Annotated in this window: 51 protein-coding genes (2 of these 51 only partly in view); 22 read left to right on the top strand and 29 right to left on the bottom strand. The window is 70.7% G+C overall.

Features of this window, described 5'->3' with window-relative positions; genetic code table 11:
* The 3 genes from SNA_RS02785 to SNA_RS02775 all read right to left on the bottom strand — a co-directional run.
* Positions 1-296: the 5' portion of an AI-2E family transporter gene (locus SNA_RS02785; protein ID WP_030066368.1), read on the bottom strand. 844 nt of this gene lie to the left of the window's left edge; 296 of the gene's 1,140 nt are visible here — the first part of the coding sequence; it begins with the start codon at positions 294-296; the stop codon falls past the left edge of the window.
* A 125-nt stretch (positions 297-421) separates the two neighbouring features.
* On the bottom strand, positions 422-1,375 hold the full coding sequence (locus SNA_RS02780) for a pirin family protein (protein WP_044362913.1): 954 nt from the start codon (positions 1,373-1,375) through the stop codon (positions 422-424).
* A gap of 194 nt (positions 1,376-1,569) precedes the next feature.
* Entirely contained in the window at positions 1,570-2,046 is a 477-nt protein-coding gene (locus SNA_RS02775; RefSeq protein WP_030066370.1) for an SseB family protein, read from the bottom strand.
* Between the two features lie 165 nt (positions 2,047-2,211).
* Between SNA_RS02775 and SNA_RS02770 the strand changes: the two genes are divergently transcribed.
* The 7 genes from SNA_RS02770 (at position 2,212) to SNA_RS02740 (ending at position 11,458) form a co-directional block, all read left to right on the top strand.
* Positions 2,212-4,038 carry an acyl-CoA dehydrogenase gene (locus tag SNA_RS02770; protein WP_030066371.1) on the top strand — a complete coding sequence of 609 codons (1,827 nt, stop codon included), beginning with the start codon at positions 2,212-2,214 and terminating at the stop codon, positions 4,036-4,038.
* Between the two features lie 225 nt (positions 4,039-4,263).
* Positions 4,264-5,559 (top strand): M18 family aminopeptidase, encoded by a 1,296-nt coding sequence (locus SNA_RS02765; protein ID WP_044362911.1) that lies wholly within the window; start codon positions 4,264-4,266, stop codon positions 5,557-5,559.
* 1 nt (position 5,560) lies between these two features.
* Entirely contained in the window at positions 5,561-7,492 is a 1,932-nt protein-coding gene (locus SNA_RS02760) for an AfsR/SARP family transcriptional regulator (RefSeq protein WP_044362909.1), read from the top strand.
* Between the two features lie 156 nt (positions 7,493-7,648).
* Entirely contained in the window at positions 7,649-8,305 is a 657-nt protein-coding gene (locus SNA_RS02755; protein ID WP_030066377.1) for a DUF4232 domain-containing protein, read from the top strand.
* Positions 8,306-8,656: 351 nt separating this feature from the next.
* Positions 8,657-9,583: an NlpC/P60 family protein gene (locus tag SNA_RS02750; RefSeq protein ID WP_241779517.1), complete on the top strand. Its 927-nt coding sequence runs from the start codon at positions 8,657-8,659 to the stop codon at positions 9,581-9,583.
* Between the two features lie 134 nt (positions 9,584-9,717).
* Positions 9,718-10,647 (top strand): helix-turn-helix domain-containing protein, encoded by a 930-nt coding sequence (locus SNA_RS02745; protein ID WP_030066379.1) that lies wholly within the window; start codon positions 9,718-9,720, stop codon positions 10,645-10,647.
* Between the two features lie 118 nt (positions 10,648-10,765).
* Positions 10,766-11,458, top strand: coding sequence for a hypothetical protein (locus SNA_RS02740; RefSeq protein ID WP_044362908.1), 693 nt, complete (start codon positions 10,766-10,768; stop codon positions 11,456-11,458).
* A 68-nt stretch (positions 11,459-11,526) separates the two neighbouring features.
* On the opposite strand, the gene SNA_RS02735 is transcribed toward SNA_RS02740, so the two are convergent.
* The gene (locus SNA_RS02735; RefSeq protein WP_030066381.1) at positions 11,527-13,338 is read right to left on the bottom strand and encodes an NHL domain-containing thioredoxin family protein; all 1,812 of its coding nucleotides are present in this window, start codon (positions 13,336-13,338) and stop codon (positions 11,527-11,529) included.
* Between the two features lie 63 nt (positions 13,339-13,401).
* Between SNA_RS02735 and SNA_RS02730 the strand changes: the two genes are divergently transcribed.
* Positions 13,402-13,932: an LURP-one-related/scramblase family protein gene (locus SNA_RS02730; protein ID WP_044362906.1), complete on the top strand. Its 531-nt coding sequence runs from the start codon at positions 13,402-13,404 to the stop codon at positions 13,930-13,932.
* A gap of 19 nt (positions 13,933-13,951) precedes the next feature.
* Here the strand turns inward: SNA_RS02730 and SNA_RS02725 are convergent, their stop codons facing one another.
* A complete protein-coding gene (locus SNA_RS02725; RefSeq protein ID WP_030066383.1) occupies positions 13,952-14,740 on the bottom strand; it encodes a carbon-nitrogen family hydrolase in 789 nt (262 codons plus the stop codon).
* A 144-nt stretch (positions 14,741-14,884) separates the two neighbouring features.
* Between SNA_RS02725 and SNA_RS02720 the strand changes: the two genes are divergently transcribed.
* Positions 14,885-15,709 carry a maleylpyruvate isomerase family mycothiol-dependent enzyme gene (locus tag SNA_RS02720; RefSeq protein WP_030066384.1) on the top strand — a complete coding sequence of 275 codons (825 nt, stop codon included), beginning with the start codon at positions 14,885-14,887 and terminating at the stop codon, positions 15,707-15,709.
* Between the two features lie 311 nt (positions 15,710-16,020).
* On the opposite strand, the gene SNA_RS02715 is transcribed toward SNA_RS02720, so the two are convergent.
* From SNA_RS02715 to SNA_RS38135, 3 genes are all read right to left on the bottom strand, one after another.
* Positions 16,021-17,361, bottom strand: a complete 1,341-nt coding sequence (locus tag SNA_RS02715) for an MFS transporter (protein ID WP_198534966.1) — start codon at positions 17,359-17,361, stop codon at positions 16,021-16,023.
* Positions 17,358-18,050 (bottom strand): GntR family transcriptional regulator, encoded by a 693-nt coding sequence (locus tag SNA_RS02710; RefSeq protein WP_030066386.1) that lies wholly within the window; start codon positions 18,048-18,050, stop codon positions 17,358-17,360. The genes SNA_RS02715 and SNA_RS02710 overlap by 4 nt, the downstream gene beginning before the upstream one ends.
* Before the next feature lie 151 nt (positions 18,051-18,201).
* Positions 18,202-19,068, bottom strand: coding sequence for a GNAT family N-acetyltransferase (locus SNA_RS38135; protein WP_052808873.1), 867 nt, complete (start codon positions 19,066-19,068; stop codon positions 18,202-18,204).
* Between the two features lie 215 nt (positions 19,069-19,283).
* Here SNA_RS38135 and SNA_RS02695 point away from each other — a divergent pair, with 215 nt between their 5' ends.
* Positions 19,284-19,463: a hypothetical protein gene (locus SNA_RS02695; RefSeq protein ID WP_030066389.1), complete on the top strand. Its 180-nt coding sequence runs from the start codon at positions 19,284-19,286 to the stop codon at positions 19,461-19,463.
* Between the two features lie 113 nt (positions 19,464-19,576).
* Here SNA_RS02695 and SNA_RS02690 read toward each other — a convergent pair whose 3' ends face one another.
* From SNA_RS02690 to pdhA (SNA_RS02680), 3 genes are read right to left on the bottom strand one after another with little or no spacing between them, the layout of a single operon-like run.
* Complete coding sequence (locus tag SNA_RS02690) at positions 19,577-21,040, bottom strand: dihydrolipoamide acetyltransferase family protein (RefSeq protein WP_044363128.1); 1,464 nt, start codon at positions 21,038-21,040, stop codon at positions 19,577-19,579.
* A gap of 24 nt (positions 21,041-21,064) precedes the next feature.
* Complete coding sequence (locus tag SNA_RS02685) at positions 21,065-22,048, bottom strand: alpha-ketoacid dehydrogenase subunit beta (protein ID WP_030066392.1); 984 nt, start codon at positions 22,046-22,048, stop codon at positions 21,065-21,067.
* 2 nt (positions 22,049-22,050) lie between these two features.
* Positions 22,051-23,259 carry a pyruvate dehydrogenase (acetyl-transferring) E1 component subunit alpha gene (pdhA, locus tag SNA_RS02680; RefSeq protein WP_044362903.1) on the bottom strand — a complete coding sequence of 403 codons (1,209 nt, stop codon included), beginning with the start codon at positions 23,257-23,259 and terminating at the stop codon, positions 22,051-22,053.
* 330 nt (positions 23,260-23,589) lie between these two features.
* Here pdhA (SNA_RS02680) and SNA_RS02675 point away from each other — a divergent pair, with 330 nt between their 5' ends.
* The 3 genes from SNA_RS02675 to SNA_RS02665 all read left to right on the top strand — a co-directional run bounded on the left by SNA_RS02675 (position 23,590) and on the right by SNA_RS02665 (position 25,973).
* The gene (locus SNA_RS02675) at positions 23,590-24,249 is read left to right on the top strand and encodes a response regulator (protein WP_030066395.1); all 660 of its coding nucleotides are present in this window, start codon (positions 23,590-23,592) and stop codon (positions 24,247-24,249) included.
* A 130-nt stretch (positions 24,250-24,379) separates the two neighbouring features.
* On the top strand, positions 24,380-24,796 hold the full coding sequence (locus SNA_RS02670; protein ID WP_030066396.1) for a pyridoxamine 5'-phosphate oxidase family protein: 417 nt from the start codon (positions 24,380-24,382) through the stop codon (positions 24,794-24,796).
* Positions 24,797-24,920: 124 nt separating this feature from the next.
* Positions 24,921-25,973, top strand: coding sequence for a phosphotransferase (locus SNA_RS02665; protein WP_030066397.1), 1,053 nt, complete (start codon positions 24,921-24,923; stop codon positions 25,971-25,973).
* Positions 25,974-26,032: 59 nt separating this feature from the next.
* Here SNA_RS02665 and SNA_RS02660 read toward each other — a convergent pair whose 3' ends face one another.
* On the bottom strand, positions 26,033-27,652 hold the full coding sequence (locus SNA_RS02660; protein WP_030066398.1) for a protein kinase domain-containing protein: 1,620 nt from the start codon (positions 27,650-27,652) through the stop codon (positions 26,033-26,035).
* A 314-nt stretch (positions 27,653-27,966) separates the two neighbouring features.
* On the opposite strand from SNA_RS02660, the gene SNA_RS02655 reads away from it, so the two are divergent.
* Positions 27,967-29,634 carry a protein kinase domain-containing protein gene (locus SNA_RS02655; RefSeq protein WP_044362901.1) on the top strand — a complete coding sequence of 556 codons (1,668 nt, stop codon included), beginning with the start codon at positions 27,967-27,969 and terminating at the stop codon, positions 29,632-29,634.
* An 80-nt stretch (positions 29,635-29,714) separates the two neighbouring features.
* Here the strand turns inward: SNA_RS02655 and SNA_RS02650 are convergent, their stop codons facing one another.
* The 8 genes from SNA_RS02650 to pdhA (SNA_RS02615) all read right to left on the bottom strand — a co-directional run bounded on the left by SNA_RS02650 (position 29,715) and on the right by pdhA (SNA_RS02615) (position 39,469).
* Positions 29,715-30,278, bottom strand: coding sequence for a bacterial proteasome activator family protein (locus tag SNA_RS02650; RefSeq protein ID WP_030066401.1), 564 nt, complete (start codon positions 30,276-30,278; stop codon positions 29,715-29,717).
* Positions 30,279-30,483: 205 nt separating this feature from the next.
* Positions 30,484-31,275, bottom strand: coding sequence for a hypothetical protein (locus tag SNA_RS02645; protein ID WP_044362899.1), 792 nt, complete (start codon positions 31,273-31,275; stop codon positions 30,484-30,486).
* Positions 31,276-31,498: 223 nt separating this feature from the next.
* A complete protein-coding gene (locus SNA_RS02640) occupies positions 31,499-32,476 on the bottom strand; it encodes an NAD(P)H-quinone oxidoreductase (RefSeq protein WP_044362897.1) in 978 nt (325 codons plus the stop codon).
* Positions 32,477-33,249: 773 nt separating this feature from the next.
* Entirely contained in the window at positions 33,250-34,890 is a 1,641-nt protein-coding gene (locus SNA_RS02635; RefSeq protein WP_078969619.1) for a molybdopterin molybdotransferase MoeA, read from the bottom strand.
* Positions 34,887-35,789, bottom strand: a complete 903-nt coding sequence (locus SNA_RS02630) for an NTP transferase domain-containing protein (RefSeq protein WP_030066405.1) — start codon at positions 35,787-35,789, stop codon at positions 34,887-34,889. Before SNA_RS02630 ends, SNA_RS02635 begins: the two co-directional genes overlap by 4 nt.
* Before the next feature lie 106 nt (positions 35,790-35,895).
* On the bottom strand, positions 35,896-37,278 hold the full coding sequence (locus tag SNA_RS02625; protein WP_044362895.1) for a dihydrolipoamide acetyltransferase family protein: 1,383 nt from the start codon (positions 37,276-37,278) through the stop codon (positions 35,896-35,898).
* Entirely contained in the window at positions 37,278-38,312 is a 1,035-nt protein-coding gene (locus tag SNA_RS02620; protein ID WP_030066409.1) for an alpha-ketoacid dehydrogenase subunit beta, read from the bottom strand. The genes SNA_RS02625 and SNA_RS02620 overlap by 1 nt, the downstream gene beginning before the upstream one ends.
* A complete protein-coding gene (pdhA, locus tag SNA_RS02615; protein ID WP_044362893.1) occupies positions 38,309-39,469 on the bottom strand; it encodes a pyruvate dehydrogenase (acetyl-transferring) E1 component subunit alpha in 1,161 nt (386 codons plus the stop codon). The genes SNA_RS02620 and pdhA (SNA_RS02615) overlap by 4 nt, the downstream gene beginning before the upstream one ends.
* Positions 39,470-39,693: 224 nt before the next feature.
* On the opposite strand from pdhA (SNA_RS02615), the gene SNA_RS02610 reads away from it, so the two are divergent.
* The gene (locus SNA_RS02610) at positions 39,694-40,236 is read left to right on the top strand and encodes an Lrp/AsnC family transcriptional regulator (RefSeq protein WP_030066411.1); all 543 of its coding nucleotides are present in this window, start codon (positions 39,694-39,696) and stop codon (positions 40,234-40,236) included.
* Positions 40,237-40,257: 21 nt separating this feature from the next.
* Here the strand turns inward: SNA_RS02610 and SNA_RS02605 are convergent, their stop codons facing one another.
* Positions 40,258-40,848 (bottom strand): TetR/AcrR family transcriptional regulator, encoded by a 591-nt coding sequence (locus SNA_RS02605; protein ID WP_030066412.1) that lies wholly within the window; start codon positions 40,846-40,848, stop codon positions 40,258-40,260.
* A 2-nt stretch (positions 40,849-40,850) separates the two neighbouring features.
* A complete protein-coding gene (locus tag SNA_RS02600) occupies positions 40,851-42,371 on the bottom strand; it encodes a 3-hydroxyacyl-CoA dehydrogenase (protein WP_030066413.1) in 1,521 nt (506 codons plus the stop codon).
* 188 nt (positions 42,372-42,559) lie between these two features.
* Between SNA_RS02600 and paaN the strand changes: the two genes are divergently transcribed.
* Positions 42,560-44,272, top strand: a complete 1,713-nt coding sequence (paaN, locus tag SNA_RS02595) for a phenylacetic acid degradation protein PaaN (protein ID WP_044362890.1) — start codon at positions 42,560-42,562, stop codon at positions 44,270-44,272.
* A gap of 53 nt (positions 44,273-44,325) precedes the next feature.
* Here paaN and SNA_RS02590 read toward each other — a convergent pair whose 3' ends face one another.
* From SNA_RS02590 to SNA_RS02580, 3 genes are read right to left on the bottom strand one after another with little or no spacing between them, the layout of a single operon-like run.
* Entirely contained in the window at positions 44,326-45,000 is a 675-nt protein-coding gene (locus tag SNA_RS02590; RefSeq protein WP_044362888.1) for a TrmH family RNA methyltransferase, read from the bottom strand.
* A 29-nt stretch (positions 45,001-45,029) separates the two neighbouring features.
* Positions 45,030-46,397 carry an HTTM domain-containing protein gene (locus SNA_RS02585; RefSeq protein ID WP_044362886.1) on the bottom strand — a complete coding sequence of 456 codons (1,368 nt, stop codon included), beginning with the start codon at positions 46,395-46,397 and terminating at the stop codon, positions 45,030-45,032.
* A 32-nt stretch (positions 46,398-46,429) separates the two neighbouring features.
* Entirely contained in the window at positions 46,430-47,098 is a 669-nt protein-coding gene (locus tag SNA_RS02580; protein WP_030066417.1) for a DUF5819 family protein, read from the bottom strand.
* 200 nt (positions 47,099-47,298) lie between these two features.
* On the opposite strand from SNA_RS02580, the gene paaA reads away from it, so the two are divergent.
* The 6 genes from paaA to SNA_RS02550 all read left to right on the top strand — a co-directional run bounded on the left by paaA (position 47,299) and on the right by SNA_RS02550 (position 52,218).
* On the top strand, positions 47,299-48,249 hold the full coding sequence (paaA, locus tag SNA_RS02575; protein WP_030066418.1) for a 1,2-phenylacetyl-CoA epoxidase subunit PaaA: 951 nt from the start codon (positions 47,299-47,301) through the stop codon (positions 48,247-48,249).
* The gene (paaB, locus tag SNA_RS02570; protein WP_044362884.1) at positions 48,246-48,575 is read left to right on the top strand and encodes a 1,2-phenylacetyl-CoA epoxidase subunit PaaB; all 330 of its coding nucleotides are present in this window, start codon (positions 48,246-48,248) and stop codon (positions 48,573-48,575) included. Before paaA ends, paaB begins: the two co-directional genes overlap by 4 nt.
* Complete coding sequence (gene paaC / locus SNA_RS02565) at positions 48,572-49,288, top strand: 1,2-phenylacetyl-CoA epoxidase subunit PaaC (protein WP_030066420.1); 717 nt, start codon at positions 48,572-48,574, stop codon at positions 49,286-49,288. The genes paaB and paaC overlap by 4 nt, the downstream gene beginning before the upstream one ends.
* Entirely contained in the window at positions 49,282-49,785 is a 504-nt protein-coding gene (paaD, locus tag SNA_RS02560; protein WP_030066421.1) for a 1,2-phenylacetyl-CoA epoxidase subunit PaaD, read from the top strand. The genes paaC and paaD overlap by 7 nt, the downstream gene beginning before the upstream one ends.
* The gene (paaE, locus tag SNA_RS02555; RefSeq protein ID WP_030066422.1) at positions 49,785-50,834 is read left to right on the top strand and encodes a 1,2-phenylacetyl-CoA epoxidase subunit PaaE; all 1,050 of its coding nucleotides are present in this window, start codon (positions 49,785-49,787) and stop codon (positions 50,832-50,834) included. The genes paaD and paaE overlap by 1 nt, the downstream gene beginning before the upstream one ends.
* 250 nt (positions 50,835-51,084) lie before the next feature.
* Entirely contained in the window at positions 51,085-52,218 is a 1,134-nt protein-coding gene (locus SNA_RS02550) for an acyl-CoA dehydrogenase family protein (protein ID WP_044362880.1), read from the top strand.
* A 20-nt stretch (positions 52,219-52,238) separates the two neighbouring features.
* On the opposite strand, the gene SNA_RS02545 is transcribed toward SNA_RS02550, so the two are convergent.
* The 4 genes from SNA_RS02545 to SNA_RS02530 form a co-directional block, all read right to left on the bottom strand.
* A complete protein-coding gene (locus tag SNA_RS02545; protein WP_063752629.1) occupies positions 52,239-52,583 on the bottom strand; it encodes a rhodanese-like domain-containing protein in 345 nt (114 codons plus the stop codon).
* Between the two features lie 10 nt (positions 52,584-52,593).
* A complete protein-coding gene (locus SNA_RS02540; protein WP_198534965.1) occupies positions 52,594-53,586 on the bottom strand; it encodes a J domain-containing protein in 993 nt (330 codons plus the stop codon).
* 326 nt (positions 53,587-53,912) lie between these two features.
* Positions 53,913-55,328, bottom strand: coding sequence for a DUF2252 domain-containing protein (locus SNA_RS02535; protein WP_030073769.1), 1,416 nt, complete (start codon positions 55,326-55,328; stop codon positions 53,913-53,915).
* A gap of 524 nt (positions 55,329-55,852) precedes the next feature.
* Positions 55,853-56,363: the 3' end of an ABC transporter permease gene (locus SNA_RS02530; RefSeq protein ID WP_241779516.1), read on the bottom strand. 791 nt of this gene lie beyond the right edge of the window; only the last 511 of its 1,302 coding nucleotides appear in the window; the start codon falls outside the window, past its right edge; it ends in the stop codon at positions 55,853-55,855.

Raw genomic sequence — 56,363 nt, 5'->3', positions numbered from 1 at the left:
GCGCTGACCACGATGTAGCCCGCGCCACCGACCACGATCATCAGAACGGCACAGGTCAGCCCGGCCGCCAGGGAACGGTTGAGCCGCATCCGCACCAGCCGCCGGTAGAGCGGCCCGAGCAAGCCGCTGCCCAGCAGCGCCAGCAGTACCGGAGTGACCGCCGCGCTCAGCTCGACGCACAGCCACACCCCGACCGCCAGCACGGACGAGACCAGCAGCCCCACCACACACCAGGCCCCGGCCCGACGGGCTTCGATGGGCAGCAGCGGCTGTTCCGCCTCAGAGTCGTTTCGCACCGGACCAGTCCACCACGCACAGCAGCCCGGACGCGGAGCCCGCGACGGGCTGGGCGATGTTTCACGTGAAACAGGGGCGGTGTTTCACGTGAAACATCGCCCCTGCCGGCTGATCTGCCGCCGTATCAGCGCGCGTCGGCGGGGATCGTCCCGAGCCTTCCGGCCTGGAAGTCCTCGAAGGCCTGGGCCAGTTCGGCGTGGGTGTTCATCACGAACGGGCCGTAGTGCATCATCGGCTCACGGATCGGAAGCCCGCCGAGCAGTACCACCTCGAAGTTCGGGCTGCGCGACTCCTGGGAGTCGTCCGCCCGGATCGTGAGCGAGTCTCCGTCACCGAACACCACCGCCTGCCCCATCCGGAACGGGCGGCCCTGTGCACCGGCCGTGCCGCGTCCGGCCAGGGCGTAGGCGAGCGCATTGAAGTCCGTGCGCCACGGCAGGGTCACCTCGGCGCCCGGGTTCACCGTCACATGCATCATCGTGATCGGCGTATGGGTGATGCCCGGCCCCTGGTGGCCGTCGATCTCACCGGCGATCAGCCGCAGCAGGGCGCCGCCGTCGGCCGAGGTCAGCAGCTTGACCTGGCCGCCGCCGATGTCCTGGTAGCGGGGGGCCATCATCTTGTCGCTCTTGGGCAGGTTCACCCACAGCTGGAGGCCGTGGAAGAGCCCGCCGGACATGACCAGGGACTCCGGCGGCGCCTCGATGTGCAGCAGGCCGGAGCCGGCCGTCATCCACTGGGTGTCGCCGCCGTTGATGACCCCGCCGCCACCGTGCGAGTCACGGTGCACAAAGGTGCCGTCGATCAGGTAGGTGACGGTCTCGAAGCCACGGTGCGGATGCCAGGGCGTGCCCTTGGGCTCTCCGGGCGCGTACTCCACCTCACCCATCTGGTCCATCATGATGAACGGGTCCAGATAGGTGTAGTCGATGCCGGCGAACGCACGACGCACCGGGAAGCCCTCGCCCTCGAATCCGCTCGGAGCGGTGGCGACGGCCAGCACGGGACGGCCCTGCGAGACGGCGGGAGCCGCCACGCGCGGCAGGGTCAGCGGATTCTCTACGGTCACTGCGGGCATGACGGCCTCCTCGGTCGTTCGCCATTCAACTTCAAATGAAGTTAGTTGAAATCTGAACAACTAGCAAGGCATGCGGCATTCCCGATCCCCGAACACGGGAGTCTGCGCAGGTCAGAAGGGTGCGAACGTCATCCGGCGGCGCGCTGGGCCGACCGCAGGGCGATGTCTCGGAGCCGTCGGCGACACGACGACATTCAGCCGTACATCCGCCGCATGGCGAAGTCGACCATCTCCTCCACTGCCTTGGCGTCGAAGACCATCCGGTGGTCGCCCTCCATGTCGAGGACGAAGCCATAGCCGGTGGGCAGCAGGTCGAGCACCTCGGCGCCGGTGATCACGAAGTACTTGGACTCCTTGCCTGCGTACCGCCGCAGCTCCTTGAGCGAGGTGAACATCGGGATCACCGGCTGCTGGGTGTTGTGCAGCGCCAGGAAGCCGGGATTGTCACCGCGCGGGCAGTAGACCTTGGATGTGGAGAAGATGCCCTGGAAGTCCTCGGCCGACATCGAGCCGGTGGTGAAGGCGCGCACCGCATCGGCGAGGGAGGGCGGGGACGGCTCGGGATACAGCGGCTGCTCGCCGTAGCCACCGGGGGCCGGATGCTGCGGCGGGGGCGGCGGGGCTCCGTACTGCTGCTGCCCGGCACCCGCATTCTGGTCGTAGCCGTACATGCGCCACAGCGTACTGAGTCCGCGCATCGCCGGGGGACGCTCGTCACAATGGGCGGAAGGGGTTGATTCTTATTACCCACCGGTAGCATCATTTGACTACTAGCCGGTATTGCGTTGGAGGTCCCGCCTCGGGTCCTCTCCCGAACCCTTTACGGAGCCGTACCCATGGGGCACTACAAGTCGAACCTCCGCGACATCGAGTTCAACCTCTTCGAGGTGCTGGGCCGTGACAGCGTGTACGGCACCGGACCGTTCGCGGAGATGGATGTCGACACCGCCAAGAGCGTGCTGTCCGAGATCGCCCGGCTGTCGGAGAACGAGCTGGCCGATTCCTTCGCCGACGCCGACCGGAACCCGCCGGTCTTCGACGCCGAAACCAACACCGCACCGGTGCCGGACACGTTCAAGAAGAGCTACCAGGCCTACATGGACGCCGAGTGGTGGCGTCTGGGCATCCCGGAGGAGCTCGGCGGCACCACCGCGCCCCGCTCCCTCCTCTGGGGCTTCGCCGAGACCATCCTGGGCGCCAACCCGGCGGTGTGGATGTACGCCTCCGGCCCCGCCTTCGCCGGTGTGCTCTTCGAGGAGGGCACCGACGAGCAGAAGAAGTGGGCCAAGATCGCCGTCGACAAGGGCTGGGGCTCCACGATGGTGCTGACCGAGCCCGACGCGGGCTCGGACGTCGGCGCCGGCCGCACCAAGGCCGTCCAGCAGGAGGACGGCTCCTGGCACATCGAGGGCGTCAAGCGCTTCATCACCTCCGGCGAGCACGACATGTCGGAGAACATCCTTCACTACGTCCTCGCCCGCCCCGAGGGTCACGGCCCGGGCACCAAGGGCCTGTCGCTCTTCCTCGTCCCGAAGTACGAGTTCGACTTCGAGACCGGCGAGCTGGGCGAGCGCAACGGCGTCTACGCCACCAACGTCGAGCACAAGATGGGCCTGAAGGCCTCCAACACCTGCGAGATGACCTTCGGCGACCGCCACCCCGCCAAGGGCTGGCTGATCGGCGAGAAGCACGACGGCATCCGCCAGATGTTCATGATCATCGAGTTCGCCCGGATGATGGTCGGCACGAAGGCCATCGCGACCCTGTCGACCGGCTACCTCAACGCCCTGGAGTACGCCAAGGAGCGCGTGCAGGGCCCCGACCTGGCCGCCTTCACCGACAAGGCCGCGCCGCGCGTCACCATCACCCACCACCCCGACGTGCGCCGCTCGCTGATGACGCAGAAGGCGTACGCCGAGGGCATGCGCGCCCTGGTGCTCTACACCGCCACCGTCCAGGACGAGATCCTCGTCAAGGAGTCCGCGGGCGAGGACGCCTCCGCCGCGCACGCCCTCAACGACCTGCTCCTGCCGATCGTCAAGGGCTACGGCTCGGAGAAGTCCTACGAGCAGCTGGCCCAGTCGCTGCAGACCTTCGGTGGCTCCGGCTACCTCCAGGAGTACCCGATCGAGCAGTACATCCGGGACTCCAAGATCGACACCCTCTACGAGGGCACCACCGCCATCCAGGGCCAGGACTTCTTCTTCCGGAAGATCGTCCGCAACCAGGGTGCGGCGCTGACCGAGCTGTCGGACACGATCAAGAAGTTCCTGGCCGACGGCGTCGGCGGTGCGGAGCTGGAGCAGGCCCGCGGCGAGCTGGCCAAGGCCGCCGCCGACCTGGAGGCGATCGTCGGCGCGATGCTGACCGACCTCGCCGCCACCGAGAAGGACGTCAAGTCGATCTACAAGGTCGGCCTCAACACCACCCGCCTGCTGCTGGCTTCGGGCGATGTCGTCATCGGCTACCTGCTGCTCAAGGGTGCCGCGGTGGCACAGGAGAAGCTGGCCGGCGCCTCCTCGAAGGACAAGCCGTTCTACGAGGGCAAGATCGCCGCCGCCAAGTTCTTCGCCCACAACGTCCTGCCGGGCCTGGCCGTCCAGCGCTCCCTCGCCGAGTCCATCGACCAGTCGCTGATGGAGCTGGACGAGGCCGCGTTCTAGGCCGTTCCCCGGATGCGGTTCGGGGCACGCTCTCAGACGTCTCTCAGAATCGGCATCCACACTGACGGTGCCCGTCTCTCTTCCCCCGGAGAGGCGGGCACCGCCGTACCTGGCCATCGCCGTGCCCGGACATCGCCGCCTGGTCCGCGCTCCCTGGCCGGAAGGGAGCGGCCTCACGCCGCACGGGCACCCGGAAAGCGGGGTCTGTCTCCTTATGCTGAAGTCATGAGCATCCCCACCCGCTTCGATCGCGGCCACACCGACGACCTGATGTCCTTCCTCGCGGCCAGTCCGTCGCCGTACCACGCGGTGGCGAATGCGGCGGAGCGGCTGGAGAAGGCCGGTTTCCGGCAGGTCGCGGAGACGGACGCGTGGGACGGCACGAGCGGCGGCAAGTACGTCCTGCGGGGCGGGGCGATCATCGCGTGGTACGTGCCCGAGGGCGCGAGCGCGGCCACTCCGTACCGGATTGTGGGGGCTCACACCGACTCTCCCAATCTGCGCGTGAAGCCGATTCCCGACACCGGCGCACGCGGCTGGCGGCAGGTCGCCGTCGAGATCTACGGCGGCACGCTGCTCAACACCTGGCTCGACCGCGATCTGGGGCTCAGCGGGCGGGTGACGCTCAAGGACGGCAGCCACCGGCTGGTGCACGTCGACCGGGCGCTGCTGCGCGTACCGCAACTGGCCGTGCATCTGGACCGGTCGGTGAACGCCGACGGCCTCAAGCTGGACAAGCAGCGGCACATGACGCCCATCTGGGGCCTGGGCGAGGTCGCCGAGGGCGATCTGATCGCGTTCGTCGAAGAGGAGACCGGCGTCGCGGCGGGCGACGTACGGGGCTGGGACCTGATGGTGCACAGCATCGAGCCGCCCGCTTATCTGGGGCGCGATCGGGAACTGGTCGCCGGGCCGCGGATGGACAACCTGCTGTCGGTGCACGCCGGTACGGCCGCGCTGACCGCCGCGGCCGCCGCGGGGAGCGCGCTGACCACGATCCCGGTGCTGGCCGCGTTCGACCACGAGGAGAACGGCAGCCAGTCCGACACCGGCGCGGACGGCCCGCTGCTCGGCACGGTGCTGGAGCGCTCCGTCTTCGCCCGCGGCGGCTCGTACGAGGACCGGGCACGGGCCTTCGCGGGCACCGTCTGCCTGTCGTCCGACACCGGCCACGCCGTGCACCCCAACTACAGCGAGCGGCACGATCCGGGGCACCACCCGATGCCCAACGGCGGGCCGATCCTGAAGGTCAATGTGAACCAGCGCTACGCGACCGACGGCAGCGGCCGGGCGGTGTTCGCCGCGGCCTGCGAACGGGCAGAGGTGCCGTGGCAGTCCTTCGTGTCGAACAACTCGATGCCGTGCGGGACGACGATCGGGCCGATCACCGCCGCCCGGCACGGCATCACCACGGTCGACATCGGCGTCGCGATCCTCTCCATGCACTCGGCACGTGAGCTGTGCGGCGCCAAGGACCCGTACCTGCTGGCGAACGCGCTCACGGCCTTCTTGGAGGGCTGAGTTGGAATTCTCACTGCTGGGCCCGGTCGCCGTCACGACCGGCACCGGGGAGCTGCCCCTCGGGCCCGTCAAACGGCGCAGCGTGCTGGCGCTGCTGCTGTTGCAGCCCAACACCACGGTCCCGCTCGATCAGCTCATCGACTCCCTGTGGGAGGACGAGCCGCCCGAGCACGCCCGTACGGTCGTCCAGGGGCATGTCTCGCGGCTGCGCGCCACCCTCGCCGAGGGCGGCGCGGCGGCGTACGGGATCGAGCTGACCACGCACGGCTCGGCGTATCTGCTGCGGCTGCCGGAGGAGTTGATCGACGCCCACCGCTTCGGGGAGCTGGTGACGCTGGCGCGCCCGGAGCGGGCGCCGGCCGATGCCGTACCGCTGCTGCGGGAGGCCCTGGGGCTGTGGCGCGGCCCGGCGCTGACCGGCACGGTCACCAGCCCGCCGTTCGCGGCCGCCGCGCATGCGCTGGAGGAGCGCAGGCTGACGGCCGTCGAGGCGCTGGCGCGGGCGCACGGCGCGCTCGGGGAACATGAGCAGGCCGCGGCCATCCTCTACTCCGCCGCCGTCAACCACCCGCTGCGCGAAGGGCTGATCGCCGCGCTGATGGGGGCGCTGTTCCGGGCCGGGCGGCAGTCCGACGCGCTGGAGTGGTTCCACCGCACCCGGCGGCTGCTCAACGAGGAGCTGGGCGTCGATCCCGGTGAGCGCCTGAGCGGCGCGTACGAGGACATTCTGCGGGCCGAGCGGGAGGGGACCGGGCAGGTCTCCGCGGCGAAGCGGACTCCCGGGGCCGGCGGGGGACGTCCGGCGGCCGACGGATCGGCCGCCGCGGCCGGTCCGGGACGCGTTCCGGCACAGGGCGCCGCCTCGGGGACGGCCTCCGGCGCCCGGGACGGCGGGGCCGGGCGGCCGTCGCCGCGGCTGCTGCCCCGGCCGCCCGCACGCTTCCTCGGCCGGGACCGGCAACTTGCCGCGCTGACCGATGCCCTGACGGACCACACGACCGGCGAGAGCCCGCTGGCGGTGGTCGCGGGGCCGGCCGGCGTCGGCAAGACGGCATGCGCCGTGCAGTGGGCTCATCTGCACGCCGCGGCCTTCCCCGACGGCCAGCTCTTCGCCGACCTGCGCGGCTTCGGCGAGGGCGACGAGGCACCGGCCGGCGAGATCCTGCGCGACTTCCTCCTGGCGCTCGGCACCCCGCCGGAACGGGTGCCCACCTCGGCGCAGGCCGCCTCGGCGCTGTTCCGGTCGCTGGTCGCCGAACGCCGGCTGCTGGTCGTCCTCGACAACGCCCGCAGCTCCGCGCAGGTGCGGCCGCTGCTGCCCGGCGGTCCGCACTGCGCCACCGTCGTCACCAGCCGCAGCCGCCTCGACGGTCTGGTCGCCACCGACTGCGCCCGTCCGGTGGGCATCCAGGCCCTCGGTCATGAGGAGGGCGCGGCGCTGCTGGGCGCCATGCTCGGTCCGCAGCGGGTCGCCGAGGACCCCGCCGCCGCCCGCGAACTGGTCGATCTGTGCGACGGGCTGCCGCTGGCGCTGCGGGCCGCGGCCGCCCAGCTGACCGCACGGCCGCGCTGGCGGCTGGCCCGGCTGGCCGCGGCGCTGCGCGACGAACAACGGCGGCTGGCACTGCTGTCGGCGGAGGACACCGGGATCGCGGCGGCGCTGCGGATGTCGGTGGCCAGGCTGTCGGCGGACGACGCCCGGCTGCTCAGCGCGCTGGCCAAGAGCGCGGACGGACATCTGAACGCCTCCGTGGCGGCGGCGCTCGCCGGTTACGACCCGGAGCGCACCCAGGACGGGCTGGAGCGGCTGGCCGAGATGCACCTGGTGGACGAGGAGGCCACCGATGTCTACACGATCAGCACGCTCACCCAGCTGTTCGCCAGGGACGAGAAGGACCGACGCGGCGAACGGGGCGACGGCGCCGGCACCTGAGGCAGCGGCCGCGGGCGGCCCGTCGCGCGTTAGGCGCGCGTTAGTGGAACGGCAGCGGCCGAGTGCACTGTGGTGATCAGACCGCAGGACCGACGGCGGAGCGGAATGGTGCAGTGCAGCCTCCCGTCGGTCACACGCCGACAGGGGAGACCGGATATGCCGCGCAGCCAGGCCGCACTCCGCGCCCGTACCGCCCGCCGCCGCACGCTACGGATCGCCGTGGCCGCCCTGACCGCCGGCGTCGCGCTCACCCTCACCGCCTGCGGCAGCCGGGACGGTGCCGACGCGCTCCAGACCCGGCGCGCCAAGCCGGTCACCCCGATGTCCCGGAATGCCACCCCCATGACCGACGACGGCATCGACGGAGCCGCCCGGACGCCCCGCGGACAGGCCGCCTGTGACACCGCGCGGGTCCGTATCGCAGCAAAGCCGCTGACCCGGCCGGTCAACCACCTTCTGCTGGAGGCCACCAACACCTCCGGCGCCCCCTGCACCCTCTACGCCGCGCCGTTTTTGAAGTTCGGCCCCGTGCGGGCCCCGCTCGCCACGCTCCGCGACAGCAAACCGCGGGCCGTGGTCACCCTCGCCCCCGGCGCCTCCGGCTATGCCGCCGTACGGACTTCATCCGCGGACGGCAGCGGGCGCCACGGCCGCCGGGCGACCACACTGCGCGTCGGCCTCGCCGGCCGGGACGGGTCGGGCACGGTGGGCGGCGCCGCGAAGGTCCCGCTGCCGGGAGGCGCGGTGTACCTCGACGACGGTGCGTGGGTCACGTACTGGCAGCCGAACCCGGACAACGCCACCAGGTGGTAGGCCGCGGCCCGGCCGACGGCCTGACCGCTCCATGAACCAGGGCGCCCGCTATCCCCCAGCGGGCGCCCTTCTCATGCCGCCGGGGCGCCGGGACGGCCCGTGCGGCGGTCGTGGTGTCCCGTCATGTCCCGGCGACGCCCGTGCGTTGTCCCGTTTCTCGCCCTTGAACCCCACGTCTCCACAGGTCACAGGCTTGCGCTCGGACGGGACGTCCCACGGGACAGGCATCGCCCGAACAACCCTCCCGCCCCGCCACACGATGGGTGCCGCCGCCGCGACCGGACCATCCGGCGGCGCACCGAGGGCCGACAGGCCGACCGGCCCATCGGCCGTAGACGGAGGGGAATCGGCATGCACGAGTATCGGCGGCACGGGACCACGCCTGCGGCGGACGGCGCAAGCTCCGCGGATGCCATCGGGAACGGCGGCGGGGGGCCGGGGCCGCGCTCCCCGTTCCGCCGGACCGTGCTGCGCAGAGTGGTTCCCGCTGTCGCGGCGGCCGGCATAGGCATCGGCACGTTCGCCGGGTTCGCCCACGGCAGCGAGCGGCAGGCCGCGGCCGCCGACTTCCCCACCTGGGGGACGCGATGGGTGGTGCACGCCACCGCCGACGTCAGCTCCCCCTCGGTCGGCATGATCAACAAGTCCGCGGCTGGGCAGGACCGGATCACCGCGGACTACCAGGTCGACACCGGCCACAAGGTGTGTGAGGGCAACGCCTGCTCGACGTTCATGGCCCATATCACCGGCCCGGTCAGCGGGTTCCTCACCGTGGTCGCGGTGGACATCCCGCAGGACCGGCTCCCGGGGGTACCGGCCCAAGGCGGCCCGCAGCCTCCGCAGCCCGGCGGCACCCGCCAGGAGGTGCTGAACCGGGCCGCGACCTGGCTCACCGCGAACGGCGGCTCCCAGGTCCCGTACAACCAGAACAAGGTCTGGAAGGACGGCTACCGCCAGGACTGCTCCGGCTATGCGTCCATGGCACTCGCCCTGCCGACGCCCGGCACCAACACCGTCGGGCTGGCCACCGACCGCGCCCTCACCCGGCCCATCTCGCTGGGCGAGCTCAAGCCCGGTGACCTGCTGATAGACGCGGACGGCGACAACAACAACCGGCATGTCGTGATCTTCGAGAAGTGGACCGACGACGCACACTCCGCGTACACCGCATACGAGCAGCGCGGCGGGCACGGCACCGATCACCGATCGCTGACGTACGGACTCCCCGGCGGTGACGCCGAGTTCAAGCCCTACCGGCCGGTGGCGTACGGCGACTGAGCCCGGCGGGATGACGATGTTTCACGTGAAACATCACCAGCCGATCCGGGTTCGTTCCGGATCGTGTAACGAGGGGCACTTCCGCCACAGGGGAGCGGAAGTGCCCCTCGCGCCTGTATGTCCGCTGTGCTGGAATGCCAGACGTGCCTGGCAATCCGAACCAGCCCGCAAATATCCGCCGTAAGCCCCTTGCTCCCCTTCCCGACGAACTCACAGGCCCCGTACGGGACTTCGTTTGCGCCCTGCGCCGTATGCACGGTGAACTGGGCTACAGCCTCAAGGACTTGCAGGGGCAGCTGCCCGCAAGTCGTTCCTCGCTCTCACGCTATCTGCGTGGCCAGAGCCTGCCGGACGAGCGACTGCTGGTGCAGTGGTGCAAGCTCTCCTTCACCGGCGAGGACCGGCTGCCCGCACTGATCGAGCTGCTGCATCGGGCGTACGAGGCGGCGGAGGGCACACCGTCGCCGGCTGCGGGCCAGGGCAGCGAGCAGGCCGCCGAGACGGTCGTGGAGCCGGTCGCGCAATCGCAGACCGTTGCCGGGCCGGAGGGCCAGGGCGCAGCGGCGCCCCGTCGGCGATGGGCTCTGGTGCTTGCCGTCGTCGGTACGGTCGCGGTGCTGGCCGCCGCCGCATTCACCGTTCCGGCACTCACCGGCTCCGGCACGGAGGGGCCGCAACGGACGGGCGGGCCGCAGAAGGCGGTCGGGCCGCAGGGCACGGCGACCGGTACCGGCCCGGCCACGATCACCGTCCACAACGTCGAACGCGCCTGTCAGCACAGCCGCATCGATTACTGCGCACTCGGGCTGGTCCGCGACCCGTACCGTCCCTACCGCCGCTCCAATGTCGTCGGCCATGTCTGGCACGGCGATGTGCTGCACGCCCGCTGCCGGATCGCCAACGGGGTCACCGTCACCGACGAGGTCGGCGGACACAGCAGCATGTGGGTCCAGGTCGATCACGACGGCAAGCAGGCGTGGCTGCCGGGCATCCGTACGCGCCCGGAACAGCTGGACAACAACGACTTGCCCAGTTGCCCGGATTCCTCCTTGCCACGCCCCTGAACTGCGGAGATACCACCGCCAGACATGCACCCTGGTGCATTGACCGGCAATCGATATCGTGTCGATGCCATGACTTCGACGGCTCACCCATCGCAGTGACTCTCAGGGGGATCCACCCATGACCGCAGGCCGCTCCCGCCGCTACCGCGCCGCGTATGCCGCGCTGGCTCTCGGCCTCGCCGGTTCTCTCGCACTGACCGGCTGCAAGAGCCATTCCTCGAAGAAGTCGAAGACCTCGTCCTCGTCCTCGTCCTCATCCTCTTCCTCGTACAAGAGCAAGAAGCACAGGATCATCGGCGGTGGGACGGGCGCGGGTTCCACGACGAGCAGACGGCGGAGTATGTGCCGCCCCACCCCGGGCTCTTTCAAGTTCGTCCAGCTCTCCGAGCCGAGCCATGTGCTCGTGAAGTACCGCAACAAGAGCCGCTCGTCCTGCTACCTCTACAACGCCCCGATGGTCTACCGCGGAGACGCCCCCTCCAAGAGCGGGTCGTACGACATCGCCAAGCCGCTGGGACTCTACGAAGGCGCTCCGGGGTTCATGAACAGCCATCGGATCGAGGTCAGGGGTGGCGCCACCGCCTACGCGAGCATCCCGACCCTGGCCGCTTCGGACAAGGGCAAGGCGCAGAACGTGATGTACCTCGGCGTCATGATGCAGGGCAGGGCCGCGATGCAGGGGGTGGCCAATGCCGTCCACTTCGGACGGTACGACCGGCATCCGTCCATCGGCGCGACCGCCAAGGTCGGCGACTGGTATCTGACCCAGTTCCGGGCCGAATCGGCGACGCATACCCGCCCGTCCAGATAGCTGACGCCCGACCCGCCGCCTCGTCCTTGATGTTTCACGTGAAACATCAAGGACGAGGACGGACGGACCTACGCTTCCGCGTCCAGCCCGGCCAGCACCAGCGCCAGTCGCGCCGCCCCGCCGTCGACCACCCGTACCGGCACTCCCCAGTCCTGCTGGTGTACATGGCAGGCGGGGTACTCGATCGCGGGGTCGTCGTCGCAGGATGCCGCCATGGCCGACACATGCAGCACGCCCTCGGTCACCCCGTCCGCGAGCACCAGATCGCGGGCGAGGTCGGTGTCCGGGCCGGCGCCCTCGGCGAGCAGCTCCGGCGGGGTCGCGCTGACCAGCAGCCGCGTCGAGGGACCGTAGCGGGTGTCGAGCTTCTGCCCCGCCGGGGCCTGGAAGACCACGTCCAGACGGAGCGTGCCCGGGGCCACTTCGGTGGCGGCGCGCTGGGTTCGGTGCGCCACCGACTCGACGCGTACCGCCTCCTCGGGCAGGCGCAGCCGGGTCAGGCGGTGCCGCGCCGACTCCACCACCACGATGTCGTCGTCGGCCAGGACTGCCGCCGATGGCTCCCGCAGATCCGTCGCCAGGGTCGTCACCTCACCGCGGGCAGGATCGAAGCGGCGCAGCGCGTGGTTGTAGGTGTCCGCGATGGCGACCGAGCCGTCGGGCAGGGCCGTCACACCGAGCGGGTGCTGGAGCAGTGCCTGGTCGGCGGCGCCGTCGCGGTGCCCGAAGTCGAAGAGTCCGGTGCCGACGGCCGTATGGACCCGATAGCCGTCGCCGTCCTGGTCCCGTTCGACCCAACGCACGGCGCTCGTCTCCGAGTCGGCGATCCACAGCCGGTCCCCCGCCGCGGCGAGCCCGGACGGCTGGGCGAACCACGCCTCCGCCGCCGGCCCGTCCACCAGCCCCTCATTGGTGGTGCCGGCCGCGGCCCGGACCGTGTCCGTGGCCGGGTCGTAGGTCCACAGCTGGTGCACACCGGCCATGGCGATCCACAGCCGGTCCTGCCACCAGGCGAGGTCCCAGGGCGAGGAGAGGTCCACCTCGCGGGCCGGTCCCGAGGTCGGTGAGCCCTGCCACCACTGCCGGCCGGTGCCCGCCACCGTCTCCAGCGCGCCGGTCCCGGGGTCGAGGACCCGGATGGCGTGGTTGACCGTGTCCGCGACGGCGACCTTGCCGTCGGGCAGCAGCGCCAGGCCCTGCGGCTCGTTGAAGGAATCCGCGTCCAGCCCGCGCTCGCCGCTCCCGATCCGGCGCAGTACCTGCTCGCCGTCCTCGGCGAGTTCCACCAGCTGGTGCCGGGTGGTGTCCGAGACGAGGAACGTGCCGCCCGGGAGGCGAACGGCCTTGCCGGGGAAGCGCAGGTCCGTGGCGACCGGCTCAGGCGGGACATAGGGCCCGTCACCGCGGCGCAGCGTCCCCTTCGTCTCGTGTTCCGCCGTCAGCTCCTCGACCAGCTTCTCGAGGGCATGCGCATGCCCCTCGCCGGCGTGCTGGGCGACGACATAACCCTCTGGGTCGATGACGACGAGGGTGGGCCAGGCCCGCACGGCGTACTGCTTCCAGGTGGCGAGCTCGGGATCATCGAGGACCGGGTGCTCGACGCCGTAGCGCTCGACGGCATCCACCACCGCCTGGTGGTCCGCCTCGTGGACGAACTTGGGGGAGTGCACGCCGATGATCACGACGGTGTCGCGGTGGCGTTCCTCCAGCTCGCGCAGCTCGTCCAGGACGTGCAGACAGTTCACACAGCAAAACGTCCAGAAATCGAGGATGACAATGCGTCCTCGCAGGTCGGACAGGGTGAGTTCATTACCGCCGGTGTTGAGCCAGCCGCCCTTGCCGATCAGCTCGGGGGCCCGGACGCGCGCACGTGAAGCCATGTGGACATTCAACGTCACCCCGGTGCGTGTGCATTCCGCAGGGGCCCGGGGAACACCTCAGCCATGCTGCACTCTGCTGGGAACGGGGCCCGTCATCCCCGTAAGTACCTGGTCCGCGACCGGATCCTCGGAATCGGTGACGACTACTGGATCGAGGACGAGCACGGGCGGCATGCCTTCCTCGTCGACGGGAAGGCACTGCGGCTGCGGGAGACCTTCGAGCTGAAGGATCTGCACGGCCGGGTGCTGGTCACCATCCGCAAGAAGATGCTGGCCCTGCGCGACACGATGACCCTGGAGCGGGACGACCGCCCGCTGGCCACCATCCGGCGCAAGCGGCTGTCGCTGCTGCGCAATCACTATCGCGTGGAGCTGGTGGACGGCACCGAGCTGGACGTCAGCGGCAAGATCATGGACCGGGAGTTCGCGGTCGAGTACGAGGGCGAGCTGCTGGCGGAGATCTCGCGGCGCTGGCTGACCCTGCGGGACACCTATGGCGTCAATGTCGTACGGGACGATGTGGATCCGGCGCTGGTGATCGCCGTTGCGGTGGGCGTGATCCGGCTCGCGGAGCGGGAACGCGGGGAGGACTGAGCGCCCCGGGCACGGTCTCCTACGGCCGGTCGAGGCCCAGCACGCGGTCGCGCAGGACGGGGAAGTCGGCGCGGGTCCGGGTGACCGTGGCCGGGTCGACGTCGACGGTCAGGACTTCCTCGTCGGGCCCCGCCTCGGCCAGCACCTCGCCCCAGGGGTCGACGACCACGCTGTGGCCTGCCTGTTGGACACCTGCGTAGGTGCCCGCGGTGCCGCACGCCAGGACGTAGCACTGGTTCTCCACGGCGCGGGCGCGGGCCAGCAGCGACCAGTGGGCGCGGCGGCGGGCCGGCCAGCCCGCGGGCACGACCAGCAACTCGGCGCCGGCCGCCGTCAGCTGCCGGAAGAGTTCCGGAAAGCGCAGGTCGTAGCAGGTGGCCAGGCCCGCGGTGGTGCCCGGCAGGCCCACCGTGACGGGCCGGTCGCCGGCGCCCAGCAGGACCGCCTCGCCCTGGTCGAACCCGAAGCGGTGGATCTTGCGGTAGGTGGCGGCGAGGCGGCCGTCGGGGGAGAAGACCAGCGCGGTGTTGTAGAGGGCACCGTCGTCGGAGCGCTCGATGACGGACCCGGCGTGCAGCCAGACCCCGGCGTCGCGCGCGGCCGCGGCCATCGCGTCATGCGTCGGTCCGGTCAGCGGTTCCGCTTCGGTGGCGAAGAGGTCGGAGGCAAAGGCACCGACGGGCCACAGTTCGGGAAGCACCACAAGATCGCTGCCGGTCTGTTCGCGTACCAGCGAAGCCACCCGCGCCCGCCGGGAATTGACGGATTCCGACGGATCCACACCGATCTGCAGCAAGGAAGCGCGCACAGTACCACCGCCTAAGCTTTCGATCGGGCCCGCCGTCGAACATCGACCTACGATGGTCACCCGAAAGCACTGCCGGGGTGCCCGTGCGCAGCGTAACTTAACTGCACAGACAGCAGCCCGCGTACGAACCGTCCGAGGGGTCCCGTGACCGTCCATCCCAGCCTTCAGTCCTCCATCGATGCCTGGACGCACTCCATAGAAGCGATAGCCGAGCTGGTCACACCGCTCGTCGAGGGCGAGTGGAGCAGGGCGACGGACCTGCCAGGCTGGTCCGTGCGCGATGTCGTCTCGCATGTGATCGGCCTGGAAAGCGAGATGCTCGGCGACCCGCGGCCCATACACACGCTGCCGCGCGACCTCTACCACGTCCGCAGTGAGTCGGCCCGCCGGATGGAGGTGCAGGTCGACGTCCGGCGGCACCACACCGCACCGGAGATGCTCGGCGAGCTCGAATACACCGTCATCCGCCGCTCCCGGCAGCTGCGCAACGAGACCCGTCAGCCCGACACCGTGGTGCGCAGCCCGCTCGGCGACGAGCGTCCGCTGGACCTCGTGCTGCAACTGCGTGCCTTCGACGTCTGGGTGCATGAGCAGGACCTGCGCCGGGCGCTCGGCAAGCCCGGCAATCTCGACTCCCCCGGCGCCCAGGTGTCACGCGATCTGTTGCTCAAGACCCTGCCCGGTGTGGTCGCCAAGAAGGCCCAGGCGCCCGCCGATTCGGCCGTGGTCTTCGACATCAGCGGCCCGCTGGAGTTCATGCGTACGGTGCGTATCGACGCCGAGGGCAACGGCAGCATCGACGGCAGCGTCTCGCTCGGTCCGACGGTGACGCTCGCCATGGACTGGGATCTCTTCCATCAGCTGGCCTGCGGCCGGGTCCGCCCGGCGGCCGCCGCAGAGCAGATCAAGATCGACGGTGATCAGGAACTGGCCTCGGCGATCCTGGACCACTTCGCGGTCACGCCGTAGGCGGGCCGCTTCGCGGGGACGCCCCGACCGGAACCGGCACTCCTGACGGGGTCTCTCCGACGGGGCGTCTCAAAGAGCCGTGGACGCGGGCGGCACTGGCCTGGAAGGGCCCTGCAACGCCGCCCCGGTCAACGACGGCCACGGCAGCGGTAGGTCGCCCCTCCGCCTACCGCGCGCAGACATGTTTCACGTGAAACATCGGGCTCGTCCGGCGTTGCCACCTGCGCCTCAACCCGGCATCTTTCCCCGGATGTTGGCGGCTTTCACGGTCCGACAGCCGACGGGTGGACCACAGATCCCGGCGGCCCGCCTCATACCGGCACATGGACCGCCTCGACCCGGCTGACGACCAGCCGTTCGCGCTCGCGCCGGGCCGCGCGGCGGCGCAGGCGCAGCATCTGCGAGACGCCGACGGCCTCCAGCACGAAGACAGAGGCAAAAGCGATCCGGTAGTTGTCGCCGGTCGCATCGAGCAGGACGCCGATGGCGAGCAGCGTCGTCATCGAGGCGGTGAAGCCGCCCATGTTGACGATGCCGGAGGCCGTGCCCTGGCGCTCGGGCGGGTTGGCGGGCCGGGCGAAGTCGAAGCCGATCATCGAGGCGGGGCCGCAGGCCCCCATGACCGCGCACAGCACGGCCAACAGCCCGACGGGCGCATGGTCGCCCGGCCAGGCCAGGGTGATCGCCCACAGCAGGGCGGTGACGCCGACGGTGCCCAGGGCCAGCGGCATACGGGCCGCGTGGTGACGGGCGATGACCTGGCCGTAGATCAGTCCCACGGCCATGTTGGAGAGCACGATCAGGGTGAGCAGTTCACCGGCGGTGCCACGGGAAAGGCCCTGCGCCTGGACGAGGAACGGCAGGCCCCACAGCAGCAGGAAGACCATCGCCGGGAACTGGGTGGTGAAGTGCACCCACATGCCCAGGCGGGTGCCGGGCTCGCGCCAGGCCGCCACGATCTGCCGGCGGACGAATCCCGCCCCGGTGTGCTCGGCGGGGGCGGGCGGCGGCTCGTATCCCTTGGGGTGATCGGTCAGGAAGACCAGCAGCAGGACCAGGACGACGAGGCCGCCCACCGCGCTGGAGGCGAAGGTCGGGGTCCAGCCGAAGCTGTGCAGAAATCGCGCGAGGACGAGCGTGGAGATCAGATTGCCCGCCATCCCGACCAGCGCCGCGATCTGCGCTATCAACGGGCCGCGCCGGGCCGGGAACCACCGCGCCCCCAGCCGCAGCACGCTGATGAACGTCATCGCATCCCCGCAGCCGAGCAGTGCGCGCGAGCCGAGCGCCATCGCATACGAGGAGGAGAGCGCGAAGCCGAACTGGCCGACGGTATAGAGCACCACACCGATGGTCAGCACCCGCTTGGTGCCGAGCTTGTCGACCAGCAGGCCGACGGGTATCTGCATGCCCGCGTACACCAGCAGCTGGAGTATCGAAAAGGTGGAGAGCGCGGAGGCATTGATATGGAAGCGCTCGGCGGCATCGAGACCGGCCACGCCGAGGCTCGTACGGTAGGTGATCGCGACGAAGTAGACCGCGACGCCGATGCCCCAGACCGCGATGGCCTTACGGCCGCCGGGCGGGTCCAAGGGCAGCGGGCGCGGGGAGCCGTCGTCCGTTCCGGAGCCGCCGGGACTTCCCCCGCTCATCGCACCTCTCCCTGCGCCAGATTGCGGACCCAGCTGACGTGCCGGTGCACGGCGTCGGTCGCCGCATCCGGATCGCCGTTCCGCAGCGCCTGGAGGATCTCGGCGTGCTCGGCGATGTTCTTGGCGATCCGGTCCGGGTGCGCATACATGACGGCGATGCCCATCCGCAGCTGGCGGTCGCGCAGCTGCTCGTAGAGCCGGTCCAGGATCTGGTTGCCGGCACTGCGCACGATGGCGGCGTGGAAGCAGCGGTCGGTGACAGAGACCGCGGCGAGATCACCGGATGCGGCCTGCTCCCGCATCGTCTCCAGCAGCTCCTCGAGCTCGCCGATCAGCGCCTCGCTCGCGGGGACGGCCTTGGCCGCCGCATGCTTCTCCACAAGCAGCCGGGTCTCGACGACGTCGGCGATCTCCTGCGCGGAGACCGGGAGCACCAGCGCGCCCTTCTTCGGGTAGAGCTTGATCAGCCCCTCGACCTCCAGCCGCAGCAGCGCCTCGCGCACCGGCGTCCGCGACACCCCGACGGCCTCGGCCAGCTCGCCCTCGGTGAGCAGCATGCCGCCCTCGTAGTGCCGCTGCAGAACGGCGTCCTTGATGTGGGTGTAGACCCGCTCGGCGGCGGGGGGCTGCTTGGCGGGAGCCGGGGCGGTATCCCTGGCAGGGGCGGTGGACGCGGATGGAGAGGGCATGCGCACAGGATAGATACAACAGGTATGCGTCCGATACCTCATTCCGCGATGCGGACACGCCATGGGGTGTTTGCGCTGGTTACAGCCGGTATAGGGGTATAGGCAGCCAGGGCCGGGCCGCGCGGCAGTCCCTCCGGCCCGGCCCGGCGGCTCAGCCCGACATCCGCCCCTGCGCGATCAGGCGGTCCACCACCTGCGAATGGGCGGGCGCACACCGAAGGAGCGCCTCCTCGCGGTCGAACCAGGCGTATTCGGCGATCTCCCGCCCGGGCTCGGGGGCGATGTCCTGCGGGCCGCCGGTGAAGCACGTCATGTGCAGCCGACGGCCGTTCTTCCCGTGCGCGACGTCATGGATCACAAACGCCTCCGACAGCTGCTCCTCGGGAACCACCAGACCGAGCTCTTCCGACAGCTCCCGCGACAGCGCCTCACGGGCGGTCTCCCCCGGCTCGTACTTGCCGCCGGGAAGGTAGAACGTGTCATTGCCCCGGGTCCGTACGCTCAGCAGCCGGCCCTCACGCAGATGCAGCCAGGACACCGACCGCAGCGGCGCCTCCCGCTCCATGCAGATCAGCGAGCGGCCGGTCTCCTCATCCGTCCGCCACGACCGCTCCAGAAACCCCAGGAGCCGGTAGAACCCGCGGGCGCGCTGGTTCTCCTCGAAGACCGTGAGGCACAGCGCACCGTGCAGCTCCGCCGCGTGCTCCACCAACTCCCGCCCGATGCCGGACCCTTGGGCCTCGGGCGCCACAAAGGGCCCGTCGATCTCCACACCGCTTCCGGCGCTGCCGTGCCGGCGGCCGTCGATCAGCTGGAGCAGGCCCACCACCCTGCCGTCCCGCTCCGCGACCCACCTCCCACCCCGGGCAACACGGTCCTCGCGCAGGACTGGCGCCCGCTCCCCCTCGCCCTCCCCGTCGATGAACGGGTGCGCCTGCCGTACGGCACGGGCCCAGAGGCCGCTCACCGCGTCCTGGTCGGCCGCCCGGTACCGCCTGATGATCGTTTCGCTGCTCATTACGCCGACCGTAAACAGCCCGCCCACAGCGGGCAAACCGTTTCCCGGCCCCTGTACCCGGCTGCGGGCTCTGGCGAAAGGGGGACCCGAGAGGGACAGGGGGTCCGACTTAAGGCTGACGTGAGTCCGTACCTGACGCGTACGGACGGGCCCCGAATCCGTGGGTGAATGGAGACGGGGAGCCAGAGCGGCTCTGCACTCAAGGGGAGTTGACCATGCAGCCCAGGACGAACGCCGGACGCCGGACCAGGAACACCGTCGTGGTGGCACTGCTCGTCGCCGCCGTCTGGGGCGGCACGGCGCTGGCTCGCAGCGCCGCCGCACATGCCGATCCGGACGGACCGACCGGACCGGTGGCCCACTTCAGCCGGGCGGTGCAGCTCATCAGGGGCTGAGCGCGGTTCATACGGGGGCGGACGACCAGACGCGATGTTTCACGTGAAACGCGGCAGGGGCGATGTTTCACGTGAAACATCGCCCCTGCCGCCTCGGGTTCAGCCGGGACGGCTCAGCCCCAGGTGATCAGCCGCTTGGGGTGCTCCAGAATCGCCGCGACATCCGCGAGCAGCTTGGAGCCCAGTTCACCGTCGATCAGGCGGTGATCGAAGGACAGCGCCAGGGTGGTGACCTGGCGGGCCTTGACCTGGCCCTTGTGGACCCAGGGCTGGAGCTTGACCGCGCCGAAGGCGAGGATCGCGGACTCGCCCGGGTTGAGGATCGGCGTACCGGTGTCGACGCCGAAGACGCCCACGTTGGTGATGGTGACCGTACCGCCGGACATGGCCGCCGGGGAGGTCTTGCCCTCGCGGGCCGTGGAGACCAGCTCGCCCAGTTCCGCGGCGAGTTGGGGCAGCGTCTTGACGCCCGCGTCCTTGATGTTCGGGACGATCAGACCCCGCGGAGTGGCCGCCGCGATGCCGAGGTTGATGTAGTCCTTGTAGACGATCTCCTGGTTTGCCTCGTCCCAGGCCGCGTTGACCTCCGGGTGCCGCTTGATGGCGACCAGGAGGGCCTTGGCAACGAGCAGCAGCGGATTGACGCGCAGCCCGGCCATGTCCGGGTCCTGCTTCAGCTGCTGGACGAGCTTCATCGTGCGGGTCACGTCGACGGTGATGAACTCCGTGACATGGGGCGCGGTGAAGGCCGAGTTCACCATCGCCTGGGCGGTGGCCTTGCGTACGCCCTTGACCGGCACCCGACGCTCGCGGGCGGCGGCGTCGACCACGCCCACCTCCGCGGGAGCCGCCGCTGCGGGCGCCGGCGCGGCGGCCACGGACGGAGCCGGGGCGGCGGCCGCATGGACGTCCTCGCGGGTGATGATCCCGCCGGGACCGGTGGGGGCGATGGTCGCCAGGTCGATGCCCAGGTCCTTGGCGAGCTTACGGACCGGCGGCTTGGCCAGCGGCCGGCCGGCCTGCGGAGCGGGAGCAATCGGAGCGACCGGAGCCGCGGCCGCGGGACGCCCGTTCAGCTCGGCCTGCACCATGGCGTTCACCGGCTCGGGCTGGGCAGGCACACCCGTCTGGGCACCCACCGGGGCACCCGGCTGCGGCTTGCGGGCCCGGCGCTTCGTCGAGGCCGGGGCGGCACCATAGCCGACGAGGACCGCCTGCCGGCCCTGCGGCTCGGCATCGGTCTCCACCCCGGCGGGCGCGGACGTCGCGTCCACGGCCGGCGCGGCGGACTCGGGCGCGGGCCCGGCGCCGGGGTCGGTGTCCACGGCGATGATGGCGGTGCCGACATCGACGGTGACGCCCTCGTCGAAGTGCAGCGCATGCACCACCCCGTCGTAGGGGATGGGCAGTTCGACGGCCGCCTTGGCGGTCTCGACCTCACAGATGACCTGGCCGTCGGTGACGGTGTCGCCCGGCTGGACGTACCACTTGAGGATCTCGGCCTCGGTGAGGCCCTCGCCCACGTCGGGCATCTTGAACTCACGGATGCGCTGGGCGCCTGTGGTGCTTGCAGTCATGGTCACGAACTCTCCTCAAACCCCTCAGTACGCCAGCGCGCGATCAACGGCGTCGAGCACCCGGTCCAGTCCCGGAAGGTACTCGTCCTCCAGCCTGGACGGCGGATACGGGGCGTGGAAGCCGCCGACCCGCAGGACCGGCGCCTCCAGGTGGTAGAAGCAGCGCTCGGTGATCCGGGCAGCGATCTCCGCACCCGAGCCGAGGAAGGCCGGCGCCTCGTGGACCACGACCAGCCGGCCGGTCTTCTCGACCGACGTCTGGACGGTGTCGAAGTCGATCGGCGAGATGGAGCGCAGATCGACGACCTCGACCGACTTGCCCTCCTCGGCCGCAACCTTGGCGGCGTCGAGACAGACCTTCACCATCGGGCCGTATGCGGCGAGCGTGAGGTCGTTGCCGGCCTGGGCCACACGCGCCTTGTGGAGCGGGTCGGGGATCGATTCGGTGTCCAGCCGCGACCGGTCGTGATAGCGGCGCTTGGGCTCGAAGTAGATGACCGGGTCGTCGCCCGCAATGGCCTGCTGGAGCATCCAGTAGGCGTCGGAGGAGTTCGAGGGAGTGACCACCTTCAGGCCCGCGACATGCGCAAAGAGCGCCTCGGGGGACTCGGAGTGGTGCTCGACCGCGCCGATGCCGCCGCCGTAGGGGATACGGATGACGACCGGCACCTTGACCTTGCCCAGCGCGCGGGCGTGCATCTTGGCGAGCTGGGTGACGATCTGGTCGTAGGCGGGGAAGACGAAGCCGTCGAACTGGATCTCGGCGACGGGGCGGTAGCCGCGCAGGGCCAGTCCGATCGCGGTGCCGATGATGCCGGATTCGGCGAGCGGGGTGTCGATCACCCGGTCCTCGCCGAAGTCCTTCTGCAGTCCGTCGGTGACGCGGAAGACGCCGCCGAGCTTGCCGACGTCCTCGCCCATGACGACGACCTTGGGGTCGGCCTCCATGGACGTGCGCAGCGAAGCGTTGATCGCCTTGGCGATGGTGATCTTCTCGTGGACAGCCATGGTCAGTTCCCCTCCGCGACGGCTTCGGCATCGGCGAACGACGCCTGGTACGCGGCGAACTGCGCGCGCTCCTCATCGACGAGCGCATGCCCGTCCGCATAGACATTCTCGAAGATCGCCATGGGATCCGGATCCGGCATGGCACGCACGACATCGCGGACCCTCTTGCCCAGCGCGTCGCTCTCCTGGTCGATCGCGGCGAGATACGCATCGTCGACGAGGCCCTCGGACTCCAGATACGTCCGCAGCCGCAGGATCGGGTCCTTGGCCTCCCAGGCCAGCGTCTCCTCGTCGGCCCGGTACTTGGTCGGGTCGTCCGAGGTGGTGTGCGCGCCCATACGGTAGGTGAACGCCTCGACCAGCATGGGTCCCTGCCCGGTACGGGCCCGCTCCAGCGCCGCGCGGGTCACCGCGAGGCACGCCAGCACGTCGTTGCCGTCCACCCGGACGCCCGGGAAGCCGTAGCCGCGGGCGCGCTGGTAGAGGGGGACGCGGGTCTGCCGCTCGGTGGGCTCGGAGATCGCCCACTGGTTGTTCTGGCAGAAGAACACGACCGGGGCGTTGTAGACCGCGGAGAAGGTGAAGGATTCGGCGACGTCACCCTGGCTGGAGGCGCCGTCACCGAAGTACGCGATGACCGCGGAATCCGCGCCGTCCTTCTGCACCCCCATCGCATAGCCGGTCGCGTGCAGCGTCTGCGAGCCGATGACGATGGTGTAGAGGTGGAAGTTATTGCTGTTGGGGTCCCAGCCACCGTGGTTGACACCGCGGAACATGCCCAGCAGGTTCGTCGGGTCGACGCCGCGGCACCAGGCAACGCCGTGCTCGCGGTAGGTCGGGAAGACGTAGTCGTCATCGCGCAGTGCGCGGCCCGAACCGATCTGGGCGGCCTCCTGGCCCAGCAGCGAGGCCCACAGGCCCAGTTCGCCCTGGCGCTGGAGAGTGGTCGCCTCGGCATCGAACCGCCGCGTGAGGACCATGTCGCGGTAGAGCCCGCGCAGCTCATCGGGGGACAGGTCAATCGAGTAATCCGGGTGCTCGACCCGCTTCCCTTCCGGGGTCAGCAGTTGTACGAGCTGGTCCTGCTCCGCCTCGTCCGGCCGGCCGGCCTTGGCCGATGTCGCCTTCTTCGCCGGCGACGCCTTCTTTGCGGCGGTGCGCTTGCTGCCGGCGCGGGTGGCCTTCCGCTGGGCAGTGCCTTCCACGGTCACGTGCTGCTCCTCCGTCTGTCCGGCCCCCGGGGTCCGCCGGTGGCCGTATTGCGGCTCACCCGGTATCCGATTCGGCGCACGGGGTGTGTGCGAACGCGGCCGGTTCCGGGTGGAACAAAGCGTCCCGGACAGTGGCCTGCTCTTTGCACGTTACCCAGAGCCGAAGCCTAAGTGGAAACGGCGCTGACCTGCGATTTTGCTTGGATTTCCAAGTAAAATCACGAAGGCTGGGAACAACTCCTGGTCACAGCGTTGCAGGCCGCCGGGACAACGGCACGTTATATGGGTGACCTGGCGCACGGGAAGAGTTTTGTGTGTGAGACTGAGGCCGTGCGCGAAAACGGAAAAATCATGGTTTTCCTGCTCGATGACCACGAAGTTGTACGGCGGGGCGTCCACGAAATGCTCTCGTCCGAAGCGGACATCGAGATCGTCGGCGAGGCGGGAACCGCCGCAGATGCCCTGGTCAGAATCCCCGCGACGCGCCCCGATGTGGCGGTGCTGGACGTCCGGCTGCCGGACGGCAGCGGCGTCGAGGTCTGCCGTGAGATCCGCTCGCAGAACCCGGACATCAATTGTCTGATGCTCACGTCGTTCGCCGATGACGAGGCCCTTTTCGACGCGATCATGGCCGGCGCCGCCGGTTATGTACTCAAGGCGATTCGGGGCAGCGAACTGCTCTCCGCGGTGCGCGATGTGGCGGCCGGAAAGTCCCTGCTCGACCCGGTGGCCACGGCCCGGGTACTGGAGCGGCTGCGCGACGGCAACGCCGCGAAGGGCGATGACCGGCTGGCGAATCTCACCGAACAAGAGCGCAAGATCCTCGATCTGATCGGCGAGGGGCTGACCAACCGCGCCATCGGCGAGCGGCTCCATCTCGCCGAAAAAACGATCAAGAATTATGTCTCCAGCCTGCTCTCCAAGCTCGGCATGGAACGCCGTTCCCAGGCCGCCGCATATGTCGCGCGGATGCAGGCGAAGAATTCCTGAAGCCGCCTCTCACCAGGCACGCAGCGCCAACCATCGCCGTGCACGGCATCCCGCCGCCGGGACCTTGGTCCCGGCTCATTCGGGGCGGCCGCCCCTACTTGCGCCCGGTACGGACGGACAGTGTGAGGCCATGCCCTGCGACGACTACCGCGCGCTCGAGCTGCTGAGCCGCACACCGTACGGCCGGGTGTCGGCCAGCCGACGCGCGCTGCCGTTCACCACCGTCACCCGGCATCTCCTCATCGACGGGCAGCTGGTCCTCCGGCTGCACCGCGGCTACGGCTACCACCAGGCACTCGACGGCAGCGTGGTCGCATACGAGGCGGACAACATCAACAGCGGCGCGAGCGATACCTGGTCCGTGCAGTTCACCGGCACCGCGCGGGTCTTCGAGCCCACCCCCGGCGAGCGCGCGCTCTTCGGCCGCACCCCGCGACTGGCCGACGGGGTACCGTTCGACCCGGTCTTCCTCCGTATCGAGCCGCAGTTCGTTACCCTGCACCAGCTGACGGACGTGCCGGCCTTCCAGTTCGCACGGATGGCGTGACGCACGACCGGATGACGCACGGCCGAGCGCGGCATACCGGGCGAGGTCTTCCCATATGCGCACTCCGCGTGAGGCTTTCCGATAGGCCCGCTCTGCCCGACCCTGTTGATCTAACATCTGGCGCGTGCTGCGCTCATCTGTAGCCCGGACGGCGGCAACGCCCGACGGGCACCTCCTCGTCCCCCTGCTGAGCCGCTACGGAGACGCCGGCGAGCCCCTCTCGTGTGAACCCGTCGCCGAGGGCCTGCTCAACCACGGCTACTTTCTCGCCACCACACACGGCCGGTATTTCCTCAAGCACCACCTCGACGGCGACCTCGGCGCCATCACCCGCCAGCACCGCGCCACCCTCCGGCTCGCCGACCGCGGACTGCCGGTCGCCCCGCCGGTCCCCGCCGCCGACGGCCACACCGTTACCGTCCTGGACGGCCGCTGCTATGCCCTGCACCCCTGGGTCGAGGGACGGCATCTGAGCGGCGCCGCACTGAGCCTGGCCCAGTCCCGCCGGCTCGGTGCGCTGCTGGGCCGCGTCCACACCACCCTGGAGCAGGTCATGGCGGGCGAACCGTGCCCCCCGCGGCTCACCTTTCCGGCCGACGCCGCCGACCCCGCCCACACCTTCGAGCTGATCGACGAGCTGCTCGCCCTGGCTCGCCGGGCACGCCCCCGCACCAGCTTCGACGAACTGGCCGAACACCGCCTCCTGGAGCGCCGGGCCCTGCTCAAGCGGCTGTCCCACCGCCGCCCGGCGGCCGGTGCAGCGCCCCCCGCGGGCTGGGTGCACGGCGACTTCCATCCCCTCAACGTGCTCTACCGCGGCGCGGAACCGGCCGCGATCGTCGACTGGGACCGCCTGGGCGTCCAGCCCCGCGCCGAGGAGGCGGTACGCGCCGCCGCGATCTTCTTCGTACGGCCCTCCGGCAGCCTCGACCTGGCGAAGGTGGCGGCGTACGCGGGCGCCTACCGCAGCGCCTGCGGCGCCGGATCCGACGAACTGGCCGCGGCCGTGCACCGGGTGTGGTGGGAGCGGCTGAACGACTTCTGGATGCTCACCTGGCGCTACCGGCTCGGCGACCCGCGCACCGACCCGCAGTTCCCGGCCGCGGCCGCACTGGCGGTGTGGTGGACCCGGGAGTACTCGGCCGTGCGGGATGCCTTCGCGGACGGTTTCACGTGAAACAACGGCGGGCCGCTCCAGAAGTCCTGGAGCGGCCCGCCGCCTGCGGCTTGAGCCGGTCAGTTGCCGGTGGTCCCCGTGGTCATGCCGGAGTTCGTACCCGTGGTGGCACCGTCTGTCGTAGCGCCATCGGTCGTGCCACCGTTCGACGTCCCGCCATCGGTCGTGCCGCCGTCCGACGTCCCACCGTCGAGCGTGCCGCCGTCCGTCGTACCGCCACCGGTGGTGTCGGTGGGCGGCTCGGACGTCGGAGGCTCCGACGACGGCGGCTCCGAGCTGGGCGGCTCGGACGACTCCGGCGTGCTGGGCTCCGCGCTGGGCGGCGGGGCGTAGGTGTTGGAGTCACCACCCGTGGTGCCGGGCTCGGTCTCCGGAGTGCTCGGCTCCTCGGTCGGCGGCTCGCTGGTCTTGTGCTGCTTGGAAACCGACGGCGACGGCGACGTGGGGGTGTCCGTCCCGTTCTTCCCCGTCTTCGAGTGCTGGAGCGCAAACGCCACGCCGGCCGCGATGGCGATCACGGCGAGCGCAGCGATCAGCCAGACCTTGCCGCGGCCCCGCCTGGCGGAACGGTGGCCGCCCTCGAAGCCGCCGTCGTCGTCCCGGCCACCCGGCAGAATCGGCTGTGCCGTGGTCTGACCGTTGTCCGGGTGCTGTCGCAGCACGGTGGTCGCGGCGCCGCCCATGCCCTGGGGGCTGCCACCCTCGTGTATCGACACCGGGCCGGTGTTCCAGGTGCCGGTGTGCCCACCCTGCTCCTGAAGCATCTGCAGCGAGTACTGGACCAGCCCGCGCATCTCCTCCGCGGTCTGGAAACGGTCGTCCGGGTCCTTGGCCAGCGACCGCATGACCAGGCCGTCCAGCTCCGGCGGTACCGCCTCGGCGACCTCGGACGGCGGCACCGGCATGTCCTGGACGTGCTGGTAGACCACCGACAGCGGGGTCTCACCGGTGAACGGCGGCCGCAGCGCGAGCAGCTCGTAGAGGAGACAGCCGGTGGCGTACAGGTCGGAGCGGGTGTCGACGGTCTTGCCGAGCGCCTGCTCCGGCGAGAGGTACTGCGGGGTGCCCATGACCATGCCGGTCTGGGTCATCGTGGACTGCGCGCCGTGCAGGGCACGGGCGATACCGAAGTCCATGACCTTCACGGCGCCGCTGTTCGTGATGATCACGTTCGCGGGCTTGATGTCACGGTGCACGATGCCGTGCTGGTGGCTGTAGGCCAGCGCCTCCAGCACCCCGGACACGATGATCAGCGCCTGGTCCGGCGGCGGGGCATCGGCATTGAGCAGCAGGTCACGGATGGTGCGGCCCTCGACCAGCTCCATCACGATGTACGGCACGGTGTTACCGCCGACGAAATCCTCGCCGGAGTCATAGACGGCAACAACGGCGTGATGGTTCAGTCCGGCCACGGACTGTGCCTCGCGGGTGAAGCGGGCCTTGGACACCGGGTCCTCGGCCAGGTCGGCGCGCAGCAGCTTCACGGCGACGGTGCGGCCCAGGCGCACGTCCTCGGCTGCGAACACCTCCGCCATACCGCCCCGGCCGAGCCGGCGTGTGAGCCGGTAACGGCCATCGCCGACCAGCCCTCCATTGCCCCACATCTCCGGTGTATCCGAGATATTGGAGCCGGTGGCCTCAGGATCGGACGGGCCCTGCGGGCTCTGCGTCGGTGCCATCGGTCCTCGCCGTCGAATCGATCCGCATCAAGAGCGGTAAGGTCTCGGTCTTCGCTACAGCACGCTACAGGTTCGACGGCCCCCACCGGCTCGTCGTTGACCGGTCATCAAACCGCCCGAATGCCAGTAGGGGCAAGTTCACCAGGGGTGACCGGGGCCGCAAAAGATCTCCCTACCGTGACCGGATCTTGCACATCTGGTCACGGAACGGGCACACGGCTTGACGTGTCCGGGCCCTACGGCAGACTTGGCTGCGGAATTCCAGAATTTGATCGCGATACATACGGGCAGTACGCCCAGGGGGAAGCGGAACCATGAGCCAGGACGGCGCTCAAGGCCAATTCGAGGGCCGTTCGGTCGGCGGAGGACGCTACCAGCTTCGTGATCTTCTTGGTGCGGGCGGGATGGCGTCCGTGCACCTCGCGTACGACAGCGTGCTCGACCGCGAGGTCGCGATCAAGACACTGCACACCGAGCTCGGCCGCGAGCAGGCATTCCGCGAACGATTCCGCCGCGAGGCCCAGTCCGTGGCGAAGCTCACGCACACCAATATCGTCTCGGTCTTCGACTCCGGTGAGGACGAGCTCGACGGCGGCATGGTGCCGTACATCATCATGGAGTACGTCTCCGGGCAGCCGCTGCGCTCGGAGCTCGACAACGACATCGCCCAGCACGGCGCGATGCCGACCGAGAAGGCGCTGAAGATCACCGCCGATGTGCTCGCCGCACTTGAGGCGAGCCATGAGATGGGCCTGGTCCACCGGGACATCAAGCCGGGCAACGTCATGATGACCAAGCGCAACGTCGTCAAGGTCATGGACTTCGGTATCGCCCGCGCCATGCAGTCCGGCGTGACGTCGATGACGCAGACCGGCATGGTCGTCGGCACCCCGCAGTACCTCTCGCCCGAGCAGGCGCTGGGCCGGGGCGTGGACGCCCGCTCGGACCTCTACTCCGTCGGCATCATGCTCTTCGAGCTGCTGACCGGGCAGCTGCCCTTCGACGCGGACTCCCCGCTGGCCATCGCCTACGCCCACGTCCAGGAAGAGCCGCCGGTCCCGTCGAGCATCAACCGCTCGCTGCCGCCGGCCGTGGACGCGCTGGTCGCCCGGGCGCTGAAGAAGAACCCCAATGAACGGTTCCCGACGGCCGAGGCAATGCAGGACGAATGCCTGCGGATCGCCGGTTCCGGGCAGTCCGGGTCGCCGCTGATCATCAGCGAGGGCCCGCGGGCGCGCACCAGCGGCTCATCGGTGTCCTCGTCGGTGTTCCCCACCGCGAACGGCAATCCGCAGACCCCGGCGCCGCCGAACGTGCAGCAGCCGTATCAGCCGACGCAGGCGGCCTTCGGCCCCTCGACGCCGCCGCCGGTGAACAGTCCCTACCCGACGCCGGCGCCGGGGCCCGCGCCGACCCCCGCGCCGTTCAACGGCGGCGGCTTCCAGGCGCCGCCGCCGTTCGCACCGCCGCCCGTGACGGCACCGATTCCGTCGAGCGGTGGGCCCGGACCCCGTAAGAGCAATACCGCGGTGATCGTCGTCGCGGCGATAGTCGGTGTGATCGTGGTCACTGCGATCGCGATCGCCATCGGGCTGAGCGCGGGCGGATCCAGCGATGACACCGGCGGCGACGACCCGACCTCAAGTTACTCGTATGACGCCAGCCCGTCGGCCAGTACATCTGAGGCACCCGAGGACACCACTGCTACTCAGATCGCTACGAGCGAGTGCACCAGCCCGTCGAAGGCGATCGGCGACGACTCCAAGATCAACTTCCCGTTCCTCACTTACAAGAACCTGGACTCGGTGAAGCAGTGCCTGAAGGCCGCGGGCTGGAACTTCAAGATCACCAAGAAGGACGGCTACTACTCCTACAAAGACACCATCGTGGAGCAGTCACCCAAGGCATTCCAGCAATGGGACCCGAAAAGCGGTGACACGATCCAGCTGACCGTGTCTTCTGGGCACTACCCGAGCAACTGACCTGGTCACATACACAAGGCGGGGCCGGCACGCAGCGCGCGTGCCGACCCCACTTTTGTTGGGGGTGCCTGGGGCCGCGCCTAGAGGTACGGCCCCGACCGGGCGCCGCCTTGACCGAGGTGGCCCTCGTCGTCTTCGGTCGGCGCGCCGGGCGGCAGTGCGCGGCGCATCGACTCCAGCTGGGCGCGGGCCGCCATCTGCTGGGCGAACAGCGCGGTCTGAATGCCGTGGAAGAGGCCCTCGAGCCAGCCCACCAACTGGGCCTGGGCGATGCGGAGTTCCGCTTCCGTCGGCACTGATTCGTTGGTGAACGGCAGGGAGAGCCGTTCCAGCTCCTCCACCAGCTCGGGCGCCAGGCCGTCCTCCAGCTCCTTGACCGAGCTGGCGTGGATCTCCTTGAGGCGTACCCGGCTCGCCTCGTCCAGCGGGGCGGACTTCACCTCCTCCAGCAGCTGCTTGATCATGCTGCCGATGCGCATGACCTTCGCAGGCTGTTCGACCATGTCGGTCACCGGAACCTCGCGGGGCTGTTCGCCGTTTTCCCCGCCACCGCCGGAGCCGGCACTGCCGAGCGCCATACCGTCCGGGCCGACAACCAGGACGTGCGGGTTCTCCTGCGACCGTTCGTTCATCGGCATATCCATGCCGCCATTGTCGCGTACCCCCACGTTGCCGGGTGGCCCGGCGTGCCCCTTGTGTTGTTTCGGCCGCCTGGCGGTGGGATCGGGCGAGAGCCGGATCGGCTTCCCGGGCGGGCGGGGGGCTCGATGTTTCACGTGAAACATCGGCAGGTCTGCCGGGGGACTGCCCTCATGCCGTGTGTTTCACGTGAAACATCGGGTGCCGACGTCAGCGGCGGCGTAGCCGCAGGCCGAGAAAGGCCAGGCCAAGGCCGGTAAGGGCGAGTCCGGCCCCCATGGGGAGGACTCGTTCGACCGGAGCCGAGGGGGTTTCCATCGCATAGGGGCCGGTCGAGGCGGCCGGTTCGGCGCCGTCCGATGGGGTGTGAGGCTGCTGCTTCGGCGGGGCGGACGGCCGGAGGGGCTTGTACGGGTGCCGGTCGAGGCGGTCGGCGACGTCGGGGCGGGAGGAGGGGGACTTCCGGGGCCGGGAGTGCGCCGGAGCCCGGCCTGGGGGCGCCTCGGGACCAGTGCCCCGCGGCTTCTTGTGCGGGCCCTTCTTGGCCTTGGGGGTGTCGGGCGGGGACTTGCCGTGGTCCGGCGGGCCCGCGGCGTCGTCCGGTGCCCGCGAGGAGTCCGCGTCCGGGTCGGGCTTGTGGTGGAAGTCGAACCAGGGCAGGTACTCGGATGGCTCGTCCGGGTAGCGCGGCATCTCGTGCGCCATCTCTTCCGGCATCTGCGCGAGAACGTCCCGCAGGCCGGCGAACTCCGGGAGTTCCATCTCCGCGTCCGGTCTGGGGACATCCGGCACGAGTCCCGGCGATTCGGGGCGCCCGGGGTGCCCACGGCCTTCTCCGGCACGGCTGCCGGCCAGCGGTGGATCCGCCGCGTAGGCGGGCGGCTCATGACGCCCCAGGAGATGCGGCGGGCGATGAGGCGGGACGATCCGTTGCTCCGCCGCCGCGGTGGTCGCCAGGGGGACGGGCAGAACGGCGGCGGCCACCAGCAGACCGGTGGTCATGCGCGAACGGAATCCTGGAGCCACAACCGTGCCCCTCCCGTGCCGAGCCGTCGAGTGACGTGTCCAGCGTCACACGCAGCCAGTTTCACGACATCCTGGGTATGTCGATCGGGTTACCTGGCGCGGGGCGGGAGGGGCCGCGGGGCTGTCCGGCCGCGGGCGGCGAAGCTCCGGGTTGTCGGCGTACGCGGAGCCCGCCGGGGCGCTATGGCCGGTCAGACGGTCAAACGGTGAGGACGACCTTGCCCACATGGGCGCTCGCGTCCACCACACGATGCGCCTCGGCGGCGTCCGCCATCGGGATCGTACGGTCCACGATCGGCCGCACCTGACCGTTGCCGATCAGCGGCCAGACATGCTCGCGTACCGCCGCGACAATGGCCGCCTTCTCGTTCAGCGGCCGGGCCCGCAGGCCGGTTGCGGTGATCGCGGCTCGCTTGGCGAGGAGGGCGGCCAGGTTCAGCTCCGCCTTCACCCCGCCCTGCATCCCGATGATCGCCAGCCGCCCGCTGACCGCAAGTGCCTTGACGTTTTTCTGCAGGTACTTCGCGCCGATGATGTCGAGGATGACGTCCGCGCCCTTGCCGTCGGTGGCCTTGCGGAGCTCCTGGACGAAGTCCTGTTCGCGGTAGTCGATGAGGATGTCCGCGCCCAACTCGGCGCAGCGGGCCAGCTTCTCGGGGCCGCCCGCGGTGACCGCGACCCGGGCGCCGACCGCCTTGGCGAGCTGGATCGCCATCGTGCCGATACCGCTGGCACCGCCGTGGACGAGCAGCGTCTCACCGGGCCGCAGGTGCGCGATCATGAAGACATTGGACCAGACGGTGCAGGCCACCTCGGGCAGCGCGGCGGCCTGCACCAGGTCGATACCGGGCGGCAGCGGCAGCACCTGCCCGGCCGGAACGGCCACCTTTTCGGCGTAACCGCCGCCCACCAGCAGCGCGCACACCTCGTCGCCGACGGCCCAGCCGTGCACGCCGGGGCCGAGCGCGACGATCCGACCGGAGCACTCCAGACCGGGGTACGGTGAGGAGCCGGGTGGCGGATCGTAGAAGCCCTGGCGCTGCAACAGGTCCGCGCGGTTCACGGCGCTGGCCGCGACCTCGATCAGGACCTCGCCCTCGGCGGGCTGCGGGTCGGGCACGTCCGCCCAGACAAGTGCTTCCGGGCCACCGGGCTCCGGGATAGTGATCGCTCGCATGGGCGCGAGGCTACTCGCCGACCGGGCACGGGGCGACGGGGCGGGGTACGCGGACCGCCCGCTTGTTGAGCTGACGCGCAGTCAAGGAGCCAGCAGGGCGGGGGCATCGCGCGGAGTGACGTAGCCACCGACGACGATGCGATCGTGCAAGGCGGTCCGACCAGATGTCAGCATCCGGGTCGGACGGGCCGTATCGGCCGCTCGCCCTCTCGGGTCGAAGGGAAGGCGCGCCTGAGAACGGGGCTTCATTCTTAGCAGACCCAACGGAGACAGCTGTCACGAGCAGAGTGCTTTCGTCAGGTCTTCGACGAGGCAACAGGAATTCGTGGAGAATGTGGAGGCGCAATCCGAGATTCTCGCGTGTTTCCGGCGTAGTGGATCAGGCCGCGGCGTCGCCCGGCGTTCGCAGCGTTTGACCGGCGAGCGGTTCACTGGACACCTGAGCAGGGATGTCGGGGACCCCGCAGAGCGTGACGGCCCCCAGGAGGACAGCGACGATTCGGTGCATTAACCACTCCTTACGGTAATGCAGTTGGCATTACAGGCGACAACTTTCCACGCCTGCACACCGATACGTCCGGGGTTCCTCTTGCGAGTCATGACGAAACAATGCGTTGCTTTTCTGCTGACGGTTGTGTCTGGTTAAGGCGCCTGCTCCACCTGCTGAGCCAGAAAAGGCCGCGGCACATCCGCCGAAGAGTTGGCCCCCGCATTTCCGCTACCACTGCTCGCAGGATGAGCCGGATGTCGGGCACGCAGTCGGGGCCGGCCGCTCACTCCGTGTCCCTGCCGGGGCCGCGCGCGGGAGTGGGCCCGGAGTGGGACCAGTCCGCCGACCAGGGGAGTTCGAGGAGTTCGACCTCGGTACCGCGGTCGCCGCCGCCGGGCGGGATGACGGCCAGCGCGTCGGCCGCGGCGATCCCCCGCAGCATGGCCGGGCCGTGGAAGTGCAGCGGTTCGGCCATCAGCCCGTAGCGGTCGTCGTCGCGGCAGGTCACCGGGACGAGCCGGGTATCGCGCGGATGGCCGTGGACCGAGGACCACAGCGGGATGCGGTACGGAACCGGGGCGCGGCGGCCGGACAGGGTCCGCAGCAGCGGTTCGGCGAGGGTGAGCAGTCCGGAGACGGCGGCCAGGGGGTTGCCGGGGAGACCGACGAGATGGCGGTGTCGGGTGATCCGGGCGAGCAGCATCGGGTGCCCGGGGCGGACCTCCACCCCGTCGACCAGCACCTCGGAGCCCAGGCGGCGCAGGGTGGGGTGCACATGGTCGACCGGACCCGCCGCGGTGCCGCCGGTGGTGAGGACGAGGTCGGCCCGGGAGCCGGCGATCGCCTCGTAGAGCGTGTCGGGGTCGTCGGCGAGATGGCGGGGCGCGGCCGCCTCGGCGCCCAGCGCATGCAGCCAGGGGCCGAGCATCGGGCCGAGCGCATCGCGGATCCGGCCCTCGTGCGGCAGGCCGTGGCGCAGCAGTTCGTCGCCGAGGACGAAGACATCGACTTGCGGGCGGGGGTACGTCGTCAGCTCGTCGTACCCGGCGGCCGCGGCCAGGCCGAGGACCGCCGGTGTCACCAGGGCGCCGGCCGCCAGCAGTTGGTCGCCGCTGCGGCACTCCTGGCCGCGTGGCCGGATGTCCTGGCCGGGCGGCGCGGGCCGCTGGGCGTGCAGCCGGGGCCGGCCGTCGCGCATCTCCCGGACCTCGCCGTGCTCGCGGCGCAGCACGGCGGTGGCGCCGGAGGGGATCCGCGCGCCGGTGGCGATGGGGATCGCATGGCCGTCGGGGAGCGGGGCGGTGGGGGCGTGTCCGGCGAGGATGCCGGCGTCGCCGGGGCGGTCCAGACGCCAGGGGCCGGGTCCGGAGACCGCCCAGCCGTCCATGGCCGAGGTGTCGAAGGACGGCAGGTCGGTGAGGGCGGTGAGCGGCGCGGCGAGGATACGGCCGAGGGAAGCGCCCAGCGGCGCCGTTGTGTGCGGAAGCGGGCCGGGCACGGCGCGACGGGCGATGTCGCGGGCGGCGTGCCAGGGGGTGGGGGCGTGGGAGGCGGGGGTGGGGTTACGGGGTCCGGTGGAGGAGGGAGTGCCGGGGGTGTCGGCGTGGGGGCTGGGATCCGCCGGGGTGCCGGAGGTGTCGCCCGTGGCGGGGGCGGCACATGCGTCGCCGGTGGCGCGGGTGTCACCCGTGCCGGGGGCGTGCTCGTCCGCACCGTAGGGACCGTCCACACCGTACGAATCGTCCACGCCGTGCGGACCATCCACACCGTGCGGCTCGCCCGCCCTGTGCGGCTCGCCCACCCCGTATACCCGTCCCGCCCTACACGCCCCCCGCTCGGCGGCGCCGTGGGTCGTCGCTGGAACCACTCCGTTGGCCAGTGCCAGCGCGGCGTCCAGTGCGGCGTCGAGCTCCCCTTCGGTCATTCGGCGGGTTTCGTCTCGCCGCCCGGGGCGCCGCCGCTGTCCCCGTTCGCCTCGGCCTCGGCGGCCCAGCGGTTGGCCAGTGCGGCGGCACGGTGGACCAGCGCGGTCACATCGCCGCCCTGCTGGCCGGCGGCGTAGCCGATCAGAAAGGTCGTCAGCGGTGCGGCCGGGCGCGCCACCCCGTGTGCCGCGTCGCGGGCGACATCGAGCAGGGCGGCGGTGTCGACATCGAGGTCGATGCCCAGTTCGTCCTTGACTGCGGTGATCCATTCGTCCAACACACGTCCATGCTCCCTGATGCGGGCGCGTGCCGCGCCGAGGTCCTCCCAGGTGTCGCAGTCGAAGGATGCCGTGGAGGTGACGTCCGGGACCCGTTCGAGCGTCAGCTCGGACAGCAGGACGCGCAGCGGAAGTCCGGTCAGGGTGCCGTGTTCGGCGTGGAGCAGGGCCAGTTCGCGGCGTAGCGACTCGGCGCGGTAGGCGGCGACCAGGGGCTGATCGCGGCCCTCGGCGTCCCGCAGCAGGGCCCCGTCGCGCGGTGCGCCGCCGTCGGCCGTACCGGTCGCCGCCGCGAGGAGGCCGCGTACGGTCGCGGGCGTCAGGAACGGCAGATCGGCGGAAAGGACGAGGACCGTCGGGGCGGTGATGTGCCGCAGGCCGGCGTCGAGCGCCGCGAGCGGCCCGCCGCCGGGCGGGTCCTCCAGGGCGCGGACCACGGGGCGGCCGGCGGGGCGCCGGGGTCCGACGACGACGGTGATCGCCGCATCGGCGCAGGCGGTCAGCACCCGGTCCAGCAGGGCTCGGCCGCCGACCGACAGGGCGGGTTTGTCCGCCCCGCCGAGCCGCCGGGCCGCGCCGCCGGCCAGCACGATGGCGTCGTAGTCGGTGTGGTCGCTCACCCCATGAGTATCGCCAGGGGCGCGGGGTTAACACAGGGGTCTCAGGCGTCAAAGGTGTCGCGGCCGTCACAGGGCCGGTCCTACGAGCCCGCCGCGCCGCGCTCGCTCAGCGCGTGCGCAGCAGCAGCGCGGGCCGCTCCACGCAGTCGGCGACAAAGCGCAGGAAGCCGCCGGCCGTGGCGCCGTCGCACACCCGGTGATCGAAGGTGAATGACAGCTGGACGACCTGCCGGACGGCCAACTCGCCCTCGTGGACCCAGGGTTTGGCGGCTATTCGGCCGACGCCGAGCATGCCGGCCTCGGGGTGGTTGATGATCGGCGTGGAGCCGTCGACGCCGAAGACGCCGTAGTTGTTCAGGGTGAAGGTGCCATGGGACAGCTCGGCCGGGGAGAGCCGGCCGGCGCGGGCGGTCTCGGTGAGCCGGGCGATCTCCGCGGACAGCTCCTCGACCGTACGGGCGTGGGCATCGCGCACCACCGGGACGACCAGGCCACGGTCGGTCTGGGCGGCGAAGCCCAGGTGGACGGCGGGCAGCCGGACGATCTCCCGGGCCTGGGGGTCGACGGTGGCGTTGAGCTCGGGGAACCGTGCGAGCGCGGCCGTGGTGATCTTGGCGAGCAGCGCGAGCAGGGACACCTTGGGGGCGCCGGGCACGTTCATCGCCCTGCGGGCGGCGAGGAGTTCGGTGGCGTCCGCGTCCACCCAGCAGGTGGCGTCGGGGATCTCCTGGCGGCTGCGGCTGAACTTCTCGGCGGCGGCGCCCCGCATCCCCTTCAGCGGGATGCGCTCGGCCTGCGGCGCGGCCCCGGTGGCGGGTGCGGCCCCCACCGCACCCGCCACGGAGGCCGCCGCGGCGGCCGTCCCCCGCTCCCGGATCGCCCGCTCCACGTCCGAGCGCAGAATCAGCCCGTCCCGCCCGGATCCGGTCACCTTCCGCAGGTCCAGGCCGTTTTCGCGCGCCGTCCGGCGCACCAGCGGTGAGATGACGGGAACCGTACGGCTGTCGCCGACCGCGGGGGCCGGGACGGCCGGCTCGGGCGGAGCCGGGACGGCCTCGGCTCGGCTCACCCCGGCCGCGGCGCGGCCCATGCCTCCGGGCCGTATCCGCCGGCGTCGTGCCGCGGCCGCGCTCGTCCCGTAACCGACCAGCACATTGCCCGAGCCCGCGGGCTCCTCCGCATCCCGGGTGCCAGGAGCCGTGCCGTCATCCGCCGCCCCGCCCCCGGCCAGATCGTCCGGTACGGCTCCCACCGCCACGGTCACCAGCGGCGCGCCCACCGGGACCTCGGCTCCTTCCTCGCCGAAGCGGGCGGTGACCACGCCGCCGTACGGGCAAGGCACCTCCACCATCGCCTTGGCCGTCTCCACCTCCACCACCGGCTGGTCGACGGCCACCACCTGGCCGACCTCGACCAGCCACTGCACGATCGTCGCCTCGGTCAGGCCCTCTCCCAGGTCGGGGAGGGTGAATTCGCGGACCACGGCCATCACTCACCACGTCCCTCGGTCCAGTCCGACTCCCACTGGAGGCGGGCGACGGTGTCCAGGATCCGGTCCACACCGGGCAGATGGTGCCGTTCCAGCATGGGCGGCGGATACGGGATGTCGAATCCGGCAACCCGCAGCACCGGCGCCTCCAGGTGGTGGAAGCAGCGCTCGGTGATCCGGGCGGCGATCTCCCCGCCGGGGCCGCCGAATCCGGCCGACTCGTGGACGACCACGGCGCGGCCGGTCCGCCGTACCGAGGCGCACACCGTCTCGTCGTCGAACGGCATCAGGGAGCGCAGATCGAGGACCTCCAGGTCCCAGCCCTCGGCGCGGGCTGCCTCGGCGGCCTCCAGGCAGACGGGCAGCGACGGGCCGTAGGTGATCAGGGTGGCCGTCGTGCCGCGGCGGCGGATCTCGGCGCGGCCTATCGGCGCGACCTGGGCAGGGGCGTCGGGCGACCAGTCGTCCTTGGACCAGTACAACCGCTTGGGCTCCAGGAAGACGACCGGGTCGTCGGAGGCGATGGCGGCGCGCAGCAGTCCGTAGGCGTCCGCCACGGTGGCCGGGGTGACGATCTGGAGGCCGGGCGTGGCCAGGTAGTAGGCCTCGGAGGAGTCGCTGTGGTGCTCGACGCCGCCGATACCGCCGCCGTAGGGGATACGGATGGTCAGCGGCATCGGCAGGGCGCCCCGGGTGCGGTTGCGCATCCGGGAGACATGGCTGATCAGCTGCTCGAACGCCGGGTAGGCGAAGGCGTCGAACTGCATCTCCACGACCGGGCGCAGACCGTACATGGCCATGCCGACGGCCGTGCCGAGGATGCCGGCCTCGGCGAGCGCGGTGTCGCTGCAACGGTCCTCGCCGAACTCCTTGGCCAGGCCGTCGGTGATCCGGAAGACGCCGCCCAGGGTGCCGACGTCCTCGCCCATCAGATGCACCGCGGGGTCCTCGGCCATGGCGTCGTGCAGGGCTCGGGTCAGCGCCTGCGCCATGGTGGCGGGCTTGCGGGCGGACGCCGCGGCGGTGGTCGTCATGGTCTGGCCTCCTGGGCGGGCATCTGCTCGGCGTCGAGCTCGGCGCGCAACTGGGCGGCCTGGTCGCGCAGTTGGCTGGTCTTCTCGGCGTAGACGTGGGTGAACAGGTCCATCGGGTCGAGCACCGGGTCCTGGTTCATGCGCTCGCGCAGATCCGCCGCCAGGTGCTCGGCGCCGTCCCGGGTGGCGGCGGCGAACTCGTCGGTGAGCAGCCCGCGGGCGGTCAGCTCACGCTCCATCAGGGCTATCGGGTCGTGCGCCCGCCAGGTCTCGACCTCGGCGTCGGTGCGGTAGCGGGTGGCGTCATCGGCGTTGGTGTGGGCCTCGATGCGGTAGGTGACGGCCTCGACCAAGGTGGGGCCGCCGCCCCGGCGGGCGCGCCGTACGGCTTCGGTGAGGACCTCGTGCAGTGCGGGGGCGTCATTGCCGTCGACCAGACGGCCGGGCATGCCGTAACCGACCGCCTTGTGGGCCAGGGAGGGGGCGGCGGACTGCTTGGCGAGCGGTACGGAGATCGCAAAGCCGTTGTTCTGGACGAGGAAGACGACGGGGGCCTGCCAGACCGCGGCGAAATTCAGCGCCTCGTGGAAGTCGCCCTCGCTCGTGCCGCCGTCGCCCACCAGGGCCAGCGCCACCACGTCGTCGCCCTTGAGGCGGGCGGCGTGCGCCAGGCCCACGGCATGGGGGAGCTGGGTGGCGAGCGGGGTGCACAGGGGGGCGATGCGGTGCTCGTGCGGGTCGTATCCGGTGTGCCAGTCGCCGCGCAGCAGGGTCAGCGCCTGGACGGGGTCCAGCCCTCGGGCGACGGCGGCGAGGGTGTCGCGGTAGCTGGGAAAGAGCCAGTCGCGGTCCTCCAGGGCCAGCGCGGCGGCCACCTGGCAGGCCTCCTGTCCGGTGGAGGACGGATAGACCGCCAGCCGGCCCTGCCGGGTCAGGGCCGTTGCCTGGGTGTTGTAGCGGCGGCCGCGCACCAGCTCGGCGTAGAGCCGCTTGAGCAGGGCCGCATCGAGCCCGCGGGCGGCGTCCGTCCCCAGCAGACGGTACGGCTCCGCGTCGGGCAGGAGAGGTGCGGGATCGACGCGCGGCCGCCAGTCGGGCGGCGGGCCGGGCAGCGCGCTCGTGTGCCTGCTGCTGCCGGGCTGCTCAAGGACCGTCATGACGAGCACCTCCTCGGATCGAAGGGGCGGCGCGAGGCGCCTGGGTAAGGGTGGTGGCTGGCGACTCATGGGCAGGATGGAGCTGGTCGGGGCGGGTAAGCCCTTCCCTACCGATTGTTCGGTCGATGATGCATTTTGGCTACAGGCGTATTCAGCCTGTGGACAAACGGTTCTCCACAGCCTGAGATGAATGCAGGACGTCCACGAAGGGGAGGCGGGACCATATGCGGGACGAACAGATGGCCAATCCGGGCTCCGCGCCACCACCGTCGCCGGCCTCCGCGCCCTCGTCGGCGTCCGCCCCGCCGCCGGCGCCCGCGCGCCCGCTGGACACCGTCGACCGCGCGATCCTGCGCATGCTGCAAAACGACGGCCGCGCCTCGATACGCTCCGTCGCCGAGCGCGTCCACGTCTCACGCGCCAACGCCTACGCCCGGATCAACCGGCTGATCGACGACGGCGTCATACGCGGCTTCAGCGCCCTCATAGACCAAGAACGCGCAGGTCAGGGCGCCTCGGCGTATATCACGCTGAAGATAGTGCAGAACTCCTGGCGGACCGTGCGCAGCCAGCTCACGGCGCTTCCCGGGGCGTCCCACATCGCGCTGGTCAGTGGCGATTTCGACGTCCTGCTGCTCGTGCACACCAAGGACAACCGGGAGCTGCGGGAGCTCGTCCTCACCCGTATCCAGTCGATCCCGGAGGTGCTCAGCACCCGCACGCTGCTGGTCTTCGAGGAGACGGAGCTGGGGCAGGAGGAGGAATGAGGGCGGGCCCCGGGCCGCCCCTCAGCCGTTGCGCAGCCCCGCGAACGCCGTCCGCACCACGGCCTCGGCCACCTCGTCCCGGCTCGCCGCGCCGCCGCGTCCCGGCCGGTACCACTCGACGATCGAGTTGATCATGCCGAAGAGCAGCCGGGTGGCCAGCCGGACGTCGACATCGTCGCGCAGATCGCCGTCGGCGGCCGCCTGCTTGAGCAGATCGGCGACCTGGTGGTCGAACTCCCGGCGGCGCTCCATGGCCCAGCGCTCGGTGTCCGTATTGCCCCGCACCCGCAACAGCAGCGTCACATAGGGCAGTTCGTCCATCAGCACCTCGGCCTCGCGCCGGGTGACGTACTCCAGCCGTTCGATCGCCCGGCCCTCGAGCGCGCCCGGCTCCCCCAGGACGCCGAACAGTCCGTCCAGGGCGCGGCTTATCGCCCGGTGAAGCAGCTCTTCCTTGCTGCGCACGTGGTGGTAGATCGAGGACTTGGAGATGCCGGCCGCCTTGGACAGATGCTCCATGGACGTGCCGTCGTATCCGCGCTCGATGAACACCTCGACGGCGACCGCGAGCAGCGAATCGGGCGTATAGGTGTCGCGCTTGGCCATGGTCATGATTAGACCACCCGTTCCTGGAGGTCCGCGCGGCGCCCAAGGGCCCACGACGGTGCGTAGCGGGCGCCGCCATGGTGGCGGTGCATCGCATCGAGGAGATCCCACACCCACCGGGCGCCCAGCCGCTCGGCCCATTCCAGCGGGCCACCGGGGTAATTGACGCCCAGCCGCATCGCGGTGTCGATGTCCCCAGGGGTCGCCACCTTGCGGGCCGCCGCGTCCACGGCGAAGTCCACGATCATGGCGACCGTACGGGCGACGAGCATCCCCGGTACGTCCTGGATGACGCTGACCTGTTTGCCGAGCGCCTGGAAGAGCCCGGCCGCCTCCGCCAGGTCCGCCTCGGAGGCGGGCTGCGGAGCGGCCAGCGCGATCCGGGTCGCTGCCCGGTAGTCCAGCGAGAGGTCGAACCGGATGCAGTCGCCCTGCCGCGCGCTCGTCGCCGGAGTGCCGTCGGTCAGCGCGAGGCGGGCGCCACCGGGCAGCCGCAGGAATCCCGCGGACTCCCCGGGGGCGGGCTCGCGGGTGATCTTGATGCCCGCCTCCTCGATCAGCTCGGTCAGCGCCGCGGCGGGACGGGGCAGCTCCCCGTGCAGGGCCACCGTTTCCGGGGCGGGGCGCGGCGGGACGGTCTGCGGCTCCGGACGCTTCGCCCCCTCGCGGTGGTCGAACCAGCCCCGCCCGGACTTGCGGCCGTGCAGTCCGGCCTCCACCAGGCGCCGCTGCGCCAGAGAGGGCGTGAACTTCGGGTCCTGGAAGAAGGACTGCCAAACGGAGTGGGTGACCGCCTCGTTCACGTCCTGGCCGATGAGGTCGGTCAGCTCGAACGGGCCCATCTTGAAGCCGCTGCCGTCGCGCAGGAGGGCGTCGAGGGTGGCGGGGTCGGCGGCCTGCTCCTCGTAGGCGCGCAGCGCCTCGGCGTAGAAGGGGCGGGCGATCCGGTTGACGATGAACCCGGGGGTGTCGGTGCAGCGCACCGGGGTCTTGCCCCAGGCGGCGGCGGTGTCGTACGCGGTGGTGGCGGCGGTCTCGTCGGTGGCGAAGCCGCTGATGACCTCGACCAGGGGGAGCAGCGGGGCGGGGTTGAAGAAGTGCAGGCCCACAAGGCGGCCGGGGTGGCGCAGCGGGCCCGCGACGGCGGTCACCGAGAGGGACGAGGTGTTGGTGGCCAGCAGGCAGCCGGCCGCGACGACCTCCTCCAGGGCGGCGAACAGCTCCTGTTTGGCGGTGAGTTGCTCCAGGATCGCCTCGATGACCAGGGAGGCGTCGGCGAGTTCGGCGAGCGAGGCGGCGGGGGAGAGGCGGCCGCGGGCGGCGTCCCGTTCCTGCGACGTGATCCGGCCTTTTTCGACGAGCCGGTCCAGCCGCTGCCCGATGGCCTCGGCGGCCCGCCCGGCCCGGCCCGAAGCCGCGTCGTAGAGCCGCACGCGGTGCCCGGCGACCAGCGCCACCTGCGCAATTCCCTGTCCCATGGTGCCGGTGCCCACCACTGCCACGGTGCTGCCGGTCCCGATTGCCGTCATGGCGACTGATCCTCCCCGACCCGGGTTTTCCACAGGCGTACGGAGCCCTCTTGCCCCGACCGATCGTTCGGTTACTCTAACTCCGTTGGTACATCCGCTCCCAGTCCCCGGCCGGATCTCACCGGCCTTGGCCTGGGACTCACCGCGTCATCCGCTCTCGGCCCGGCACGACGAGGAGTTGGTCATCGATGGCCACCGAAGTGACCGCAGCGCAACCGTCCCCGGCGCATCTGACTCCGGCGCAGTTGCTCGACAAGCACCGCCCCACCCTCGACAAGGCGCTCGAGGCGATCCGTACCCGCGCCTACTGGTCCCCGCACCCCGAGCACCCCAAGGCGTACGGCGAGAGTGCCGCGCCCGACGGCCTGGCCGCCTTCGAGGCGCTGCGCGGTCACCGTTTCGCCCTGGACCAGCCCGGCACGGACGACTGGGCGGGCGAGGAAGTCTCGCCCTACGGGCCGGAACTGGGCATCACCTATCCGCACCCGGACGTGGAGGTCCTGCTGCCGGCCATGCGCGCCGCGCTCCCCTCCTGGCGGGACGCGGGCCCCGAGGTGCGGGCGGCGGTGTGTCTGGAGATCCTCGCCCGGATCAGCGCGCGCACCCACGAGTTCGCCCAGGCCGTCATGCACACCAGCGGACAGGCCTTCATGATGGCGTTCCAGGCGGGCGGTCCGCATGCCCAGGACCGCGGCCTGGAGGCGGTGGCGTATGCCTACGCCGAGCAGGTCCGCACCCCGCAGCAGGCGCCCTGGTCCAAGCCGCAGGGCAAGCGCGACCCGCTGGAGCTGAGCAAGTCCTTCACGGCGGTCCCGCGCGGCGTCGCCCTGGTGATCGGCTGCAACACCTTCCCCACCTGGAACGGCTATCCGGGCCTGTTCGCCTCGCTGGCCACCGGCAACCCGGTGCTGGTCAAGCCGCATCCGCGGGCCGTACTGCCGCTGGCGCTGACCGTCCAGGTGGCGCGCGAGGTGCTCGCCGAGGCCGGCTTCCCCGCCGACCTGGTCTGCCTGGCCGTCGACAAGCCGGGCGAGGGCCTGGCCAAGACGCTGGCGGTGCGCCCCGAGGTGCGGATCATCGACTACACCGGCTCCACGGCCTTCGGCGACTGGCTGGAAACGCACGCCCGCCAGGCGCAGGTCTTCACCGAGAAGGCCGGCGTCAACACCGTCGTCATCGACTCCACCGACGACTACAAGGGCATGCTCTCCAACCTGGCCTTCTCGCTGTCGCTCTACAGCGGCCAGATGTGCACCACCCCGCAGAATCTGCTGATCCCGCGCGACGGCATCGCCACGGACGCCGGACCGAAGACGTACGACGAGGTCGTCAGCGATCTCGCGGGTGCGGTCGGCGGGCTGCTGGGCGACGACGCACGGGCCAACGCCCTGCTGGGCGCGATCGTCAATCCGCAGGTCAAGGAGCGCATCGAGGCGGCCTCCGGGCTGGGCGAGGTGGCGCTGGCCTCCCGTGAGGTGGCCAACCCCGAATTCCCAGGGGCCACGGTCCGTACGCCGGTGATCGTCAAGCTGGACGGCGCCAAGCCGGACACCGAGGCGGCCTATCTGTCGGAGTGCTTCGGCCCGGTCTCCTTCGCGGTGGCGGTCGACTCGACGGCCGATGCGGTGGAGCTGCTGCGGCGCACCGTACGGGACAAGGGCGCCATGACGGTCGGCGCGTACACCACCGACCCTGAGATGGAGCGGCTGGTCGAGGACGCCTGCCTGGAGGAGTGCGCCCAGCTCTCGCTCAACCTCACCGGGGGTGTGTATGTGAACCAGACGGCGGCGTTCTCCGATTTCCACGGCTCGGGCGGCAATCCGGCGGCCAATGCGGCGCTGTGCGACGGCGCTTTCGTGGCCAACCGCTTCCGCACGGTGGAGGTGAGGCGGCCGGCATAGAGCCCATAGAGCCCTTAGAGCCCTTCAGGGAGCAGGCCCTCGGGCCCGGGCCGTCAGGGAGCGATACGGGCATGACGGGCGATCCAGGAGTGCATGGCGATGGCGGCCGCGGCGCCCGCGTTGATCGACCGGGTCGAGCCGAACTGCGCGATGGAGCAGACCAGGGAGGCGTGCCGGCGCGCCTCCTCGGTCAGCCCCGGCCCCTCCTGGCCGAAGAGCAGCACACAGCGGCGCGGCAGCTCTGTCGTCTCCAGCGGCACGGCGCCGGGGAGGTTGTCGATCCCGATGATCGGCAGCTCCTCGGTGGCCGCCCAGGCGGTGAGGTCGGCGGTGTCCGGGTGGTGGCGCACATGCTGGTACCGGTCGGTGACCATGGCGCCGCGGCGGTTCCAGCGACGCTGCCCGACGATGTGGATCTCCTTGGCCAGGAACGCGTTCGCGGTCCGCACGACCGAACCGATGTTGAAGTCGTGGCCCCAGTTCTCGACGGCGACATGGAAGTCGTGGCGGCGGGTGTCGAGGTCGGCGACGATCGCCTCGCGCGTCCAGTAGCGGTAGTGGTCGACGACGTTGCGGCGGTCCCCGTGCGCGAGCAGCTCGGGGTCGTAGCGGGTGTCGTCGGGCCAGGGCTGCGGGTGCGGGCCGACGCCGACTTTGGGGCCGTAGCCCTCGTCGTACTGAAGGGGTTCGGCGCCCGGGGCGGTGGTCTGGCCGTCCAGGGCGGTCATCGCGCCGCCCGGGGCGGTTTTCTCGCTGCTCACCCCACGAGGGTATGGCCACCGGCATCGCCGGCGGTACGGGCCTCCGGCTCGCCGCCACCGGGCCGGGGCGCACCGCCGCGCGGGAACAGCCGGTCGCGCAGCGCCGCCGCTCTGCCGGAGAGCCAGGTCAGGAAGTTCGTCGGCAGGAAGACCGCGTCCGCCGTGATCATCGCCAGGGAGAAGAACGGCAGCCCGAGCAGCACCGCGATGGACAGGTGCTCGCAGATCATCGCGACCAGCAGGACGTTCTTGAGCCGGCGGTTGGCGAGGGTGAACGGGAAGGCCACCTGGACGATGACGGTCCCGTAGGTGAGCAGCATGATCATCAGGCCGCTGCTGCCGAGGGCCTGGGACAGGGCGGGCCAGGGGGAGAAGTAGTCCAGATGCATCGGGTAGTAGACCGCGGTGCCGTCCTGCCAGCGTGAGCCCTGGATCTTGTACCAGCCTGCGGTGGCGTAGATCAGGCAGACCTCGACCATGATCACCAGCAGTGCGCCGTTGTGGGCGAGCTTGGCGAGGGTGTCCAGGACGATGCGCGGCTCCCCCGGGGCGTGGCGGCGCACCGCCCACCACAGGCCGTGCACGGCCCACAGGCCCCACAGCGCCAGGCTCCAGCCGATGTGCGGGAAGGGGCCGTTGCCGAACCAGGTCAGGCCGTAGCCGCCGCGCAGCTGGGCCACGGCCAGGGCGAGGCCGAGGACGGCCCACAGGAGGATGCCGGGCAGGTCACGGCCCTCCTCGGTGCCGTCGGCCGCGGCCCGCCGGGCGCGCCGCGCGTCCAGGGACCACACCTGCCCGCACCGGGTGAGCACGAGATACATCGACATCAGGTGGACGACGTTGTCGCCGCCGTCGCCCAGGAAAATGCTGCGGTTCTGCAGCGAGAGCACACCGATCATGAAGAGCACCGACATGGTGCGGGTGCGCCAGCCGACCATCAGCAGGGCGCTGGCCACGATGGCCAGGACGTAGACGCACTCGAACCAGCCGTTGCTGCCGGACCACGGCAGTACGGAGAAGGCGTGGTTGCCGTTGAGCAACTGGCGCGCCATGTCCAGGCTGAAGGGGCTGTCGGGCCCGTAGAGGGCACCGCGGTTGGGCCATTCCCGCAGCAGGAACAGCAGCCAGGTCGCGGCGAATCCGATCCGTATCACGGCGGTCTGGTACGGGGCCATCGCCCGGCCGGTGACCAGTGCAAAGCCGCGGCCGATGGCGCGCTCGATGCGGGTTTCCTCGTAGGGCGGCTTGGGCCGGTGGGGCGGGTGGGTCTCCGGGGTCGTCCGGGTCTCCGGGTGCGTCCGAGTCTCCGGGTGCGTCCCGGTCCCGGCGGACGGCTGCGGCTGCGGCTGCGTCGGTGAGGTCACGGGCTCTTCCGACGTCACCGGCTCTTCGGAGCTCACTGGTTCTTCGCCCCCTTGGGCAGGTCGTCTGCCGTGACCTGCCACCAGGGCAGTACGCGGTACATGGGCTTGTCGCTGATCTTCTCCGTGCTCCACGGCGGCGGGACGACCGCAGTGGTCACCGACCGCAGCTGCACCTGCTCGACCCGCCCGCTCCGTGCCCATTCGGCGCCCATGCGGTACAGCACGATGCGCCGGACGTAGCGCTCGGAGAGCTCGCCGCGCATGCCGATGGGGCCGTTCTGGGCGGTGTGCGAGCTGAGGTAGAACTCCCAGCCGCGGCGCAGCATGTTCTGCTGGGTGTGGCTGGGCAGCGGGTTGTGGTGGATGGCGCGCCCGTCGAGGGCGGTCAGATCGCTCCACCCGGTGGTCTGCACTGCGCCGTCCGCGCCGCGCACCTGGGCGCGGGCCTGGACATCGATGTTCTGCTGGAGCGGGTTGGGCGCGAACAGCTTCCAGTTCTGCTCGTACTCGGGATAGACGTAGTCGCTGATCAGCGTGCCCTGCTGCTTGCTGAGCGTGTTCTGCGGTGCGACATGCAGGAACATCATGGCCAGATGGATCGCGACGATCACGGCGCCGGCGCAGGCAGCCACGCCTATGACGATCCGCGAGGGCAGCGAGAGCGCGGCCAGTGGCCGCGTTTCGTCCCCGTATGACTGCATTCCCGCCCCGTTCCCACGATCCCGTCGGCTGACACCTGGGCCGGCACCCGGCCAACCCGTGATGGACCCCGCCACGGAACGGTACCTACGCGGCGGCACCCGGCACACCTGACCCTGATTTTTCTCAGGGTTGACACCCGCGGGCCGCCCACCCACCATTGAACCGAACGATCGGTCGGTCGGGAGCGAGGGGGCACCACATGACGACGATCGCGCCGGAAGAATCGGCACTCGAAGCCGTCTTCGACGCCACCGTGGCCGCGGACGAGCGCATCGAACCGCGCGACTGGATGCCGGACGCCTACCGCTCCACTCTCATCCGCCAGATAGCGCAACATGCCCACTCCGAAATCATCGGCATGCAGCCCGAGGCCAACTGGATCACCCGCGCGCCGTCCCTGCGCCGCAAGGCGATCCTCATGGCCAAGGTCCAGGACGAGGCCGGCCACGGCCTCTACCTCTACAGCTCCGCCGAAACCCTCGGCACCAGCCGCGACGAACTCCTCGACAAGCTGCACACCGGCCGCCAGAAGTACTCCTCGATCTTCAACTACCCCACCCTGACCTGGGCCGACGTCGGCGCCATCGGCTGGCTGGTGGACGGCGCCGCGATCACCAACCAGGTCCCGCTGTGCCGCTGCTCCTACGGGCCCTACGCCCGCGCCATGGTCCGCATCTGCAAGGAGGAGTCCTTCCACCAGCGCCAGGGCTACGAACTTCTGCTCGCCCTCAGCCGCGGCACCGAAGCCCAGCACGCCATGGCACAGGACGCGGTCGACCGCTGGTGGTGGCCCTCGCTGATGATGTTCGGCCCGCCGGACGACGAATCGGCACACTCCGCACAGTCCATGGCCTGGAAGATCAAGCGCCACTCCAACGACGAACTGCGCCAGCGCTTCGTCGACATCTGCGTCCCCCAGGCCGAGGCCCTCGGGCTGACGCTCCCCGACCCGGACCTGAGCTGGAACGAGGAACGCGGCCACTACGACTTCGGGCCGATCGACTGGACCGAGTTCTGGGAAGTCCTCAAGGGCAACGGCCCCTGCAACGCACAGCGGATCACCCGCCGACGGCGGGCCCATGAGGACGGCGCCTGGGTGCGCGAGGCAGCCGCCGCACATGCCGCCAAGCACGGGAAGGCCGACCGATGACGACACCACGCCCCGCCGACGCCCCCGCGGCCCCGGCGGCCCGCCCCGCCGAATGGCCCCTGTGGGAGGTCTTCGTCCGCAGCCGCCGCGGCCTCGCCCACACCCACGCCGGCAGCCTGCACGCCCCGGACGCCGCCATGGCCCTGCGCAACGCCCGCGACCTCTACACCCGCCGCTCGGAGGGCGTCTCCATCTGGGTGGTCCCCTCCGCCCAGGTCACTGCCTCCTCGCCGGACGAGAAGGACACCTTCTTCGAACCGGCCGGCGACAAGCCCTACCGCCACCCGACCTTCTACGAGATCCCGGACGGGGTGCATCACCTTTGACGAACCTCACCCGCACCCCGGCCCTGGCCCTCGGGGACGACGCGCTGATCCTTTCCCACCGCCTGGGCGAATGGGCGGGCCACGCCCCCGTTCTGGAGGAAGAGGTCGCGCTGGCCAATATCGCCCTGGACCTGCTCGGCCAGGCCCGCATCCTCCTCTCCCTGGCCGGTGACGAGGACGAACTGGCCTATCTGCGCGAGGAACGGCAGTTCTGCAACGTCCAGCTCGTCGAGCAGCCCAACGGCGACTTCGCCCACACCATCGCCCGCCAGCTCTACTTCTCCCTCTACCAGCAGCTGCTCTTCGACCACCTCGCCACGGGCGGAAGCGAACTGGCACCCCTGGCGGCGAAAGCCGTCAAGGAGACCGCCTACCACCGCGACCACGCCGAACAGTGGACCCTGCGCCTGGGCGACGGCACCGACGAGAGCCACACCCGCATGCAGCGCGGCCTGGACGCCCTGTGGCGCTTCACCGGCGAGCTCTTCGAACCCGTCGACGCACTCGACGCCCCCTGGCAGACGCTGCGCGACGAATGGACGACCCGCCTCACCACCGTCCTGGAACGGGCCACCCTCACCGTGCCGCAGGGACCGCAGCACGGTGCCTGGACCGCGGGCGCCGGCCGGCAGGGCCTGCACACCGAACCGTTCGGACGGATGCTCGCCGAGATGCAGCATCTGCACCGCAGCCACCCGGGGGCGACATGGTGACCACCGCACCCACCCCCCTCGAAGAGAAGCTGCTCGCGCTGGCCGGCTCCGTCCCCGATCCCGAGCTGCCGGTCCTCACCCTCGCCGAGCTCGGCGTCCTGCGCGGCGTACGGCTGACCTCCCCCGGCCGCGTCGAGGTACAGCTGACCCCCACCTACACCGGCTGCCCCGCCATCGAGGCGATGTCCGCCGACATAGAGCGGGTCCTGCACGACAACGGCGTGGCGCAGGTCGAGGTCCGTACGGTCCTCAGCCCCCCGTGGACCACCGACGCCATCACCCCCGAAGGCCGCCGCAAACTCGCCGCCTTCGGCATCGCCCCGCCACGCCCCACCGGACCGGCCGACGGACCGGTCCCTGTCGCCCTGGCCATCCGCTGCCCGCACTGCGGATCCACCGACACCACCCTGCTCAGCCGCTTCTCCTCCACCGCATGCAAGGCCCTGCGCCGCTGCGAGTCCTGCCGCGAACCCTTCGACCACTTCAAGGAGTTGTGATGTTCCACCCGCTCCGGGTCCAAGAGGTCGAGCGGCTCACGGACGACGCGGTGGCCGTCACTCTCGCCGTCCCGCCCGAGCTGCGCGAGACCTTCCGGCACGCCCCCGGGCAGCACATCGCACTGCGCAGAACGGTCGACGGCCAGGAAATCCGCCGGACGTACTCCATCTGCACCCCGGCCACCGACGATCCCGTCCTTCGTGTGGGCATCCGCCTGGTCGAGGACGGCGCCTTTTCGACGTACGCGCTCAAGGAACTGGCCGTCGGCGACACGGTGGAGGTGATGGCCCCGGCCGGCCGGTTCACCCTCGCCCCGCGCCCCGGCCACTTCGTCGGCATCGTCGGCGGCAGCGGCATCACCCCCGTGCTCTCCATCGTCACCACCCTGCTCGCCCAGCAGCCCGACGCCCGCTTCTGCCTGATCCGCAGCGACCGCACGGCGGCCTCGACGATGTTCCTGGAGGAGGTGGCCGACCTCAAGGACCGCTATCCGCAGCGCTTCCAGCTGATCCAGACCCTCTCCCGCGAGGAACAACAGGCCGGACTGCCCTCCGGGCGGCTCGACGAGGAACGACTGCATGCGCTGCTGCCCGCACTGCTGACCGTCGATTCGGTCGACGGCTGGTTCCTGTGCGGCCCCTACGGCCTGGTCCAGAGCGCCGAACGGGCACTGCGCTCCCTGAACGTCCCGCGCAACCGCATCCACGAAGAAATCTTCCACATCGACAACGGCACCACTGCCCCCTCGGCTCCCACCGCCGCCACCCCCGCACACAGCACCGTGACCGCCACCCTCGACGGACGCTCCGGCACCTGGCCGGTGCGGGACGGCGAATCACTGCTGGAGGCGGTACTGCGCAATCGCGCGGATGCGCCGTACGCCTGCAAGGGCGGAGTGTGCGGCACCTGCCGTGCGTTCCTGGTGTCCGGCGAGATACGGATGGACCGCAACTTCGCCCTGGAGGCGGAGGAGGTCGACGCCGGATATGTGCTGGCCTGCCAGTCGCATCCGGCCACGGAGAAGGTCGAGTTGGACTTCGATCGCTGATGGGCCGGGGGAGGGGCTTCCGTCCGTAGTGGGCTGCCGCATCAGGGGGAGGGGAATACCGCAGCGGGGCAAACACGCGTACGTGGAACGCCGCCGGGGGGGGTGGTGCGACATCGCCACATGGGCCGCCACCGCCGGCGGGGAAGCGACACCGCGTAGGGACTCCCTGTCCCCCGCCATTCCCAATTACTGCAACTTGTTCTACCTTGACGCCCCGTCAGGTCAACGCGCCGCGTGGGAGGACAGACCAGTGGACTTCACCTTCACCGAGGAGCAGCAAGCCGCCCTCGAAGCGGCCCGGGCCGTCTTCTCGGGCGTCGTACCCGACGGTGTACCCAGCCCGGCGCTCACCCCCGGAGCCGTGGCCGACGACTTCGACCGCGCGCTGTGGCGCAAGCTCGCCGACGCCGACCTGCTGAGCCTCCCGATCGCCCCCGAACACGGCGGCGCGGGCCTCGACCCGATCGCGCTCTGCCTGGTCCTCCGCGAATCGGCCAAGGTGCTGGCCCGCGTACCCCTGCTGGAATCCAGCGCCGCCGCACACACCCTCCAGTCGTATGCGCCGGCCGAGCTCCGCGCCGACGTCCTGCCCCGGATCGCCACCGGCAATCTCGTCGTGACGGTCGCCACCGGCGGCCGCACCGGCCATGACCCGGCCGAACTCGCCGTCACCGCCCGCCCGGACGGTGCCGACTGGATCCTCGACGGCACCCAGACCACCGTCCCCTGGGCCCAAACCGCCGACCGGATCCTGCTCCCCGCCCACACCCACGACGGATGCCCCGTCCTTGCCCTCGTCCCCCGCACCCACGCCGGCCTCACACTCGACGACCAGATATCCACCAGCGGCGAGCGCTACGCGGAGGTCCGGCTGGATTCGGTACGCATCGCCGCCCGGGCACTGCTCACCGACCCGGGCGCCTGGGAGATGCTGCGCAACGTCATGACCACCGGCACCTGCGCGCTCGCACTGGGCCTGGGCGAACAAGTCCTCGCGATGACCAGCGACTACACCGGCAAACGCGAACAGTTCGGCCACCCCGTGGCCACTTTCCAAGCCGTCGCAGTCCAGGCCGCCGACCGCTTCATCGACCTGCGCGCCATGGAAGCCACCCTGTGGCAGGCCGCCTGGCGTCTGAGCACCGGCGCGCCCGGCGCGCTACCGCCGGCAGGCGATGTCGCGGTCGCCAAGATCTGGGCATCCGACGGCGTACGACGCGTGGTCCAGACCGCCCAGCACCTGCACGGCGGCTTCGGCGCCGACACCGACTACTCCCTGCACCGCTACCACGCCTGGGCCAAGCAGCTCGAACTGTCGCTGGGCCCGGCGGCCTCGCACGAGGAGACGCTGGGTGATCTTCTCGCTGCGCATGTGCTGGGGTGAAGGGGGTCTGGCCGAATGGCTCAGATGACGGTGCCGACGCCGCCCTTGCCGTCCGCCACGGGACGGCCGGCGGCCTCCCATGCCTGCATACCGCCGTCGACGTTCACCGCATCGATGCCCTGCTGGATCAGATACTGCGCCACCTGGGCCGACCGCCCGCCGACCCGGCACAGCACATAGACCTTGCCGTCCTCGGGCACCGCCTCGGTCAGCTCCCCGTAACGGGCCACGAACTCGCTCATCGGGATGTGCAGCGCGCCCTGGGCGTGCCCGGCCTCCCACTCGTCGTCCTCGCGTACGTCCAGGAGGAAGTCCTCGGACGTCAGAGCATCGACACCGACCGTGGGCAGAGAACCAAATCGCATGCTCTCGACGCTACCCGACCAGCTGCGCGAGATATGCCTCGCGCTCCGCTACATCGGCGAGCAGCTTCTCGGCGATCTCGTCCAGCAGGGCATCCGGGTCCTGCGGCGCCATCTTGATCATGGCCCCGATCGCGCTCTCCTCCAGCTCCGCCGCGACGGCGGCCAGCATCTCCTTGCGCTCGGCCAGCCACTCCAGCCGGGCGTAGAGCTCCTCGCTCTCGCTCAGCCGCTCCTCGGCCGGCGCCGGACCGGCCTCCCACTCCCGCACCAGCTCCCGCAGCGCCGCCTCGTCGCCCCGCCCGTAGGCCATGTTGACCCGCGCAATGAACGCATCCCGCCGAGTGCGCTCCGCGTCGTCCCGCGCCAGGTCCGGGTGAGCCTTGCGCACCAGGTCGCGGTAGACCTTGCGGGTCTCCTCGCTGGGCCGCACCTTCTGCGGCGGCTGGACCGACTGCTCGGCGAGCATGGCCTGCGACTCGGGGAACAGTCCGTCCGACCCCATCCACCCGTGGAACAGCTCTTCCACGTTGGGCATCGGCAGCACCGAGGCCCGTGCTTCCCGGGCCTTACGGATGTCCTCGGGGTCACCCGTACGCGCCGCCACGGCTTCGGCGATCTGCGCGTCCAGTTCGTCGAGCCGCGCATACATGGGACCGAGCCGCTGGTGATGCAGCCGGGAGAAGTTCTCCACCTCCACCCGGAACGTCTCCACCGCGATCTCGAACTCGATCAACGCCTGCTCGGCCGCTCGCACGGCCTTCGCCAGCCGCTGGGTCGCCTCGTCCTGAGCCGCGCGGCCGCCCTGCTCGCCGGCGGGGGCGCTGGACGGCGGCGGGGCGGCAGAGCCATCCGGTGCGTACGTGTCGGCCGGGGCGGTGGGGGCACCGGGTGCGCTTGGTGCGCCGGGCGTGGGTGCGCCGGGCGTGCCTGCCGTGCCCGGTGCATCCGCTGCGTCCGGTCCGTCCTGGCCGTCCTGCGCGTTCTCCGCGTGCGAGTTCGTCACTCGGTCAGCGTACGGCCCATGTGCGGGCACGGTCGCGGGCGGCGGCGCGGGGCGGGATGAAGGCGGGGCGGGACGGGATGAGGGCGGGGCGGAGGCAGGGTGGGTCGGGTCGGTTAGGCGGCTGCCTTCATCCGGCGCCCCGGGGGCCCTCCCCTCCCCCCTCCACCCCCACGCCCTCCCCCCCACACCCCAGCCCCGCGCGCCCCCATACCCCGCCTGCCACCCCGCATCCTCGCGGGTCCGGGCGAGGCGGTGGCAGGGTGGCTGCGCCGCCGCAGGTCGACGTCAAGCCCGCAGCGGACCCCGCTCGTGCGGTCCTGCCCCGCTCACACCCCCATCTCGGCCGCTATTCGGCCGCTCTTCACCGCCGTCACCAGGTCCGCGTGATCCGCCTCCGTGCGATCCGCATACGCCACCGCGAACGCCGCGATCGCCTCGTCCAGCTCCCCCCTCTTACCGCAGTACCCGGCCACGAGCCGCGGGTCCGCGCTGTGCGCATGCGCCCGCGCCAGCAGGGCGCCGGTCATCCGTGCGTAGTCATCCATCTGGTCTCCGGTCAGCTGCGCCGGATCCACACTGCCCTTGCGGTTCCTGAACTGCCGGACCTGGAACGGCAGCCCCTCCCGGGCCTCGCTCCCCGCCAGTCCCTGCACCGTCGTCCAGCCCAACAACACGTCGCTGACGACCTGCATCTGCCGCTGGCCGAGCACCACCCGGCGGCCCTCGTGCACCACCGACGGCACCGCGAAACCGGCCTTCTCCACGAACGGCGCCAGCACCGAACCACGTGCCTCCTTCACCTGGAGGACCAGCGGCTCGCCCCGGTGATCAAGCAGCAGCACGACATACGACCGCGTCCCGACACTGCCCGTCCCGACCACCCGGAAGGCCACATCGTGCACGGCGTACCTGGCCAGCAGCGGCAGCCGGTCCTCAGGCAACGTCTCCAGATAGCCGGCGAGCGAGGAGGCCACCGCCGCCGCTTCCGCATCCGGTATTCGCCGCAGCACCGGCGGCGCGTCCACGAACCGGCGCCCTCCGTCGAGCCCCTGCTCGGTGGCCTTGGCCGCAAACCGTGCGCTGGTGTTCTTACGGGCCTTGGCGGAGACCCGCTCCAGCGTCCCCAGCAGATCCCGGGCGTCGGTGTGCGAAACCAGTTCCTCGTCCGCGATCGCATTCCACGCCTCGGTCACCGGCAGCTTCGCCAACAACCGCATCGTGCGCCGATACGCACCGGCCGCATCCAGCGCCGCGTTCCGGCATTCGTCCTCGCCGACTCCCGCCTCCCGTCCCGCCAGCACCAGCGACACCGCGAGCCGCTTCACGTCCCACTCCCACGGCCCGTACAAGGTCTCGTCGAAGTCGTTGAGGTCGATGACGAGGCCGCCGCGCGCGTCCGCGTAGAGGCCGAAGTTGGCGGCGTGGGCGTCCCCGCAGATCTGTGCGCCTATGCCGGTGACGGGTGTGGCCATGAGGTCGTATGCCATCAGCCCCGCGGAGCCACGGAGGAAAGCAAAGGGACTGGCGGCCATCCGTCCCACCCGTATCGGCGTCAGCTCCGGCAGCCGGCCGGTGTTGGACTCCTCGACGGCCGCTACCGCGTCAGGCCGCCCGGCCGCGATCGACAGCGCAGCCTGTTCGGCGCGGGGCAGCCGCTCCCGCAACGCCCGGCCCGCGGCCTTGGGCGACGCCCCCCGCGCATCAGCCTTCGCGAAACCCGGTACGTACGGCACACGCGACATCGCGCGCCACCTCCCCCTCCACGACCTGCTCCTGTCCGGCCTGACCGACCGGTTCTTTCTCGTTCGGCCATGACCGTACCCACACCTCCCGCGGTCCGGCAGGCCCTGTGGATAACTCTCAGTAAGGGAAGGCCGGATGAGAACGGACCCGACGGATGCGGCTGTGGCGTCGGTGCGGAGGAAGCACGAACAGGGACGGTCGAGGGCGGTCCAGGACGACCGAGGACGACGGAAGGGGTGAAGTCGCAGGTCGGACGGTCAGACGAGTGCGCCAGCCCATGACCGGTCGGTGGACAAGTACACCCGGGCAGTTGTGGACAAGCGCGTCGGAGAGGAGTCGCCGGCGGGTGAGGAGCACGGAGCGGATGTGAGGACGCGCCGACGGCACGGAACCTGACACCGCCTCATACCGACAGCGCACGCAAGGACAAGGGGCAGAGAGAGGGCCAGAGAGAGGGCCAGCCTCCCCTCCCCCGGGCCACAAACCCGCACCCGCACCCGCATGCAAGCCCTGCCCCAACTCCCTAAACCCCCACCGCCTCCTCCATCTCCTCCTCCATCTTTTCCACCCCTCGCTCCGGCACCGTCGCCGCCACCGCGGCCGCCGCCACCGCCGCCGCATTGGCGGCCGCCATCGCCTCGGTCGTGCGCCGCTTCCGTTCCGCCAGGCCCGCCACGCCGACCGTCAGCGCACCGAAGACCAGCCATACGGCCAGCGTCCAGATGTGCCCGGCCAGGCCGTAACCGTCGAAGTAGACATGGCTACGGGTGCCCTCGACGAAGCCCGCGCCGTTCCAGAACGAGTGCAGAGCAGCAAAGAAGCCGTTCTGCATCTCGGGACGGAAAATCCCGCCGGAGGACGTGAAGTTGAGCATCACGAACAGCGCCATCACCCCGAGCGTGGTCCAACGCTTGAGGAACGTGTGCAGACCGGTGCCGATCAGCAGAATGCCCGCGGAGTACAGCCAGGCCATACCCCACACCCCCCACAGTCCGTGATCGACGAGGTGGAAGACGGGCCCCGCGAACGCCGCC

Origin of the sequence: Streptomyces natalensis ATCC 27448 (assembly GCF_000935125.1) — a bacterium.
Classification (GTDB): domain Bacteria; phylum Actinomycetota; class Actinomycetes; order Streptomycetales; family Streptomycetaceae; genus Streptomyces; species Streptomyces natalensis.
Note: the sequence above shows the minus strand (reverse complement) of the source record. Positions and strands in the feature narration are given on the sequence as shown.

What these genes read in the sequence shown, in the direction of transcription:
- SNA_RS02535 (WP_030073769.1), bottom strand. Translation starts at nt 55,328, where the DNA reads ATGTCGCGTGTGCCGTACGTACCGGGTTTCGCGAAGGCTGATGCGCGG.
- SNA_RS02610 (WP_030066411.1), top strand. Translation starts at nt 39,694, where the DNA reads ATGCGGGACGAACAGATGGCCAATCCGGGCTCCGCGCCACCACCGTCG.
- SNA_RS02765 (WP_044362911.1), top strand. Translation starts at nt 4,264, where the DNA reads ATGAGCATCCCCACCCGCTTCGATCGCGGCCACACCGACGACCTGATG.
- SNA_RS02750 (WP_241779517.1), top strand. Translation starts at nt 8,657, where the DNA reads ATGCACGAGTATCGGCGGCACGGGACCACGCCTGCGGCGGACGGCGCA.
- SNA_RS02690 (WP_044363128.1), bottom strand. Translation starts at nt 21,040, where the DNA reads ATGACTGCAAGCACCACAGGCGCCCAGCGCATCCGTGAGTTCAAGATG.
- SNA_RS02775 (WP_030066370.1), bottom strand. Translation starts at nt 2,046, where the DNA reads ATGTACGGCTACGACCAGAATGCGGGTGCCGGGCAGCAGCAGTACGGA.
- SNA_RS38135 (WP_052808873.1), bottom strand. Translation starts at nt 19,068, where the DNA reads ATGAGCAGCGAAACGATCATCAGGCGGTACCGGGCGGCCGACCAGGAC.
- SNA_RS02650 (WP_030066401.1), bottom strand. Translation starts at nt 30,278, where the DNA reads ATGGATATGCCGATGAACGAACGGTCGCAGGAGAACCCGCACGTCCTG.
- SNA_RS02740 (WP_044362908.1), top strand. Translation starts at nt 10,766, where the DNA reads ATGACCGCAGGCCGCTCCCGCCGCTACCGCGCCGCGTATGCCGCGCTG.
- SNA_RS02600 (WP_030066413.1), bottom strand. Translation starts at nt 42,371, where the DNA reads ATGACGGCAATCGGGACCGGCAGCACCGTGGCAGTGGTGGGCACCGGC.
- SNA_RS02660 (WP_030066398.1), bottom strand. Translation starts at nt 27,652, where the DNA reads ATGGCACCGACGCAGAGCCCGCAGGGCCCGTCCGATCCTGAGGCCACC.
- SNA_RS02755 (WP_030066377.1), top strand. Translation starts at nt 7,649, where the DNA reads ATGCCGCGCAGCCAGGCCGCACTCCGCGCCCGTACCGCCCGCCGCCGC.
- paaB (WP_044362884.1), top strand. Translation starts at nt 48,246, where the DNA reads ATGACGACACCACGCCCCGCCGACGCCCCCGCGGCCCCGGCGGCCCGC.
- SNA_RS02730 (WP_044362906.1), top strand. Translation starts at nt 13,402, where the DNA reads ATGCTGCACTCTGCTGGGAACGGGGCCCGTCATCCCCGTAAGTACCTG.
- SNA_RS02745 (WP_030066379.1), top strand. Translation starts at nt 9,718, where the DNA reads ATGCCAGACGTGCCTGGCAATCCGAACCAGCCCGCAAATATCCGCCGT.
- SNA_RS02635 (WP_078969619.1), bottom strand. Translation starts at nt 34,890, where the DNA reads ATGACCGAAGGGGAGCTCGACGCCGCACTGGACGCCGCGCTGGCACTG.
- pdhA (WP_044362893.1), bottom strand. Translation starts at nt 39,469, where the DNA reads ATGACGGTCCTTGAGCAGCCCGGCAGCAGCAGGCACACGAGCGCGCTG.
- SNA_RS02715 (WP_198534966.1), bottom strand. Translation starts at nt 17,361, where the DNA reads ATGAGCGGGGGAAGTCCCGGCGGCTCCGGAACGGACGACGGCTCCCCG.
- paaN (WP_044362890.1), top strand. Translation starts at nt 42,560, where the DNA reads ATGGCCACCGAAGTGACCGCAGCGCAACCGTCCCCGGCGCATCTGACT.
- paaE (WP_030066422.1), top strand. Translation starts at nt 49,785, where the DNA reads ATGTTCCACCCGCTCCGGGTCCAAGAGGTCGAGCGGCTCACGGACGAC.
- SNA_RS02620 (WP_030066409.1), bottom strand. Translation starts at nt 38,312, where the DNA reads ATGACGACCACCGCCGCGGCGTCCGCCCGCAAGCCCGCCACCATGGCG.
- SNA_RS02605 (WP_030066412.1), bottom strand. Translation starts at nt 40,848, where the DNA reads ATGACCATGGCCAAGCGCGACACCTATACGCCCGATTCGCTGCTCGCG.
- SNA_RS02590 (WP_044362888.1), bottom strand. Translation starts at nt 45,000, where the DNA reads ATGACCGCCCTGGACGGCCAGACCACCGCCCCGGGCGCCGAACCCCTT.
- SNA_RS02770 (WP_030066371.1), top strand. Translation starts at nt 2,212, where the DNA reads ATGGGGCACTACAAGTCGAACCTCCGCGACATCGAGTTCAACCTCTTC.
- SNA_RS02545 (WP_063752629.1), bottom strand. Translation starts at nt 52,583, where the DNA reads ATGCGATTTGGTTCTCTGCCCACGGTCGGTGTCGATGCTCTGACGTCC.
- SNA_RS02670 (WP_030066396.1), top strand. Translation starts at nt 24,380, where the DNA reads ATGCCCTGCGACGACTACCGCGCGCTCGAGCTGCTGAGCCGCACACCG.
- SNA_RS02780 (WP_044362913.1), bottom strand. Translation starts at nt 1,375, where the DNA reads ATGCCCGCAGTGACCGTAGAGAATCCGCTGACCCTGCCGCGCGTGGCG.
- SNA_RS02640 (WP_044362897.1), bottom strand. Translation starts at nt 32,476, where the DNA reads ATGCGAGCGATCACTATCCCGGAGCCCGGTGGCCCGGAAGCACTTGTC.
- SNA_RS02695 (WP_030066389.1), top strand. Translation starts at nt 19,284, where the DNA reads ATGCAGCCCAGGACGAACGCCGGACGCCGGACCAGGAACACCGTCGTG.
- SNA_RS02710 (WP_030066386.1), bottom strand. Translation starts at nt 18,050, where the DNA reads ATGCCCTCTCCATCCGCGTCCACCGCCCCTGCCAGGGATACCGCCCCG.
- SNA_RS02685 (WP_030066392.1), bottom strand. Translation starts at nt 22,048, where the DNA reads ATGGCTGTCCACGAGAAGATCACCATCGCCAAGGCGATCAACGCTTCG.
- SNA_RS02580 (WP_030066417.1), bottom strand. Translation starts at nt 47,098, where the DNA reads ATGCAGTCATACGGGGACGAAACGCGGCCACTGGCCGCGCTCTCGCTG.
- paaD (WP_030066421.1), top strand. Translation starts at nt 49,282, where the DNA reads ATGGTGACCACCGCACCCACCCCCCTCGAAGAGAAGCTGCTCGCGCTG.
- SNA_RS02645 (WP_044362899.1), bottom strand. Translation starts at nt 31,275, where the DNA reads ATGACCACCGGTCTGCTGGTGGCCGCCGCCGTTCTGCCCGTCCCCCTG.
- SNA_RS02735 (WP_030066381.1), bottom strand. Translation starts at nt 13,338, where the DNA reads ATGGCTTCACGTGCGCGCGTCCGGGCCCCCGAGCTGATCGGCAAGGGC.
- SNA_RS02625 (WP_044362895.1), bottom strand. Translation starts at nt 37,278, where the DNA reads ATGGCCGTGGTCCGCGAATTCACCCTCCCCGACCTGGGAGAGGGCCTG.
- SNA_RS02655 (WP_044362901.1), top strand. Translation starts at nt 27,967, where the DNA reads ATGAGCCAGGACGGCGCTCAAGGCCAATTCGAGGGCCGTTCGGTCGGC.
- paaA (WP_030066418.1), top strand. Translation starts at nt 47,299, where the DNA reads ATGACGACGATCGCGCCGGAAGAATCGGCACTCGAAGCCGTCTTCGAC.